The 56,340-nt window shown below is 30.4% G+C and carries 64 protein-coding genes and 1 pseudogene (2 of these 65 only partly in view); 47 read left to right on the forward strand and 18 right to left on the reverse strand.

Going from position 1 to position 56,340, the window contains the following annotated elements; translation table 11 throughout:
• Both DZ67_RS0104035 and DZ67_RS0104040 read left to right on the forward strand, forming a co-directional pair.
• Window positions 1-90, forward strand: the end of a protein-coding gene (locus tag DZ67_RS0104035; protein WP_024787384.1) for an anaerobic ribonucleoside-triphosphate reductase activating protein. Its footprint begins 588 nt before the window's first position; 90 of the gene's 678 nt are visible here — the last part of the coding sequence; the start codon falls outside the window, past its left edge; it ends in the stop codon at window positions 88-90.
• 32 nt (window positions 91-122) lie between these two features.
• Window positions 123-920, forward strand: coding sequence for a sulfite exporter TauE/SafE family protein (locus tag DZ67_RS0104040; RefSeq protein ID WP_024787385.1), 798 nt, complete (start codon window positions 123-125; stop codon window positions 918-920).
• 18 nt (window positions 921-938) lie between these two features.
• Here the strand turns inward: DZ67_RS0104040 and DZ67_RS0104045 are convergent, their stop codons facing one another.
• Window positions 939-1,301, reverse strand: coding sequence for a DsrE/DsrF/TusD sulfur relay family protein (locus DZ67_RS0104045; RefSeq protein WP_035907086.1), 363 nt, complete (start codon window positions 1,299-1,301; stop codon window positions 939-941).
• Between the two features lie 93 nt (window positions 1,302-1,394).
• Between DZ67_RS0104045 and DZ67_RS0104050 the strand changes: the two genes are divergently transcribed.
• Genes DZ67_RS0104050 through DZ67_RS0104060 form a run of 3 tightly spaced genes read left to right on the forward strand, consistent with a single transcriptional unit; the run spans window position 1,395 to window position 3,025 of the window.
• Entirely contained in the window at window positions 1,395-1,724 is a 330-nt protein-coding gene (locus tag DZ67_RS0104050) for an ArsR/SmtB family transcription factor (RefSeq protein ID WP_024789577.1), read from the forward strand.
• A gap of 3 nt (window positions 1,725-1,727) precedes the next feature.
• Window positions 1,728-2,333 carry a class I SAM-dependent methyltransferase gene (locus tag DZ67_RS0104055; protein ID WP_024788202.1) on the forward strand — a complete coding sequence of 202 codons (606 nt, stop codon included), beginning with the start codon at window positions 1,728-1,730 and terminating at the stop codon, window positions 2,331-2,333.
• A complete protein-coding gene (locus tag DZ67_RS0104060) occupies window positions 2,330-3,025 on the forward strand; it encodes an MBL fold metallo-hydrolase (protein ID WP_024787387.1) in 696 nt (231 codons plus the stop codon). The genes DZ67_RS0104055 and DZ67_RS0104060 overlap by 4 nt, the downstream gene beginning before the upstream one ends.
• Here DZ67_RS0104060 and DZ67_RS0104065 read toward each other — a convergent pair.
• Window positions 3,012-3,647: a TrmH family RNA methyltransferase gene (locus DZ67_RS0104065; protein WP_024791778.1), complete on the reverse strand. Its 636-nt coding sequence runs from the start codon at window positions 3,645-3,647 to the stop codon at window positions 3,012-3,014. The genes DZ67_RS0104060 and DZ67_RS0104065 overlap by 14 nt on opposite strands.
• A 66-nt stretch (window positions 3,648-3,713) precedes the next feature.
• Between DZ67_RS0104065 and DZ67_RS0104070 the strand changes: the two genes are divergently transcribed.
• The 4 genes from DZ67_RS0104070 (at window position 3,714) to DZ67_RS0104085 (ending at window position 9,643) form a co-directional block, all read left to right on the forward strand.
• Window positions 3,714-5,411 carry a lysophospholipid acyltransferase family protein gene (locus DZ67_RS0104070; protein WP_024787389.1) on the forward strand — a complete coding sequence of 566 codons (1,698 nt, stop codon included), beginning with the start codon at window positions 3,714-3,716 and terminating at the stop codon, window positions 5,409-5,411.
• A 63-nt stretch (window positions 5,412-5,474) separates the two neighbouring features.
• Window positions 5,475-8,138, forward strand: coding sequence for a bifunctional YncE family protein/alkaline phosphatase family protein (locus tag DZ67_RS0104075; protein ID WP_024787390.1), 2,664 nt, complete (start codon window positions 5,475-5,477; stop codon window positions 8,136-8,138).
• Window positions 8,139-8,178: 40 nt separating this feature from the next.
• Window positions 8,179-8,922: a UDP-2,3-diacylglucosamine diphosphatase gene (locus tag DZ67_RS0104080; protein WP_024787391.1), complete on the forward strand. Its 744-nt coding sequence runs from the start codon at window positions 8,179-8,181 to the stop codon at window positions 8,920-8,922.
• Window positions 8,912-9,643, forward strand: coding sequence for a patatin-like phospholipase family protein (locus tag DZ67_RS0104085; protein WP_024787392.1), 732 nt, complete (start codon window positions 8,912-8,914; stop codon window positions 9,641-9,643). The genes DZ67_RS0104080 and DZ67_RS0104085 overlap by 11 nt, the downstream gene beginning before the upstream one ends.
• Here DZ67_RS0104085 and DZ67_RS0104090 read toward each other — a convergent pair.
• From DZ67_RS0104090 to purB, 7 genes are read right to left on the reverse strand one after another with little or no spacing between them, the layout of a single operon-like run.
• Window positions 9,630-10,409, reverse strand: a complete 780-nt coding sequence (locus DZ67_RS0104090) for a metal ABC transporter permease (RefSeq protein WP_024789583.1) — start codon at window positions 10,407-10,409, stop codon at window positions 9,630-9,632. The two genes, DZ67_RS0104085 and DZ67_RS0104090, sit on opposite strands and share 14 nt — an antisense overlap.
• Complete coding sequence (locus DZ67_RS0104095) at window positions 10,390-11,118, reverse strand: metal ABC transporter ATP-binding protein (RefSeq protein ID WP_024787394.1); 729 nt, start codon at window positions 11,116-11,118, stop codon at window positions 10,390-10,392. The genes DZ67_RS0104090 and DZ67_RS0104095 overlap by 20 nt, the downstream gene beginning before the upstream one ends.
• Window positions 11,115-11,918: a metal ABC transporter solute-binding protein, Zn/Mn family gene (locus tag DZ67_RS0104100; protein WP_024787395.1), complete on the reverse strand. Its 804-nt coding sequence runs from the start codon at window positions 11,916-11,918 to the stop codon at window positions 11,115-11,117. The genes DZ67_RS0104095 and DZ67_RS0104100 overlap by 4 nt, the downstream gene beginning before the upstream one ends.
• On the reverse strand, window positions 11,887-12,279 hold the full coding sequence (locus DZ67_RS0104105; RefSeq protein WP_024787396.1) for a Fur family transcriptional regulator: 393 nt from the start codon (window positions 12,277-12,279) through the stop codon (window positions 11,887-11,889). The genes DZ67_RS0104100 and DZ67_RS0104105 overlap by 32 nt, the downstream gene beginning before the upstream one ends.
• A 37-nt stretch (window positions 12,280-12,316) precedes the next feature.
• The gene (locus tag DZ67_RS0104110; RefSeq protein WP_024787397.1) at window positions 12,317-12,925 is read right to left on the reverse strand and encodes a protein-L-isoaspartate(D-aspartate) O-methyltransferase; all 609 of its coding nucleotides are present in this window, start codon (window positions 12,923-12,925) and stop codon (window positions 12,317-12,319) included.
• Window positions 12,922-13,614, reverse strand: a complete 693-nt coding sequence (locus DZ67_RS0104115) for a carbon-nitrogen hydrolase family protein (RefSeq protein WP_024791274.1) — start codon at window positions 13,612-13,614, stop codon at window positions 12,922-12,924. The genes DZ67_RS0104110 and DZ67_RS0104115 overlap by 4 nt, the downstream gene beginning before the upstream one ends.
• Entirely contained in the window at window positions 13,598-14,935 is a 1,338-nt protein-coding gene (purB, locus tag DZ67_RS0104120; protein WP_024791275.1) for an adenylosuccinate lyase, read from the reverse strand. Before purB ends, DZ67_RS0104115 begins: the two co-directional genes overlap by 17 nt.
• Window positions 14,936-15,051: 116 nt before the next feature.
• On the opposite strand from purB, the gene tatB reads away from it, so the two are divergent.
• Entirely contained in the window at window positions 15,052-15,471 is a 420-nt protein-coding gene (gene tatB / locus DZ67_RS09800; RefSeq protein WP_024787399.1) for a Sec-independent protein translocase protein TatB, read from the forward strand.
• Window positions 15,472-15,510: 39 nt separating this feature from the next.
• On the forward strand, window positions 15,511-16,395 hold the full coding sequence (locus tag DZ67_RS0104130) for an RluA family pseudouridine synthase (RefSeq protein WP_024787400.1): 885 nt from the start codon (window positions 15,511-15,513) through the stop codon (window positions 16,393-16,395).
• Between the two features lie 240 nt (window positions 16,396-16,635).
• On the opposite strand, the gene DZ67_RS0104135 is transcribed toward DZ67_RS0104130, so the two are convergent.
• The 6 genes from DZ67_RS0104135 to fliI all read right to left on the reverse strand — a co-directional run bounded on the left by DZ67_RS0104135 (window position 16,636) and on the right by fliI (window position 20,161).
• A complete protein-coding gene (locus DZ67_RS0104135) occupies window positions 16,636-17,430 on the reverse strand; it encodes an EAL domain-containing protein (protein ID WP_024791779.1) in 795 nt (264 codons plus the stop codon).
• Between the two features lie 86 nt (window positions 17,431-17,516).
• Window positions 17,517-17,741 (reverse strand): diguanylate cyclase domain-containing protein, encoded by a 225-nt coding sequence (locus tag DZ67_RS11230; RefSeq protein ID WP_084043358.1) that lies wholly within the window; start codon window positions 17,739-17,741, stop codon window positions 17,517-17,519.
• Between the two features lie 29 nt (window positions 17,742-17,770).
• Window positions 17,771-17,932 carry a PAS domain-containing protein gene (locus tag DZ67_RS11235; protein WP_084043334.1) on the reverse strand — a complete coding sequence of 54 codons (162 nt, stop codon included), beginning with the start codon at window positions 17,930-17,932 and terminating at the stop codon, window positions 17,771-17,773.
• Window positions 17,868-18,599 (reverse strand): hypothetical protein, encoded by a 732-nt coding sequence (locus tag DZ67_RS0104145; RefSeq protein WP_024791780.1) that lies wholly within the window; start codon window positions 18,597-18,599, stop codon window positions 17,868-17,870. Before DZ67_RS0104145 ends, DZ67_RS11235 begins: the two co-directional genes overlap by 65 nt.
• 32 nt (window positions 18,600-18,631) lie before the next feature.
• Window positions 18,632-18,838: a PAS domain S-box protein gene (locus DZ67_RS0104150; RefSeq protein ID WP_024787402.1), complete on the reverse strand. Its 207-nt coding sequence runs from the start codon at window positions 18,836-18,838 to the stop codon at window positions 18,632-18,634.
• A 24-nt stretch (window positions 18,839-18,862) separates the two neighbouring features.
• Window positions 18,863-20,161, reverse strand: a complete 1,299-nt coding sequence (gene fliI / locus DZ67_RS0104155; protein ID WP_024787403.1) for a flagellar protein export ATPase FliI — start codon at window positions 20,159-20,161, stop codon at window positions 18,863-18,865.
• Window positions 20,162-20,220: 59 nt separating this feature from the next.
• On the opposite strand from fliI, the gene tig reads away from it, so the two are divergent.
• The 9 genes and pseudogenes from tig (at window position 20,221) to DZ67_RS0104205 (ending at window position 28,239) form a co-directional block, all read left to right on the forward strand.
• Entirely contained in the window at window positions 20,221-21,507 is a 1,287-nt protein-coding gene (gene tig, locus DZ67_RS0104160) for a trigger factor (RefSeq protein ID WP_024787404.1), read from the forward strand.
• Window positions 21,508-21,510: 3 nt separating this feature from the next.
• Window positions 21,511-22,098 carry an ATP-dependent Clp endopeptidase proteolytic subunit ClpP gene (clpP, locus tag DZ67_RS0104165; protein ID WP_024791781.1) on the forward strand — a complete coding sequence of 196 codons (588 nt, stop codon included), beginning with the start codon at window positions 21,511-21,513 and terminating at the stop codon, window positions 22,096-22,098.
• Complete coding sequence (locus tag DZ67_RS0104170) at window positions 22,098-23,102, forward strand: diguanylate cyclase domain-containing protein (RefSeq protein WP_024791782.1); 1,005 nt, start codon at window positions 22,098-22,100, stop codon at window positions 23,100-23,102. Before clpP ends, DZ67_RS0104170 begins: the two co-directional genes overlap by 1 nt.
• Complete coding sequence (gene def / locus DZ67_RS0104175; protein ID WP_024787407.1) at window positions 23,102-23,626, forward strand: peptide deformylase; 525 nt, start codon at window positions 23,102-23,104, stop codon at window positions 23,624-23,626. The genes DZ67_RS0104170 and def overlap by 1 nt, the downstream gene beginning before the upstream one ends.
• Window positions 23,590-23,829, forward strand: a pseudogene (locus tag DZ67_RS09805) (magnesium chelatase domain-containing protein); the annotation flags it as partial. The gene def and the pseudogene DZ67_RS09805, both read left to right, overlap by 37 nt.
• A gap of 447 nt (window positions 23,830-24,276) precedes the next feature.
• Window positions 24,277-24,447 (forward strand): hypothetical protein, encoded by a 171-nt coding sequence (locus tag DZ67_RS10575; protein ID WP_156919573.1) that lies wholly within the window; start codon window positions 24,277-24,279, stop codon window positions 24,445-24,447.
• 560 nt (window positions 24,448-25,007) lie between these two features.
• Entirely contained in the window at window positions 25,008-26,252 is a 1,245-nt protein-coding gene (locus tag DZ67_RS0104195; RefSeq protein ID WP_024791783.1) for a YifB family Mg chelatase-like AAA ATPase, read from the forward strand.
• Complete coding sequence (locus DZ67_RS0104200) at window positions 26,249-26,857, forward strand: fused DSP-PTPase phosphatase/NAD kinase-like protein (RefSeq protein ID WP_024787425.1); 609 nt, start codon at window positions 26,249-26,251, stop codon at window positions 26,855-26,857. Before DZ67_RS0104195 ends, DZ67_RS0104200 begins: the two co-directional genes overlap by 4 nt.
• On the forward strand, window positions 26,857-28,239 hold the full coding sequence (locus tag DZ67_RS0104205; protein ID WP_024787426.1) for a bifunctional ADP-dependent NAD(P)H-hydrate dehydratase/NAD(P)H-hydrate epimerase: 1,383 nt from the start codon (window positions 26,857-26,859) through the stop codon (window positions 28,237-28,239). The genes DZ67_RS0104200 and DZ67_RS0104205 overlap by 1 nt, the downstream gene beginning before the upstream one ends.
• Here DZ67_RS0104205 and DZ67_RS0104210 read toward each other — a convergent pair.
• Window positions 28,229-29,926: an ABC transporter ATP-binding protein gene (locus tag DZ67_RS0104210; protein WP_024791784.1), complete on the reverse strand. Its 1,698-nt coding sequence runs from the start codon at window positions 29,924-29,926 to the stop codon at window positions 28,229-28,231. The two genes, DZ67_RS0104205 and DZ67_RS0104210, sit on opposite strands and share 11 nt — an antisense overlap.
• A gap of 47 nt (window positions 29,927-29,973) precedes the next feature.
• Between DZ67_RS0104210 and DZ67_RS0104215 the strand changes: the two genes are divergently transcribed.
• From DZ67_RS0104215 to gmhA, 17 genes are all read left to right on the forward strand, one after another.
• Window positions 29,974-30,891 carry a glycosyltransferase family 9 protein gene (locus DZ67_RS0104215; RefSeq protein ID WP_024787428.1) on the forward strand — a complete coding sequence of 306 codons (918 nt, stop codon included), beginning with the start codon at window positions 29,974-29,976 and terminating at the stop codon, window positions 30,889-30,891.
• Window positions 30,881-31,765 (forward strand): lipid A biosynthesis lauroyl acyltransferase, encoded by an 885-nt coding sequence (locus tag DZ67_RS0104220; protein ID WP_024787429.1) that lies wholly within the window; start codon window positions 30,881-30,883, stop codon window positions 31,763-31,765. Before DZ67_RS0104215 ends, DZ67_RS0104220 begins: the two co-directional genes overlap by 11 nt.
• A gap of 1 nt (window position 31,766) precedes the next feature.
• A complete protein-coding gene (locus DZ67_RS0104225) occupies window positions 31,767-32,525 on the forward strand; it encodes a glycosyltransferase family 2 protein (protein WP_051440279.1) in 759 nt (252 codons plus the stop codon).
• A gap of 2 nt (window positions 32,526-32,527) precedes the next feature.
• A complete protein-coding gene (rfaQ, locus tag DZ67_RS0104230; RefSeq protein ID WP_236617350.1) occupies window positions 32,528-33,619 on the forward strand; it encodes a putative lipopolysaccharide heptosyltransferase III in 1,092 nt (363 codons plus the stop codon).
• Window positions 33,606-34,661, forward strand: coding sequence for a glycosyltransferase family 4 protein (locus DZ67_RS0104235; protein WP_024787432.1), 1,056 nt, complete (start codon window positions 33,606-33,608; stop codon window positions 34,659-34,661). Before rfaQ ends, DZ67_RS0104235 begins: the two co-directional genes overlap by 14 nt.
• Window positions 34,654-35,415 (forward strand): polysaccharide deacetylase family protein, encoded by a 762-nt coding sequence (locus DZ67_RS0104240; protein ID WP_024790786.1) that lies wholly within the window; start codon window positions 34,654-34,656, stop codon window positions 35,413-35,415. The genes DZ67_RS0104235 and DZ67_RS0104240 overlap by 8 nt, the downstream gene beginning before the upstream one ends.
• Window positions 35,412-36,347, forward strand: a complete 936-nt coding sequence (locus tag DZ67_RS0104245; protein WP_024787434.1) for a glycosyltransferase family 9 protein — start codon at window positions 35,412-35,414, stop codon at window positions 36,345-36,347. Before DZ67_RS0104240 ends, DZ67_RS0104245 begins: the two co-directional genes overlap by 4 nt.
• On the forward strand, window positions 36,344-37,399 hold the full coding sequence (locus DZ67_RS0104250; protein ID WP_024787435.1) for a glycosyltransferase family 9 protein: 1,056 nt from the start codon (window positions 36,344-36,346) through the stop codon (window positions 37,397-37,399). Before DZ67_RS0104245 ends, DZ67_RS0104250 begins: the two co-directional genes overlap by 4 nt.
• Complete coding sequence (locus DZ67_RS0104255) at window positions 37,396-38,478, forward strand: glycosyltransferase family 4 protein (RefSeq protein ID WP_024787436.1); 1,083 nt, start codon at window positions 37,396-37,398, stop codon at window positions 38,476-38,478. Before DZ67_RS0104250 ends, DZ67_RS0104255 begins: the two co-directional genes overlap by 4 nt.
• Window positions 38,468-39,682, forward strand: a complete 1,215-nt coding sequence (locus DZ67_RS0104260; protein WP_156919574.1) for an O-antigen ligase family protein — start codon at window positions 38,468-38,470, stop codon at window positions 39,680-39,682. Before DZ67_RS0104255 ends, DZ67_RS0104260 begins: the two co-directional genes overlap by 11 nt.
• A complete protein-coding gene (locus tag DZ67_RS0104265) occupies window positions 39,657-40,727 on the forward strand; it encodes a glycosyltransferase family 4 protein (RefSeq protein WP_024787438.1) in 1,071 nt (356 codons plus the stop codon). Before DZ67_RS0104260 ends, DZ67_RS0104265 begins: the two co-directional genes overlap by 26 nt.
• Entirely contained in the window at window positions 40,699-41,712 is a 1,014-nt protein-coding gene (locus tag DZ67_RS0104270; RefSeq protein WP_024787439.1) for a glycosyltransferase family 4 protein, read from the forward strand. The genes DZ67_RS0104265 and DZ67_RS0104270 overlap by 29 nt, the downstream gene beginning before the upstream one ends.
• Window positions 41,696-42,583: a lipopolysaccharide heptosyltransferase II gene (waaF, locus tag DZ67_RS0104275; RefSeq protein ID WP_024787440.1), complete on the forward strand. Its 888-nt coding sequence runs from the start codon at window positions 41,696-41,698 to the stop codon at window positions 42,581-42,583. Before DZ67_RS0104270 ends, waaF begins: the two co-directional genes overlap by 17 nt.
• A 120-nt stretch (window positions 42,584-42,703) precedes the next feature.
• Window positions 42,704-43,180, forward strand: a complete 477-nt coding sequence (gene gmhB / locus DZ67_RS0104280; RefSeq protein ID WP_035907104.1) for a D-glycero-beta-D-manno-heptose 1,7-bisphosphate 7-phosphatase — start codon at window positions 42,704-42,706, stop codon at window positions 43,178-43,180.
• A 1-nt stretch (window position 43,181) separates the two neighbouring features.
• Window positions 43,182-44,177 (forward strand): ADP-glyceromanno-heptose 6-epimerase, encoded by a 996-nt coding sequence (gene rfaD, locus DZ67_RS0104285; protein ID WP_024787442.1) that lies wholly within the window; start codon window positions 43,182-43,184, stop codon window positions 44,175-44,177.
• A complete protein-coding gene (gene rfaE1, locus DZ67_RS0104290) occupies window positions 44,174-45,562 on the forward strand; it encodes a D-glycero-beta-D-manno-heptose-7-phosphate kinase (RefSeq protein WP_024787443.1) in 1,389 nt (462 codons plus the stop codon). The genes rfaD and rfaE1 overlap by 4 nt, the downstream gene beginning before the upstream one ends.
• Window positions 45,563-45,753: 191 nt before the next feature.
• Window positions 45,754-46,260, forward strand: a complete 507-nt coding sequence (gene gmhA / locus DZ67_RS0104295; RefSeq protein ID WP_369792211.1) for a D-sedoheptulose 7-phosphate isomerase — start codon at window positions 45,754-45,756, stop codon at window positions 46,258-46,260.
• Here gmhA and murG read toward each other — a convergent pair.
• Both murG and DZ67_RS0104305 read right to left on the reverse strand, forming a co-directional pair.
• Window positions 46,238-47,266, reverse strand: a complete 1,029-nt coding sequence (gene murG / locus DZ67_RS0104300) for an undecaprenyldiphospho-muramoylpentapeptide beta-N-acetylglucosaminyltransferase (protein ID WP_035907106.1) — start codon at window positions 47,264-47,266, stop codon at window positions 46,238-46,240. The two genes, gmhA and murG, sit on opposite strands and share 23 nt — an antisense overlap.
• Window positions 47,267-47,314: 48 nt before the next feature.
• Window positions 47,315-48,454, reverse strand: a complete 1,140-nt coding sequence (locus tag DZ67_RS0104305; RefSeq protein WP_024787446.1) for an FtsW/RodA/SpoVE family cell cycle protein — start codon at window positions 48,452-48,454, stop codon at window positions 47,315-47,317.
• Between the two features lie 186 nt (window positions 48,455-48,640).
• On the opposite strand from DZ67_RS0104305, the gene flgB reads away from it, so the two are divergent.
• The 10 genes from flgB to rpsM all read left to right on the forward strand — a co-directional run.
• Window positions 48,641-49,048, forward strand: coding sequence for a flagellar basal body rod protein FlgB (flgB, locus tag DZ67_RS0104310; RefSeq protein ID WP_024787447.1), 408 nt, complete (start codon window positions 48,641-48,643; stop codon window positions 49,046-49,048).
• Window positions 49,049-49,126: 78 nt separating this feature from the next.
• Entirely contained in the window at window positions 49,127-49,624 is a 498-nt protein-coding gene (gene flgC / locus DZ67_RS0104315) for a flagellar basal body rod protein FlgC (RefSeq protein WP_024787448.1), read from the forward strand.
• Between the two features lie 10 nt (window positions 49,625-49,634).
• Complete coding sequence (gene fliE, locus DZ67_RS0104320) at window positions 49,635-49,925, forward strand: flagellar hook-basal body complex protein FliE (RefSeq protein ID WP_024787449.1); 291 nt, start codon at window positions 49,635-49,637, stop codon at window positions 49,923-49,925.
• Window positions 49,926-49,996: 71 nt separating this feature from the next.
• A complete protein-coding gene (locus tag DZ67_RS0104325; RefSeq protein WP_236617351.1) occupies window positions 49,997-51,655 on the forward strand; it encodes a peptidoglycan D,D-transpeptidase FtsI family protein in 1,659 nt (552 codons plus the stop codon).
• A complete protein-coding gene (locus DZ67_RS0104330) occupies window positions 51,639-52,709 on the forward strand; it encodes a mechanosensitive ion channel family protein (protein ID WP_236617352.1) in 1,071 nt (356 codons plus the stop codon). Before DZ67_RS0104325 ends, DZ67_RS0104330 begins: the two co-directional genes overlap by 17 nt.
• Window positions 52,706-54,007 carry a hypothetical protein gene (locus DZ67_RS0104335; protein WP_024787452.1) on the forward strand — a complete coding sequence of 434 codons (1,302 nt, stop codon included), beginning with the start codon at window positions 52,706-52,708 and terminating at the stop codon, window positions 54,005-54,007. The genes DZ67_RS0104330 and DZ67_RS0104335 overlap by 4 nt, the downstream gene beginning before the upstream one ends.
• Before the next feature lie 77 nt (window positions 54,008-54,084).
• Window positions 54,085-54,510 carry an Hsp20/alpha crystallin family protein gene (locus tag DZ67_RS0104340; protein WP_236617353.1) on the forward strand — a complete coding sequence of 142 codons (426 nt, stop codon included), beginning with the start codon at window positions 54,085-54,087 and terminating at the stop codon, window positions 54,508-54,510.
• Between the two features lie 154 nt (window positions 54,511-54,664).
• Complete coding sequence (locus tag DZ67_RS0104345; protein WP_024787454.1) at window positions 54,665-55,951, forward strand: NCS2 family permease; 1,287 nt, start codon at window positions 54,665-54,667, stop codon at window positions 55,949-55,951.
• A 257-nt stretch (window positions 55,952-56,208) separates the two neighbouring features.
• The gene (gene rpmJ / locus DZ67_RS0104350; RefSeq protein WP_024787455.1) at window positions 56,209-56,322 is read left to right on the forward strand and encodes a 50S ribosomal protein L36; all 114 of its coding nucleotides are present in this window, start codon (window positions 56,209-56,211) and stop codon (window positions 56,320-56,322) included.
• Between the two features lie 3 nt (window positions 56,323-56,325).
• On the forward strand, window positions 56,326-56,340 hold the start of the coding sequence (rpsM, locus tag DZ67_RS0104355) for a 30S ribosomal protein S13 (RefSeq protein WP_024787456.1). It continues 354 nt past the right edge of the window; 15 of the gene's 369 nt are visible here — the first part of the coding sequence; its start codon is at window positions 56,326-56,328; its stop codon lies beyond the right edge, outside the window.

Consider the following 56,340-nt stretch of genomic DNA (forward strand, 5'->3'; position numbering starts at 1 on the left):
GAAACTCTTGGAAATATCGGACCTCAAAAAAGAAAACTTGACCGTTCGCAAATAATTTCCTCCATTCCTGTAGAATTTAGAAATTTTTAGTATAATAACCTAATTTGTAAATAAGGCTTTTTATGATTTTATATTATATAATATTAGGTATTATCACAGGTATACTTGCGGGCATATTGGGAATCGGCGGGGGTTTGGTAATCGTACCCGGGCTTTTGCTGATTTTTAAACATTTTGGACTGTTTCATAATGAGTATATGCATTTTGTCTCAGGCACTTCTTTGGCAATTGTTTCTTTAACTGTTGTAGGAAATATTATTTCTTATCAAAAACAAAAAAGAATTGATTGGAAACTTTTTAAAACATTAATTTTATATATTGTGCCTTTTAATATTATAGGGGCTCTTATAGCAACCTATCTTCCTTCAAAACTGCTTGAAAAATTTTTCGGACTGGTTATATTAATTTTATGTATCAATATGATTATAAATACATTTAAAAAATATAAATTAAAAAAAGAATTTGAAAAAAAAGAAATTCCTTTTGTTGTAAAAATGGTTATAGGAATTGTCATGGGATTAAAATCCGGAATGTTCGGAATAGGAGGAGGAGCTTTTATAACACCTGTTTTGTTAAAATACGGAATTGACATTAAAAAAGCGACAGCCACTACATCGGCATTGATACTGCCGCTTGGAATAATCGGAATGTTAATGTATATTTTTCTGGGTTTTAATAAAGTCCATTTTCAATGGACGCTTGGATATGTATATTTTCCGGCTGTTTTATTTGTGGCCCCAATTTCTATGGCTTCCACTTATATAGGGGCATGGATGTCTCATAAAATGCCAAAACTCTGGCTTAGAATTTTATTTATTTTGTTTTTGCTTTTTGTAGGGTTACATTCCCTTTTGGGTTAAAATTGGCAGAAGAAGAGATTAAAAAGTTATTACTTTGTCGCATTCTTCCACCCATTTTGCCAAGTCTTGCATCGTAGCTTTTATGGTATCTTCAAAATATGGCTGGTTTTTATAAATTCCGCATCTTGTCTGACATGTTCCGCAAACTTTTAGTTTTATTCCGTTTTGATACATCTCTTTAAGCATTGCAACTAAATCTGTATCATAGGTTTCAGGTTTTTTGTAACATTCCCTTGCCATATCCACAGAATCATTCATTAAAAAAATTCTGACATCATTTCCGTTTTCAAACAATGTTTTGGCAAGTCTTAACCCGTTCCATGCAATATCACTCCCGTCATATGGTTCGTGGTTGAAAATAAATAAAATTTTTTGATTCATATTCACTCCTTTTTACTAATTTAGCTATTTAGCTTTTTTGCTAAATATTAAAGCGTATGGTATAATCTTTTATAAAAAAAATCAAGGATTTTTATGTTGACGCTTGAAGAAAAAGTCAAGGCTTTTAAAGCCCTGGGCCATAAGACGAGGCTTGAAATTTTTTTAAATATTTTAAGAAAACCTTATGTTTGTGGAATTAACAAAAAAGCCAGAAAAGATGATATTATTTCCCAGGCTTTGTGTGTAGGGGTTATTGCCGAACAGTTTGAATATTCACTGCCCACTATTTCAAGACATATAAAAGAATTAAAAGAAGCCAATTTAATAAAAATGGAAAAAATAGGTAACAGAATTTTTTTAGAACCAAATATGGAAGTTATAAAAGAATTGCAGGAATGCTTTAATTCTATGGTGAAGGAATAACAAATGTTTTTTGATAATTTAGTAAAAGATTACGAAGAATGGTTTGAAAAACATACAAAAATTTATGAAGAGGAGTTAAAAACAATTAAAGAATTATTGCCTGAGGGAAAAGGTATTGAAATAGGGGTGGGAACCGGCAGGTTTGCAGCACCTCTTGGCATTAAAGTTGGGATTGAACCAAGCAAAGAAATGAGCGAAATCGCCAAAAAAAGAGACATTGAAGTAATTAATATTACAGCTGAGGAGATGGATTTCGAGGAAGAGTTTGATTTTGCTTTGATTGTAACAACAATCTGTTTTGTAAAAGACCCACTTAAAACGCTTCAAAACACATATAAAGCATTGAAACAAGGCGGGTTTGTAATTGTAGCTTTTGTAGATTTAAACTCTCCTCTTGGCATGTTTTATGAAAAAAATAAATTTAAGTCTAAATTTTATAAAGAAGCTATCTTTTTTACAAAAGATGATATAATTGATTTACTTCAAAAAGCCAGATTTAGTGAATTTGAATGTGTGGAAAATTTATACGGAGAGGGTTTAGATAATTTAAGTTTTGAAATAAAAAGTTGCAACGGCGGGGCATTTAAGGTTATAAGGGGAAGAAAATGAGATTCAGTATAGTTTTTGATAATTACAGGGCAAATGAAAAATTAGAGAGTTTTTGGGGATTTGGATGTATTATAAATGATAATTTTTTGTTTGATACAGGTTCTAACGGAAGGGCGCTAATCAGGAATATTTCAAAAATGGGATTTGATATAAAAAAACTTGAATATCTTTTTATTTCACATCCTCACTGGGACCACATAGGAGGAATTGATTCTGTGGTTGATATAAACAGAAATTTAACAATGTTTTTACCGGATTCATTATCAGCATTATATATAAGGGATTTAAAAAAATTAAGCAAAAAAGTAAAAGTTATTAATGAATATCCCACTAAACTTTTTGATAATTTTTATTCAACCGGAGTTATGCATCCAATTGGTGAACAAAGCCTTGTAATTGATGAAGGTGATTTTTTCATTGTGGTTACAGGCTGCGCTCATCCGGGAATTGTGAATATTGTAAAAAGGGCAATTGAAATGTTAAATAAACCGGTTTTATATGCGCTTGGCGGGTTTCATTTAATGAGAAGCTCTGAAGAAGAAATAACTGAAACTGTAAAAGAGCTTAAAAATTTAGGGGTTGAATATGTAACTCCAACGCACTGCAGCGGAGATTTGGCAATAGGGATGTTTAAAGAAACTTATGGGGAAAATTTTATACCGGGCGGAGTCGGTAGAATTATTGAATTTTAGATTTTTTATGTCTCACCCTCCTTAGTTCTTTTTCAATAATATCATCATAAGCCCATTTTTTAAGGGTTTTTTGAATAAGTTTAGGTGGCAGCTGAGGTTTGTTATACATTCCTTTTGCCTGTCTCTGACGCTGGGCTTCATACAGCATTACTGCATTTGCCACAGATACATTAAGACTCTGACTCATTCCGTACATTGGAATAATTACTTTTTTATCGGCATATTTTATGCTGGTTTCACTAATTCCTTCAACTTCGTTTCCAAGAACTATTAAAGTAGGCTTTGTGTAATCAACTTCCCTGAAATCAATGGAAGTTTCATCAAGCATAGTTACAATAACCTGGTAGCCATCTTTTTTTATTTTTTGATAAAATTTTTCAATATCTTCAATATATTCGTGAAAAATCCAGTTATGGGCGCCCATAGTTATATCATTATTTAATTTTACTTTTTTTTGATGTCTGTAATAAAGTTTTCCTATATTTACGGCATCGCAGGTCCTGACAATTGCTGAGAGATTGTGGGCGGAATAGACATAATCCATAAAAACCCTTAAATCCCGCTGTCTTGTGTTTAAAATTTGTTTCATTTTACCTAATCTTTCCTGAGTAACTAAATACACTTTTTTCCTTTTTGTTATTTGAATGTTATTTTAACATTTTAAAATAATGAAAAAAATGGAGGTTTTATGTTAAATATTAATAAAACAGTCTTAAAAAAATATCCTCAGTTAAAAAAGCTTCCAAAACCTGTCTCTAAAGGTGTAATTAAAACAATAAACAAAATTGTCCATAAAAATGAAATTGACGAATTTTTAAAAGAATTTCCCCAAAAAGAGCCTTTTACTTTCATTGAGGAAGCGCTTGAGAAGTTAAATTTCTCTTATAAATATACAGTATCTGAGATAGAGAATATTCCCGTAAACGGCAGGATTATAATTATCGCGAATCATCCGACGGGTATTTTAGATACATTTTGTCTTATTGATTTGGTAAAGAAGGTCAGAAAAGATATAAAGGTTATGGCAAATAATTTGTTGTTACTTGAACAGTTAAAATCTATTTTAATAGGTGTTGATAATTTTGAGAATAAAATTACAAAAACTTCCTTATCAAACATAAATAAATCACTCCAAAATGAAGAAGCAATAATTATTTTTCCATCAGGTGAAGTTTCAAGGCCGACTCCCACAGGAATAAGGGACGGCAAATGGCATAAAGGATTTTTACATTTTGCAAAACATAATAAAGCCCCGATTTTACCTGTTTTTATAAAAGCTAAAAATTCCAAAATATTTTACAGTATGTCTTTGATTAATAAAAATTTATCTTCTCTTCTTTTATTTAATGAAATGTTTAAGAAAAAAAATTCGCATCTTGAATTTAAAATTGGAGAATTAATCCCGTTTGATAGTTTTGATAATAAAATTGATGAACAATATCAGGTAAAACTTTTTAAAAAACATCTTTATAAAATTGGAAAAAATAAAAAGGAAGTTTACCAAACTCAAAAACCGATTATTCATCCTGTTGATAAAAAAGAGCTTAAAGATGAATTAAAGCGCTGCGAAGTTTTAGGAAAAACAACCGATGGAAAAATTATATATCTGTATAAATATTCTCCAGACAGTGTTATTTTAAAAGAGATTGCAAGGCTAAGGGAATATACATTCAGAAAAGTGGGCGAGGGGACAGGTAAAAGAAAAGATAAAGACAAGTATGATTATTATTATGACCATATAATTTTATGGAATGAAGATGAACTTGAAATAGTGGGCTCTTACAGAATAGGAAATGGAGAGTTTATATATAAAAAATTTAAAGAAAAAGGGTTTTATACCAATACTTTGTATGAATTCGGTGATGAGTTTATAAAAATTTTACCGAATGCAATAGAACTTGGAAGAAGTTTTGTAGTACCAAAATACTGGGGCAGCAGGGCGCTTGATTTACTTTGGCAGGGAATAGGTGCTTATATTAAAAGTAAAAATAATATTAGATATCTTTTCGGGCCTGTGAGTTTAAGCACTGAAATTCCTCTTTTTGCCCAGGAGATGATAATTTATTATTTTGATAAATATTATGGAAAAAACAAACATTTAGTAAAAGCAAAAAATCCTTTTATTGTTTCAAAAAATTCATTGGAAGAATTTAATTCTGTTTTTAAAGGCGGTTTAAAAGAAGATTTTAATATTTTAAGAAGCTATCTAAATTACTATAATACTTCTATTCCTACTTTATATAAGCAATATACTGATTTATGCGAAAGAGAAGGAGCCAGCTTTATAGATTACAATGTGGATGAGGATTTTAACAATTGTATTGACAGTTTTGTATTGGTTGATATTTCTACCATTAAGCCGCAAAAGAAAAAAAGATATCTTTAATTGTTATTTTAATGTTATTTTAATTTCCTATACTTTCTTTTGAAAAACTTTTAAGGAGAGGGAATGAAAATTAGAAAATACGGTTTGATGTTATCAATTGGTTTGATAATGATGAGCGGATGTGCAAACAATATGAATTTGGACAGACAATCAAAAAATGTTCAAAATGAATATTTTGCACCGACCGGAGATAGGTTAACACCCGCAGGCAAATTAATAAAATACGGAACTGCGGACATAGAGCAGCATGCAATGGACTGCAGGCTTTCGCCGGATGGGAAAATACTTGCGGTTGAGGGGAGGTTTTATTTAACATTGATTGATACAAAAACAGATAAAGTTATAAATGAAATTAATCTTAAAAAATCTTTTTTATCTAAAAAACATTCAGGTAATATGTATTCGGGAATTGCTTTTTCAAAAGACGGAAAACATATTTACTGGACAACAAGTTTGGGAGATATTCTGGAAGCCGCTTTAACAGGTACAAATGCGGCAATAAGTAAATTTTATCATTTTGATAAAGAAAACGGCAGACCCGCACTTCCTAACGATATAAAATTTTCAAAAGACGGGAAATATATGTACGTTACACTTAACGGTGCTGATAAAGTAGCAAAAATAGATGTGGCCACAAAAGAATTGGTTTGGGAAAAAGGGACAAAAGGAAATTTCCCATACGGCTTGGCAATTGCCAATAAGAAAATTTTTGTTACAAACTGGGGAGGGAAATTAGCCAATCCGTATAATGACATTGTTTCAAAAGGCGGATGGAATAATGAAAAAGCAGGATTTATAAAGGTTGATTCCATGAGTGAAAGTGCGGCAAGCGGCACTGTAAGCGTTATGGATGAAAACGGCAATGTAATAAAAACCTTAAACGTGGGGCTTCATCCGAATGACATTATTTCAAACGAAGAAGGAAGCAAAGTTTATGTGGCAAATGCAAACTCCGATACTGTTTCGGTTATTGACACAAAAACTTATAAAATTGAAAATATAGGTGTTTCACCAAACAGGGTTCCTTACGGATTTTCTCCTGATGCCCTGGCGCTGTCCCCAGATGAAAAATTTCTTTTTGTGGCGGATGGAAACCTTAATTGTGTCAGTGTAATTGATTTAAGTAATAATCAAGTAATCGGACTTATCCCAACAGGTGCGTATCCTGGGGGGCTTGATGTTTCAAAAGACGGGGAAAAGTTATATGTAGCCGATACGGAAGGGCTTTATTCAAGAGCTACAACTCAAAATAAAAATGACAAACACTTCAAATTGAATTATCCTCAAAAAGGAAGAAAAAACATTTCAACTGCTGGGTATTACAATACACACAGAGAATTTGCATATATTTCTGATATAAAATTGCCTGAGCTTGAAAAAGAGGATTTACAATACTGGACAAATCAGGTTAAGACCAATATGCAATATAGAAAACTTAAAAAAGCAATCGAAGAATCTATGCTTCCTCCGAGAAAAAATGTTAAACCTGTTCCGGTTCCTGAAAGACTCGGGGAACCTTCTGTATTTAAGCATGTTATTTATATTATAAAAGAAAACAGAACGTATGACCAGGTTTTAGGTGATATGAAAGAAGGTAACGGGGAAGCTTATTTAACGGTATTCGGTAAAAAAGTTACTCCTAATATGCATAAATTAGCACGTGAATTCGGACTTTTGGATAATTTTTATGATGTAGGCAAATGTTCGGCCGAAGGACATCCTTGGAGTGATAGTGCATTTGTGGATGATTATGTGGAAAAAAATGTAAGAGGCTGGTTCAGGGGATATCCTCATGTAATTTTGGATGCGATGGTTTCACCAAAAACAGGATATATCTGGGATGATGTTCTTTTCCACGGACATACTTTTAAAAATTACGGTGAAAATGTTCAGGCTGATGTTCCAAAATATTCAACATGGAAACAGTTTTATACTGATTATAAGAATGGAATTTCAATACCGTTTAAAAATTATGTATCTTTAAACAATATTGCAAAATATACTTCAAATACATATCCGGGATATGATCATCACAGAATACCTGACGAGATAAGGGCGGACGCATTTATTAAAGATATTAAAAAAGCAACTGACAGTAATTTCCCTGATTTTACCATAATGGCTCTTCCGGCTGACCATACTTCTCATCTAAAACCTGGATATCCGACACCTGCGTCAATGGTTGCGGATAATGATTTGGCTTTGGGGAGAATTGTAGAAGCCGTTTCGCACAGCCCTATATGGAAAGATACTGTAATTTTTGTATTGGAAGACGATACCCAGGACGGCTGGGACCATGTTTCTTCATACAGAGGTCCTGCATGGGTTATCAGCCCTTATTCAAAAAAACACCAGGTAATTCATACTTTTTATACACAGTTATCGGTTTTGCATACTATAGAAAGAATTTTAGGAATTCCTCCTATGAATATTAATGACGCAACTGCCCCTGTTATGTACAGCTGTTTTACAAATAAACCTGATTTCACCCCTTATACGCATGTTAAAAACCAGATACCTCTTGATAATATGAATCCAAAACCTGATGAGTTAAGTGGATTGGCTCGTAAATGGTCTCAAATAGCATCAAAATTGGATACAAAAATGGATAATTCAGCAAATGATGATTTGCTCAATAAAATGATTTGGTATTCTGCAAAAGGCTATAATACGCCTTATCCTTCAAAATATGTTATAAAAAGCAGCCATATAGACGATGACGATTAAAATCACGGAAAATTTTCCGTGTATTTTCAGGGAATGAGCAATGAAATATAAATCAATTTTTATATCCGATGTGCATTTAGGGACAAAATATTCAAAGACAGAAAAACTTCTTTCATTTATGAGGAAAAATGAATCTGAAAATCTTTATCTTGTTGGTGATATAATTGATGGTTGGGCATTAAAAAGAAAAATAAAATGGGCTCAGTCCCACTCAGATGTTATTCAAAAACTTTTAAGAAAAGCAAGAAAAGGAACAGAAGTTTATTATATCACCGGAAACCATGATGATTTTTTAAGGCCTTTTTTGCCAGTGGTATTGGGGGAGAGAACCCATATTTTAAATGAGGCTGAATATGATGCAATTAACGGTAAAAAATATTATATTACACACGGTGATTTTTTTGATTCTATAACTATGACAAAAAAATGGCTCTCAATCCTTGGAGATTACAGCTATGAAATTCTGCTTCATTTAAACGACCCGATTAACAGAATCAGAAAAATCTGTGGAATAAACAGATACTGGTCACTTTCAAAATATATGAAAGACAATGTCAAATCTTCTGTCAATTTTATAACCGATTTTGAAAATGTATTGGCGCAGTATGCAAAAACAAATAAATATAATGGTATAATCTGCGGGCATATTCATAAAGCTGAAATAAGAAAAATAGGGGATATTGATTATATGAACTGCGGGGACTGGGTGGAATCCTGCACTGCTTTGGTTGAAACGTATGAGGGGGAATGGAAAATAATTGAATGGTTAAATTATGAAAATTAATCTGGCACTTTCAGGCGGAGCCTTCAGAGGGGCTTTTCATTTAGGGTTTTTGGAAGCTATTGATTCAAAGATAGATATAAATGCAATTTCAGGCAGCAGTATAGGTGCATTAATCGGTGCAAGTTATGCATGCGGGGTAAAACCTCAAAAACAGCTTGAACTTTTAAAATCAAAAGCGTTTAAAAAAGTTTTTAAATTCAATTCTCTTACTAAAGGCTTTTTTAAAATAGATATAAATTCAGAGATTGCCAAAAAATTTATTCCACTTTCAACTTTTGAAGAACTTAACATTAAAACATATGTAAATGCACTCGATTTAAACAGCGGAAAAATTATCTACTTTGAAAAAGGTGATTTAAAAAAGGCTGTTTTGGCTTCAAGTGCCATAATGCCTTTTTTCCCTCCGGTTGAGCTGGATAATCTTTTTTTGGTTGACGGGGGGATTAAGGAAAACCTGCCTGTCGGTGTTTTTAAAGAGGGGATAATTGTCGGGGTTGATTTGTTTCCTTTAAAAAAAGAGTTTAAAAAAAGCTTTTTTGGAATTTTAAAAAGAATGTTTTATCTTTCATGGAGGGTTTCGTCAGAGGGCAGCATTAAAAAGTGTAATTTTTATATAACCGATGAAAGACTTTCAGATTATAAGCTCTGTTCATTTAAAAATTTTGACGATTTGTTTGAAATGGGGTATGAGAGGGGAGAGGAGTTTCTTAATTCTTTTTAAAAAGGCTCAAAAAAAGTCCGATACTTGCAATAATTACAATAGCAGGGGTTGGGGCGATGTCGTATTTTGCACTTATAAAAATTCCGGCGGTTGTAAAAACTGCGGCTAAAACAGCACTTAAAATAATCATTTTATAAAATTTATCTGTAAATCTTTCGGCTATAAGAGGCGGAATTGTAAAAAGAGCTAAAACCAATATAATTCCAATGGCTCTTACGCTCATTACAATACTAAGAGTCGTAAGAATTAAAAACAGTGTATAAATAATATTTGCGTTTATCCCCCTTAAATATAAAAATTCCCTGTCATAACTCATTGCAAGAAAATAGTTATATAAAAAAATTATAGAAATTAACAAAATAAAATCAACTCCTATCATATATTTTAAATCATTTGAATCAACAAGTAGAATATTTCCAAACAGATAACTTAACACGTCTGAATGATACCCTGGAGCCAAGGATAAAAATAAAATTCCCAAACTCATTCCAAGCGCCCAGATAACACCTAAAAAACTGTCAAGCCTATGGGGATATTTTATGGAAATAAATGCCAAAATCAGTGTTAAAAAAATGGCAAAAACAGTGGTTGTTAAAAGTACGGAACTCCCAAGAAAAATTGCAAGTCCTATTCCTCCAAAACTTCCATGGGCAATACTTCCGGTAATTGCTGAAGCTTTGTTTATAACTATCAGTGAGCCTATTATTCCAATTGCAATGCTAAGAAGAATTCCTGCATATACTGAATTACTTATTAAATCCCACATTTTTTTCCTTTAAAAAATCCATAAGCTCAATTTCGCAAAAATGCTTGTCTGTTGGAATATTAAGTTTTGGACCTTCGTGAATTACGGCAGTTTTATTAATATAAGCTATTTTATCAACTTCTTTAAATAATATTTTAATATCGTGACTAACAACAATACGTGTTATTTTAATATTTTCTATTAAATCAAGAATTTCTTTTTGTCCGTTTATGTCTATTGCGCTTGTAGGCTCATCCATTATTAAAATTTTAGGCTCGGTGACAAGTGCCCTTGCAATTAAGACTTTTTGCCTCTGGCCTCCTGAGAGATCGCTTATTTTTTTATTTTTAAGATTTTCTATTTTTAATTTTTTAAGGATATTTACTGCTTTTTCCTTGTCTTCTTTTGAATAAAAAAATTTACCTTTTTTAACTCTTCCCTGAAGCACTATATCAAAAACGGTTATTGGAATATCAAGGGAAAAGGTTGTATATTGGGGAACATAACCTATTAAATTTCTGGCTGAAAGCGGGGATTTATTATAAATTTTAATTTCCCCTTTATCTGGTTTTAAAAATCCTAAAATCAGTTTTAAAAGGGTGGTTTTTCCACCTCCGTTTGGCCCGATAATAGCTAAAAACTCTTTATCATCAAGAGTTAAATTAATATTTTTCAATATCCATTCACTATTATATTTAAAGAAAAGCTCTTTTATTTCAACCGCTTTCATTTAAGGGCTTTAATGAGTTCTTTAATGGTATATCTCGGATCTTCATTCAAAGGACTTATCACATAAGTTTTGGCATTTATTTTTTGAGCGATGATTTCGGCATATTTTTTAGGAAATTCCGGTGAAATTATTACTGTTTTTATATGATTTTCTTTTGCTGTTTTCAACACTTTATTAAGATATGAAAAGCTTGGTTCTTTACCTTCTTTTTCAAGAGCAACTTCTTTTATGTGAAAATCCTGGCTGAAATGATAAAATGCCGGGTGGAATGTAATAAATGATTTTTGATTTATATTTAAAAATCCTTCTTTTTCCAAAGCAGCTAAGGAATTAATATATTTTATATAATTATTTAAATAAAATTCTTTGTTTTTTGGATCTGCTTTAATTAATTCATCTAAAACAACTTTTGCTTCAAGCTGTAGTTTAGCAGGGCTTAGCCATATATGCGGGTTGGGTTCTTTATTTAAATATTTTCCAAAATATACCACTTTTATATTTGGATTTGTTTCTTTAATTTTGTTTATATATTTTTTATCAAAAGGCACTCCGATTGTAAAATAAACATCTGAATTTTTAATGTTTTTAAGCTCTTTAAAACTTATTGAATAGGTTGCAGGGCTGCTTCCGGGAGGTACCATTACATAAACATTGGCCTTTTCTTCGGCAATAGCTTTAACAACGCCTTTTTGGGGTAAAACCGTTACACTTATGTTTAAAGCAAAACTGAAAATAGGCAGTAATAAAATTAAAATTTTCCATTTTCCATTATCCATTTTCCATTGTTTTTTTGCATTCATTGCATATTCCTTTAAATTTAATTTCAACTGAATCTATTTCAAAATCCGTATATTTGGTTAGACTTATTACATCTTCAGGCTTTAAAGCATTCAGGCAGTAAATTTTTTTACATATTTTGCATTCAAAATGTGGATGAATAGGATTGTGAATTTTACAGTTTATTTCATAAAAACTAATGCCCTCGCTGTTTTTTATTTCTCTTATTATCTTTTTTTTAAGTAAGGAATGTATGTTTCTGTAAACAGTTGCTTTATCTACATTTAAATTTTTTTGCAACTCTTTTGCAGAACAGATACCTTTTTGTAACAATTTAGCTATTTTTAACTCTGTTTTTTTAAGATTTAATAACTTTTCACACATGTTGAAATTATATCAAAAATGCAACTTGGTTGCAATACTATTTTATTATCCCTTTTTTTAAAGGGACAAATTCACAGGTCTCAATTTCTTCTTTTTTTCCGTTTTTATAAAATTTTGTAATTATCTGTTTGTTACCTTTATTAATTGGGGCTAAAATAAAACCGTTATTATTAAGCTGGGTGAATAATTCTTCCGGTATCTCTTCTGTTGCAACGGAAAAAAGTATTCTCTCATAAGGGGCAAATTCTCTCCAGCCAGCTCTTCCGTCGTCGCATTTTATATTTATATTAAAGAGTCTCATTTCTTCAAACCGTTTTTTTGCTTCTTTAACAAGTCTGCAGATTCTTTCAACTGTAAAAACGCGTCTTACAATTTTGCTTAAAATTGCCGCCTGATATCCGCTTCCGCTGCCTATTTCCAAAACTTTGTCAGTCCCGTCCAATTCAAGCAGACAGGTCATTTTTGCAATGGTTAAAGGGGAGGAAATTGTAGATTGTTTATCAAGAGGGAGGGGGGTAATTTCATAAGTATGTTTTTCCAAGCCGGCAGGCACAAAAAATTTTCTGTCAATTTCACAGAATGCTTTGTAAATAGCGGGTGAAAAATTTACAAAATCGGCTAATTTATCTGCTAATATATGATTCATTTTATTCCTATGTCAAGTTTTTTTCTGATTTTTTGGTTTTTTTCCAAATCAATAAAAGTGATTATTTTTTCGTTTTTAAATTCAACACCTTCACCCCAAGCATCAAAACTGCATCCGTAAGGCTTTTCATTTGCACTGTTTACCGCCAATACCTGGGACTGGGAGGAAAGAGCCAGGGCTTTATTAAGAGTTTTAAAGTGCTCAATTCTCTCTTTTCCCCATCTTGAAGGAGCTAAAATCAAATCAATGCCTTTAAATTTTTCCCAATACTGGGTAAATCTGATTTCAAAACAGATAAGACTTGCTATTTTTAAACCTCTCCATTCAAAAACATCCGGTTTTCCGCCTACTTCAAAAAATTTTTTTTCATATCCGAAAAGATTATATTTGGCTCTTTTGTAAACAAGACCGTTGTCAAAAAAACAAAAACAGTTTTTGTTTTCTAAAATAATACTCATAGCAAATGCTTTATTTATTTTTGAAAGTTCATCTATTGCAAATTCACCGAATTCATTAGCTTTTTTCCAGTTTTTATAATCAAACCCGGTTAAACAGACTTCCGGAAAAAGAAGAAAATCGGAAGAGGAATTTTTTATTATATTAATAACTTTTTCTAAATTTTTTTTATAATCATCGGTTGTATAAAAATTAACTAATTCAACTTTTAACTTTTCACTTTTCACTTCCATACACTCTTTTATAAATTTTGTCTACATTTCTCGTATAATAATTGTAATCAAAAAGACTTCTTATTTCATCCTCTTTCATAACTTTTCTCAAATCCTCATCTTTTAGCAGGTTTTCCAAAAACAGGCTCTCACCTTTGTCATTGATTGGTTTTTTTCCTTTTTGAAGCTCCTCCCATACTTTCATTGCGTTTCTTTGAACTATTTTATAAGCGTTTTCCCTGCTTATTCCTTTTTTGGGAAGTTCTAAAAGAACTCTTTGAGAAAATACAAGCCCTCCCGTTAAATTAAGGTTTTTCATCATATTTTCCGGATATACCAAAAGATTTGCAATAATATTATTTAGTCTGTGGAGCATAAAATCGGTGGTAACAAATGCGTCCGGCAGCCAGAATCTCTCAACCGAGCTGTGGCTTATGTCTCTTTCATGCCAAAGGGCGACATCTTCCATTGCAGGAATAGTATAGCTTCTGATAACCCTTGCTAAACCTGTAATATTTTCGCTAAGAACGGGATTTCTTTTGTGCGGCATTGCGGAACTTCCTTTTTGACCTTTTGAAAAATATTCTTCCGCTTCATAAACTTCCGTTCTTTGAAAATGTCTTATATTTACCGCTATTTTTTCCACTGTGCTTGCGAGCAGTCCCAAAGATGAAGCAAGGCGCGCATATCTGTCTCTCTGGATTACCTGATTTGAAATAGGAGCCGGTTTAAGACCTAAAAATTCACATGTAAGCTCTTCAAGCTCAATCGGAGCGTGGGCAAAATTACCCATAGCACCGCTTAATTTTCCGACACTGATAACGTCAAGTGTTTCTTTTAAATTTTTAAGGTGTCTTTTCATTTCTTCATACCAGATGGATAAAACAAGCCCAAATGTAATAGGCTCCCCGTGAATTCCGTGGCTTCTTCCAACCATTAACGTATATTTATGCTCCATTGCCCTTTTTTTAATGCTTTCCATTACCATTTTTACATCATCAATAATTATTTTAAGAGAATCTCTCATTTGAAGGGCTGTTGCTGTGTCAATAGTGTCTGAGCTGGTGAGGGCATAATGGACCCATCTGCTCTCCTTTCCCAGGCTTTCAGCCACGCTTGTTAAAAATGCTATTACATCGTGTTTTGTTTCTTTTTCTATTGTCTCAATTCTTTTAATATCAAATTTTGCATTTTCAATAATTTTTTTTGCATCAACATCCGGAATTAAACCCAGTTTGTTCCATGCTTTTACCGCCGCTTTTTCAACTTCCAGCCATGCGCCGTATTTAGCTTCCTGGCTCCACAGTTTTTTCATTTCACTCCTGGCATATCTTTCAACCATATATATCCTTTTTTTTGATACAATTATACAATAATATAGTACATAGTGAGTAGTGAGCTTGCCCGGCCGCTTGCAAAGCGGCGTGGTTGTGAGTAGTAATAATAAAAGGATAAATTATGCCGGATATGGGCTTTAGCGAAATTTTATTTGTGGCGGTTATAGCCATTATTGTTTTGGGACCGGAAAAACTTCCGGATGCCATGAGGGATTTGGGAAGACTTTTTATAAAAATAAAAAAAATGTGGAGGGACGCAACGGCTGATATCAGAAGAGAGCTGGAACTTGAAGAGATGAAAACGGAAATGGAAGAATATAAAAAACAGCTTCAGGAGCTTCAAAATAAAGTAAGCGGTGAAGTAAACGATATAAAAAGCTCCCTGACAAGTCTTGATGAACTTACGGCAACAGGAAATACAAGGGATTTTTCAGATATGATAAGCTCCAATGAAAAAAAAATGGATAATATAAAATGTAAAATGGAAAATGAGGGTAAAAATAATGAAAAATTAGAAAAAAATGAAAATAAAGAAAAATAATTATCCATTTTCCATTATCAATTTTACATTAGGATAATTATGGGTTTTGTAGTTAAAGAATTTGAAATTGAAAATCAAAAAATACTTGATTTTTTAATTGAACTCGGATTTGGTATGCGTGAAGCCAAAAGGGCGATTGACAGGGGCAGGGTCAGTTTAAACGGAAAAAGGGTGAGTGAAAAATCCGCAAGAGGCAGCGGTATTCTTAAAGCCATAGTGTTCGAGCCCAACGGTTACGGACTAAAACCTGTTTTTGAAACAACCCATTTTGCAGTTTTTGACAAACCGAGCGGGGTTGCTATTCATCCAAAAAAACTGGCTAACACCAAAAGTCTTCTTGATGATGTAAGGGTACTCTGGGGAAGAGATGCAAATTTGGTCCACAGGCTTGATCGAGAAACGAGCGGACTTGTAATGGCGAGTAAAAATAAATTTGCCGAGAGCGTTTTAAAACGCTCTTTTCAAAACAAAGAAATAAAAAAAAGTTATCTGGCCCTAATCAGGGGGCATTTGGATAAAATTATGACTATTAAAAAACCCATTTTGGCAAACAGAGATGAAAATATAAAAGTTAAAGTAATGATTCATCCCGAGGGTAAAGAATCAATAACCATTATAAAGCCCGTTAAAAAAATAGGAGACAACACACTTGTTGAATGTGATTTGTTAACAGGCCGCCAGCATCAGATAAGGGTGCATCTTTTCAGTATAGGCCATCCGGTTGTGGGGGATCCGTTATACGGGGTGGGCAATGAATTTGCCGACAGATATTTAAATAAACAGATAAGCGAAGAAGAGAGAATTAAAACAACCGGGGCAAAAAGGCTTATGCTTCATTCTTACAAGCTTGAATTTTATTTTATGAATAATAAATATGTAATAAAAAGCGATAAATTTTTAGAAATATTGGCACTGGCTAAATAAGTTCAACAAAAAGTGCAAATTTTTTCCTTTTCGCAAAAGCTAAAAAGCATTAACTCGCTACGCTCAAACAAAATGCTTTTTTTAACACTTTTTCTTCACTCAAATTTGCAATTGTTTCACTTTATTTAGTCAGTGCCGAAAAAATTAAGCTAACTTTAAGCTTTTTCTGATATAATTTTAGCTCAATTTCCCCTCCTTAAAAGTTTTTAATAATTACCTCCTCTTTAAGCCCTTCCGGGCTTATAAAAGAGATTTAAATTCATTAAAAGGCATAGGCTTATAAAAATAAAATCCCTGGATATAATCACACTCGGCATTTTGGAGCAGTTTTAACTGGTTAATGTTTTCTACACCCTCGGCTATTGTTTTCATATTAAATTTATGGGCAAAATCAATAATTGTTTCAACAATGGCATAATCTTTTTTTGAGTTTTCTATGTTTCTTACAAAAGATATATCAATTTTTAAATAATCAGCCGGCAGATCTTTTAAATAACTAAACGATGAATAACCCGTTCCAAAATCGTCAATTGAAAGTCTGAATTTTTTATTTTTAAAATAATTGAATATTTTCTTGGTATATTCAATATCTCCCGCTATTTCCCTTTCAGTTAATTCTATATTTATAGGTAAATTGTGTATTTTTTTAAATAAATTTTTAATATGCTCTTCATCTGTTAAGGATTTACCTGAAATATTAAAAGAAAGGGGTATGTTTATCTGTTGCAGATATTCTAAAAATTTTGGAAACATCTGTTTTTCTATTGTTTTTATAAATCCGCTGTTTTCGGCATAATCTATAAAACTGTTAGGATAAATTATTTTATTGTTGTGTTTGATTCTGAGAAGTGTTTCCGCCCCTGCAATTTTTAAAGATTTTGAATCCACATACGGTTGAAAATGATATATAAATTCTCTGTGTTTCAGGGCATTTTTTAATAAAGTTTTTGTCTGTGTGTAATCAATGATGGCTTTATTTATTTCATTTGAGAAAAATTCGTATCCGAATTCCCCTTTTTCTTTTGCAATTTCCAAAGCTATATATGCTTTATCAAATAATTTTACTATGTCGGTATCATCATTGGGATATAGAGCAATGCCTAAATTAAACAGAAATTTTATTATGAAATTCTTCCAAAAATATCTTCTGTATGGAAAAATGTTTTTAAAAATTCAGCAATTTTTTTTAATATATAATCACCCGCTTCCAGCCCGTTTATCTGATTGAATATTTTAAAATCTTTTAAATCAATTATTATAAAGGCATATGTCTCTTTTTCATTTATTTTTTTAGAAATCTGATATATAAATTCCTGTCTGTTTGGCTTTAATTTTTTTTCTAAAATTGTCTTTTAAATAAAAAAGCTCTCCGTTTTTATTTTTGTTTATTAGAATGACAGCCCGATTTAAAAATTCTCGGATTTTTTCCTATTAATTCATGCAGTTTATATTTTGTAATTTCCTCCACACTTTTATTCGCATATAAAATATTTGCATTTTCGTCTGTAATAAGTATCCATGAATAAGTTTTTGTCAATAGCTTCTTTTAGCAAATCAAGTAGTGTATAATCTTCTATTTTTTTAATGGCATATTCAATGTCTTCTTTTATCTCTTTAAAAATTGATAAACAAACTTTATTAAAATAATTTTTGTATTTTACGCATAAACCAATGCCTGCGTCTATTTTGCCGTTTTTATAAATTGGTATAAATAATGCTGAATGAAAATTATTGTCAATTAATTGTTTTAGTAATTTTTTATTTGGGAAATTAACTGAATTTATATCATTTATTATCATTATTTGATTTTTAAGAATATATTGTGTAGCCATACATTTGTCTGAATATTTTGGGTCGGTTTCAAAAATTTCTGCTAAATACTCTAAAAACTCTTTTTTATAATCTCCTTTGCAGTATTTCAACTCCATTTTTGTAAAATTTTCATTTTTTGTGGCAATACATACAAAATCAAATGTTTTTTGATTGTAAAAAGATTCCATAACGTTTTTATATATTTCATCTTTAGAAGAGAGTTTTATTATAATTTGATTTATATTTTTTAAAATTTCAAGCAAATTTTCCTTTTTGATTTCTTCTGTAATATCTATTGCATAAATTAGACCTGCAAACGAATCGTTTAATTTTATTGTCTGAGAATAAATATTTACTAATTTAAATTCATTGTTTTTATTTATAACCTGCAAACTTTCATATGTTTTTGAAAAAAATTCTCCGTTTAATCTTTTTTTATAGTATTTAAAATTTCATATTTTTTTTTATTTAATTTAAATATTGATTCTGGGGAGAAATTTTTTAATTCATTTTGAGAATATCCTGAAATTTCTTGAAATTTTTTATTTGAATAAATTATATTTTTTTGGTATATCATTACACCGATGTAGTTTTGATTATTAAAAATAGAAATTAAATCATTTAAATACATTTAATTTCTCCTCATTTTTTCAAATTATAACAAGCTTTTTAGCTGATTAATAATCTCTTCATATTTGTATAATTCATCGGGATTTTGTCTTAAAAAGTTTTCCATGGCTTCTTTTTTGTCAATGGCTTCATCTAAATCAGGGTCAATTCCTTTTTGATATGCACCGATTCTGATTAACACTTCGTTTTCTTTGAGTATTGAATAGAGATATTTAAATTTTTGCGCAAAATTTATATGCTCTTTATCTACCACATTCGGCATTACCCTGCTGGCTGAAGAAAGAATGTCTATTGGAGGATATAGCCCCCTGTCTGTCAGTTCCCTGTTTAAAATAATGTGTCCGTCGAGTATGCTTCTGGCCTGGTCCGCTATAGGGTCGGCCGAAGTGTCGTCTCCTTCCACCAATACTGTAAAAAATGCAGTGATAGAGCCTTTTCCTTTTTCTTTTCCAGCCCTCTCCATTAATTGCGGTAAAAGAATAATTGAGCTTGGAGGATAACCTTTGCTTGTAGGCGGTTCCCCCTGGGCAAGCCCTATTTCCCTCTGAGCCATGGCAAAACGCGTTATACTGTCCATTAAAAAGAGTACGTCTTTCCCACGGTCTTTAAAATATTCCGCCACCGCCATGGCGCTAAACGCCCCGTATTTTCTCATAAGGGCTGAATCGTCGCTTGTTGCCGCTATAATTACCGTATTCGTCAAATCCCCTTTTAAATTATGTTCTATAAATTCCGGGATTTCCCTCCCCCTTTCGCCAATCAGGGCTATTACTTTAACCTGGGCATCACTTCCTTTTACAATCATACTCATGAGTGTGCTTTTACCAATCCCGCTTCCGGCAAAAATACCCATTTTTTGGCCTTTTCCACAGGTTAAAAGAGCGTCTATCGCTTTAACCCCGGTTGAGAAGACTTCATTTATCATGCCTCTTTTAAGGGGGGAAATAGGTTTTTTCATTATAGGATATTTTGTTTCAAAATTTATTTTACCGAGGGAGTCAATAGGATTCATAAACGGGTCAACCACTCTTCCAAGCAGCCCCTCCCCAACAGGAATTTTCATTCCGTTTTCGTCAATATATACCTTGTCCCCTGTTTTAAAACCTTCTAAAAAACTAAAAGGCGTTACCACAAAAGATTTTTCATCGAGGCTTGTTACCATCCCGAGCATTTCCTTATTGGATGAGACAATTTTTACAATATCCCCTATAGAAGGGTTAAGTCCTACGGCTATAAGATTGGTGGAATTTATTTTTTTTACCGTTCCAAACGGAAGGGATAATTTTTTAGAGCCAATTTTCGATTTGATATTTTTAAGCGGCATCGTTTCCTTTCAATTAATTATAAAATTATGGTATTATACACTTTAAAAAAGGATAATGTATGGTTGAAGCAAAAAAAATTGATTCTGCTAATAGTATAATAAAAGCAAACATAGAAAATCAAGATTTGGAAGCAAAAAAAGACAAAATTGCCAAACAAATTGCAAAAAAAGCTAAAGTTCAAGGATTCAGAGCGGGAAAAGTTCCCGTAAAAGTTGTTAAAAAAATGTATGCAAGCGATATTGAAAACGATGCAGTAAGTGAAGCCGTAAGAGATGTTTTAAATGAAGGTTTAAAAGAGCTCGGAATTAAAGATATGATTGCGGAGCCTGATGTGGTGAAATTTGAAAAAGGCGAAGAAAAAATAGAAGTTGAAATTAAAGTATATTCAAGGCCAGAAGCAGAAATAGAAGGTTACAAAGAATGTGTTCCTGAAATTGAAAAAATAGAAGTAAGCGAAGAAGAAATTAACGAAGAACTTGAAAATATTGCAAAAAGCATGGCTGAAGTAAAAGACAGCGAAAAGCAAGTTGCCGAAAAAGGCGATATAGCGGTAATTGATTTTAAAGGCTTTATTGACGGAAAAGAAATGGAAAACGGAAGTGCCGAGGATTATCCTCTTGAGCTTGGAAGCAATTCTTTTATTCCGGGATTTGAAGAACAGATTATCGGAATGAAAGTGGGAGAGAGTAAAAAAATAAAAGTGACTTTCCCTGAAAATTACGGTGCAAAAGAATTAGCGGGCAAAGAGGCTGAATTTGAAGTAACACTTAAAAAAATTCAGGAAAAAATTCCGGCTGAAATAAATGACGATTTGGCTAAAAAATATTTAAATAAAGAAGACGCCACTTTTGATAATCTTAAAAATCATGTAAAAGAGCTTATTTTAAGCAGAAAAAAAGCCGAAGCTTTCGGACCAAAAAAAGACGAAATACTTGAATGTCTGGTTAAAAAATACGAAATAGATTTGCCTGAGGCCGTTGTTGAAAAAGAACTTGAAATAATGATTAATCAGGAAGCCTCAAAAATGAGTCCTGCTGAAATTAAAGAACTTCAGGAAAATCCTGAAAAAGTTAAAGAACTCAGGGAAAAACTGCTTCCTGAAGCAAAAGACAGGGTAAAACTTACATTTTTGGTTGATGCCATAGCCAAAAAAGAAAATGTTGATGTTAGCGATCAGGAACTTTCCCAGGTAATTTATTATGAAGCTTTAATGCAGGGGCAAAATCCTCAGGATGTAATAAAATATTATCAGGAAAACAATTTATTACCTGTAATAAAAATGAATATGATTGAAGAGAAGTTATTAAACAAACTTCTTGATGATAAATTATCAAGTGAAGGATAAAAATTGAGTATATTAATACCTACAGTAATTGAAAAAACGGGAAGGGGCGAGAGGGTGTATGATATATATTCTCGTCTCTTGAAAGACAGAATTGTTATGCTCCAGGGAGAAATTAACGACCATGTTTCAAGCATTATAGTGGCACAGTTACTCTTCCTTGAAGCCGAGAATCCTGAAAAGGATATTTATTTATATGTCAATTCACCTGGAGGGGTTGTAACAAGCGGTATGGCAATATATGATACCATGAATTATATAAAACCTGACGTAGTAACCATCTGTATGGGGCAGGCGGCAAGCATGGGGGCGTTTTTACTCAGCAGCGGTGCCAAGGGAAAAAGATTTGCGCTCCCTCATGCAAGAATTATGATACATCAGCCTTTGGGAGGAGCCCAGGGTCAGGCAACTGACATTGAAATTCATGCAAAAGAAATTTTAAGGATGAAAAAAGAACTTAACAGAATTTTGGCTGAAAATACAGGCCAGAGCCTTAGAAGAATAGAAAAAGATACAGAAAGAGATTTTTTTATGAGTGCTGAAGAGGCTATGAAATATGGTCTTATTGATAAAGTACTTAAAAATAGAGAATAATGATTGATAAGAGCGATGGTAAATATGCGGGTGTTTCAAATACCTCTACACCTGGGTCTAATTTAGAAAATTTTGCAAAAAGGGTATTTGACAATCTTATCTCAGACGGGGTTCCCCCCATTCCGTATTATTATAAAGTTTATTTTTTTAATGAGCTGGATAATGAAAATGAAGCATTCAGAAAACAGGTTTATGAATTAATATCTTTGGAAGAGAGTAATGATTTAGAAAAAGATTTGGAATTTGAAATAAAACTTAAAAACGCTTTTAAATATTCAAAAGAGCTTTTAAACCATGTTGCGCTGACATATAAAATTACTAAAAAATTAAAAGAACTGCTTGGTTTACAGCTTAAAGAAACAGCCCACATAACCAACAACAAGGCTTTAATAAAATTGATAAACGGTTTTCAAAACAATTTAAAAATAATCGATGAGCGCCTGAACAGGGAAGTTGAAGAGATTAAAAATTTATATTCCCAGAATGTGGAGGTTTTAAAAGATATCGAAAGTAATTCTGTTTTTGATGCGAGATACGGTATATATAATAAAAATTATTTTTTAAATGAAGTTAGGAAAGAACTTAATTTAATAAATAAATTTCATCATACCAGTTCTCTTATAATGGTTAAAATACAAGATGATATTTTGAGTAAACTCAATTCTGAAAAATCGCGTGTCTTAATCAACAGAAGTTTGGCTAAAATAATGCTTAAAACGTCAAGAAGAACAGATATTGTGGCTACATTCGAAGAAAATATTTTTTCAATGCTTCTTAAACATACCGATGTGATAGGGGCGCAAAAAACAGTTGAAAGACTTTCAGATACGTTGTTAAATACCTCTGTTTTTTTAGAGGGTGAAGAACTTACGCTTAAAATTGTGGCCGGTATAGTAGAGCTTAAGGAAAACAGGGATGTGGAAAGATTTATATTTAAAGCGTTAAATACCCTAAAAGAAGCTGAAAGCAACAAAGAATTATATTCTATTGGAAAGGTAGATTGATGGCAGTGCTTGATATAGTTACATATCCGAATAAAGTTTTAAAACAGATTTCAAAACCTGTTGAAAGATTTGATGGCGAGCTTCATAAATTATTGGATGATATGTATGAGACTATGATTGTTAAAAACGGTGTCGGGCTTGCCGCTATTCAGGTGGCGGTTCCAATCCGTGCGTTAATAATTGATATCGGGGATGAAGAAGGAAAACAGAGTGAAAATTCTAAAATAGAAGTAATAAATCCTGAATTTTTACTTTGGGAAGGAAGCCAAAAAGACACGGAAGGCTGCCTCAGCGTTCCGGATTATTTTGACGAAGTTGAAAGATATGCAAATGTTAAAGTTAAATATTTTGACAGATTCGGAAAAGAGCATATCAGGGATGCCGAGGGGCTACTCAGCGTTGCATTTCAGCATGAGACAGACCATCTTGACGGGCATCTTTTTGTAGAAAGACTGGATTACATAAAAAGAAAGAAGTTTGAAAAAGAGTGGAAAAAACTATTAAAACAAAAACGAAAAAAATAAATTCGGCCACACTTGAAGGATTTAGCGCCCAAAAAGTGGAAGTCGAAAGCTCTTTTACAAAAGCTCTTCCAGGATTTTCCATTGTCGGGCTTACAAGTCAGTCAATTCAGGAAAGCAAAGAAAGGGTAAAGTCCGCCCTGCTTAATAACGATTTCGAATTTCCGCCTCTTAAAATCACTATTTCGCTCTCTCCGGCGGATTTGTAAATAAGGAAATAGAAGGCATTAAATAAATATTCAAAACCTTTAATCATAGCCTTTGGATTTGATAAATTAAGAAACTCAACAGATTTTTTAATTTAATAGTATTTAAAAAAATTGAAACTATTAAAGAGCTTTTAAAAGAAAAAACAAGAAAAGCAAAAAAATGAAGAGTTAAAAATGGAAAATGAAAATTTAAGTAAATAAAAATTAAAAGCTATTAAATAAAGAGCAATTAAAATAAAAGATTAAAAGAAGAGCTCAAGAGATATGTTATGAAAAAAGTAAAAGAATTAGCAGAACTAATTTTTATCGATTTAAAAAAGATTTTATTCAGTTTTATTACAAAAAATATTAAAGAAAGAAAAAAAATATTTAGTTGATATTTTAAGAAATAAAANAAAAGAAAATAAAGAATATATAAGAAAAGTTAAGAATTAAGAAAAAATAATGAAAAAATTATTGCTTTTAATTCCGTTTTTATTATTTGCTTTTACTTCAAAATATTTGCCAAATATAAATATTAATATTCAATGCGACAAAGTTTTGCATAAAAAAGCGTTTGATATATGTTATTCGTGTAAATGGAAAACTCCAAAGTTGGTAGTTTATAAAGTATAAAAAAAGAAATAGTGTTATCAGCTTTTTAGTTCTCCAATAAGTATTGAATTTTTTTAAAACCTTTATAAATTCAATAAAAAATAGTAAATATGTTAGAATATTAATCTACGACCCAACCTGTGGGAGTGGTGAATTAGAAAAAAAATTAGAAAAAGAATATATTTTAAATTTAATACTTTAAAAGAGAAGAATTTATTAATATTTATTTTTTAGGGAGAAAAATAAAAATTTAACTTTAATTGAGAGAGGAAATAAATAAGGGTCTTCTGATAATTACAGACGAAAAGGCAAATATTTTATATTTATTGAGAGTAATTTAAAAGAGAAAGAATTAAAGAATATATAAGAATTAAAAAAGAATGTTTTAAGAATATTTTATAATGTACCTAAAAAACTTTAAATCAAGAAAAAAAAGATAATTTTAAAGAAAAAATTAAAGAGGTTTTATTAAATTTTTAAAAAAGACAGAAAAAGAGATTTTTTTAAAAATTCTTCTTTAAAAACAAAGTTTTAATGTGTAATTAATACTTTCTTTAATCTTTATTCTTTTTCAAAACTTTTTGAAAAATAAAAAAGAGGGAAGCCATTTTGATTTGCCGATAGCTTTAAGTATTCTGTATCATAAAAAAGATATTGATTTAAATGATTTTTTGGTTTTGGGCGAGCTTGGGCTTGATGGTAAACTTAAAGATACAAATACAATTTTTCCTATAATTTTAGCTTTAAAGCCTAAAAAATTGATAATTCCGCTTGAAAGTGCAAATAAAGTATCTAAAATCCCCGAAATTGAAATATATGCTTTTTCGCATATAAAAGAGTTTGAAGAGTTTGCTCCAAAAAAATGTGAAAAAAGTGAATTAAATTATGATTATATAAATATTAACGGTAAAAAATATTACTATTTAAATGAATTTAAAGAGGATTTTAAAGATGTAATAGGTCAAAACGAGGCAAAAGAAGCGGCTTTAATTTCGGCTGCAGGATTTCATAATATTTTGTTTGAGGGAAGTCCGGGGGTCGGTAAATCTATGATAATAAACAGAATGAAATATATTCTGCCGCCGATGAGTCTGGAAGAGATACTTGAGGTTGAAAAATATAATTCACTTGAAGGAAAAGAAGTAACATTTAGACCAGTTAGGCCTTATAGAGCGCCGCATTATTCATCTACAAAAGCCGCAATTTTTGGAGGAGGAAGCAGGGGTGCTAAAATTGGGGAAATTGCATTTGCTAATAAGGGGATTTTATTTTTTGACGAGCTTCCCTATTTTCAAAAAGATGTTTTGGAAAATCTGCGCCTTCCACTGCAAGATAAAAAAGTGTTAATAAGTAGAGTTAATTCAAAAATAGAGTATGAAACGGATATATTGTTTGCGGCGGCTATGAATCCTTGCCCCTGCGGAAATTTATTAAGTCCGGTTAAAGAGTGCAGATGCACGGACCTTGAAATCAGAAGGTATAAAAACAGAATAAGCGAACCTCTTTATGACAGAATAGAAATTTATCATCAGATGATTGAAGACGACTCAAAAGAGACAGTTTCAAGCAAAGAGATATTCGAAAAAGTTTTAACTGCATTTGAAATGCAAAAAGGAAAATTTAACGCAAATTTAGAAGAAAATTATGAATTTAATATTGAAAATGAAGCCTATGAAATTTTAGATAAAGCAAAAAGAAATTTTGCACTCTCTAAAAGAAGCGAATTTAATTTATTAAAGGTGGCAAAAACTATTGCAAATTTGGATAAAAGAGATAAAATAAAAAAAGGTGATTTATTAAAAGCGTTAAAGTACAGAAGAAGATGAAAGAAATTATCAAAATTTTAACAGAAGAACATAATTTTATAAATCTGTTTTGGAATAATTTTCATAAAATAGATGAAGGTGTTTACAGAAGCGCCCAGATGCTTCCCTGGAGGCTTAAGAAAATAATAAAAAAATATAAAATAAAAACTGTAATAAATCTAAGAGGCAGTAATAATTATCTATATATTAAAGAAAAAGAGATTTGTAAAAAACTTGGTGTGGAATATATAGAACTTCCCATATCATCAAGAACACTTCCTAAAATAGAAGAGATGGAAAAATTAAAAGATATTTTAATGGATAAAAACAAAAAACCTCTTCTTTTTCATTGTAAAGCCGGGGCTGACAGGAGCGGGTTTGTTGCTGCTTTTTATAGAATTATTAAAGGCGAATCTCCAAAAGAGGCTCTCAAAAAAGAACTTAAATTGCAATACGGCTTTATAAGTCTGAGTAAAGCCGGAAGAATTAAAGAATTTTTTTTAAAGTATGACGGCAAAAAAGATTTTATAAAATGGGCAAAAGAAAACAGGGATAAAATTCAATCAGAATTCAGTGAAAACCCTTTTGTTGATTTTATCTATGAAAAAATTTTAAGGAGAGAGTAATGAGGGAAGTTTTCGAGAATGTCTATTTTTTGGATAAAAAATGTTATGAAAAATATAACTTGACAGAAGATATTTTAATGGAACACGCAGCTTACGAAATGGCGCTTGAAATATATAAAAGATTTGAGAAGGGAAGCAGTGTAACTATAGTTTCAGGTCCCGGAAACAACGGGGCAGACGGGATAACACTTGCAAGAATCCTTTTAGGGGATTATAAGGTTAATCTGTTTTTACCCCTAAATGCAAAATCCGCCATGGCAAAACTCCAGCTTGAAAGGTTTTTAAGAATTGGCGGGAAAGTTGGTAAAAAGATAAAAAAAGTTGATGTTTTGGTGGATGCAATTTTTGGAAGCGGGTTAAAAAGGGATTTAGATGACGGGATAGCGGATGTAGTTGAAAAAATGAATAAAATGGATTCTTTTAAAATAGCCTGTGATATCCCAACCGGAATTGATGATAAAGGAAATTTAAGACCTGTGGCTTTCAGGGCAGATGTGACCGTTACAATGGGTGCTGAAAAATTAGCTTTATATTCAGACATGGCAAAAGATTATGTGGGAGAGATTAAAATAGCAAATTTGGGTGTTTCTTTTTCAAACTATATTGAAAAAAACAGTTTTTTTGTTTTGGAAAAAAATGACTTAAAACTTCCTTTTAGAAATAAACAAAATACTCACAAAAGAAGTTACGGCCATTTAGGTATTTTATGCGGAGAGAAAAAAGGCGCTTCAATAATGGCAGGTATGGCCGCATTTAATTTCGGATGCGGACTTGTTAGTCTTGTAACGCATAAAGAGGTTAATGCCCCTTATGAGATTATGCAGACACACCATATTGAAAATTTCTCAGCACTTGCATTTGGTATGGGGCTTGGCAATTATTTTGATGATGAGCTTGAAGAAATTGCAAAACTTGATATACCGATGATAATAGATGCGGATATGTTTTATAAAAAAGAGATTTTAAAATTTTTAAAAAAAGAAATAGTGTTAACCCCTCATCCAAAAGAGTTTTCATCACTTCTTAAATTAACCGGTATTGGAGAATACAGCGTAAAAGAAATTCAAAAAAACAGGTTTGATTTGGCATTGGAATTCAGTAAAAAATATCCCGGAGTTGTATTGCTTCTTAAAGGTGCAAACAAAATAATTGTGCATAATAAAAAACTTTTTATTGACCCTCTTGGAAGCGTTGCATTGGCAAAAGGCGGGAGCGGAGATGTTTTGGCCGGAATGATAGGAAGTTTATTGGCTCAGGGTGAAAATTTGCTTGATGCCACAATTAATGCAAGTTTGACCCATTCCGTTGCAGGAAATTATGAACCGAATTATGCCCTAACCCCTACAAAACTTATAAAAAGATTAGAAGAAATTAATTTTTAGCATATAGTTTTTTAAATTCTTCACAGTTTTTTAATAACTCTTCTTTTTCCCCTTTACATACAATCTGTCCCTTTTTAAAAACTAAAATTTCATCTGCATTTTCAATAGTATTTAACCTGTGTGCCACTATAAAAACAAGTTTGTCTTTAAGTTTTAAAATACTGTCCATTATTACTTTTTCGCTTTTATTATCCAGTGCGCTTGTCGCTTCGTCTAAAATTAAAACGTCCGGATTTTTATATAAAGCTCTTGCTATTGCTATTCTTTGTCTCTGCCCTCCGCTTAGATTGCTTCCTCCTTCGTTCAAAACGGTGTATATACCATTTTCCAAACTTTTTACATAATCCCATAAATTCGCTTTTTTAAGTGCTTCGATTATTTTTTCTTCGTTAATTTTTCTTCCGTAGGAGATGTTTGCGGCAATTGTGTCGTTAAAAATGTGAACATTCTGCGGAATATAGGCAATTTTGCCCCTTAAATCAAAAATATTATATTTTTTTATATTTTTTTCATTTATTAAAATTTCGCCGCTGTTTGCATCATAAAATCTTTCAAGCATTGACACAAAAGAACTTTTTCCCCCTCCGCTGTCCCCTACAAGACCTATAATTTTGGGTTTTTTTGTTTCATAGTTTATGTTTTGTAAAGCTTTTTTGTTTCCGTATTTTAAATTTACATTTTTAAACTCTATTTTTTCAATAGAGCTTAATTTTTTACCGCCCGAAGTGATTTCAGGTTTTAGATTAAATATTTCTTTTAATCTTTCATTTGCGGCAATTGCATCCTGGAATCTTGAATATGTGTTTGCTATTCTTCTAATCGGGTCTGTCATCATAAAAAGTGCCGTCATAAAAGAAAAAAACGCTCCGACACTCATTTGATTTTCAATTACCTCTTTTCCTCCGATAATAATTACAATTGCGCCTATTGCCGCGGTAAGGGTTTCCAACACCGGAATCAAAACAGCCTGTGTCCGTATGGTTTTAAGATTTATTTTTAAATATTTGAGATTCAGCTCTTCAAATTTTTTTATTTCATATTTTTTTGCGTTAAATGCTTTTATTGTTTCTATGTTCTTAAAAATTTCACTTAGGTGTTTATTTAATTTTGCGGTTTGATTCTGAGCTTCTTTGGATAATTTTTTCAGTTTTTTAGAAATAATGCTAACAGGGTAAATAATAAAAGGCAAAATAATCAGTGCAAAAAAAGCCAATTTCGGGTTTTGATATATTACCACCGCCAAAAGAAAAACAGCCATTAATATATCTCTAAGTAAATTGGCCAAAGAATGGCTAACCGCTCCTTGGATTCTGTTTATATCATTTATTGTTCTGCTGACCAGCTCTCCTGAGTGGGTTTTTTTAAAATAGAGCAGGTCAAAACTTAAAATATGCTTTAAAAATTTATCTCTGATTTGCCTTACAATATCTTCTCCTATGAAGCTTACATAATACTGCTGCAAAACCGAGCCCACACCTTTTAAAAAATAGGCAAGTACAATTGCAAACGGTAATAAATATAATAAACGGATGTTTTTTTCTATAAATATTTTATCAAGTACCGGTTTTACTAAATATGCGGTTGCGGCAGTTGCGAGAGAAACCAAAATCATTCCTATTACGGATAAGAAAATCTGTTTTTTATAATGTTTGTAATAAGGCATATACTCTTTTAAAAATTTAAACACTTATTTCCTTTTTGTTATAATTTTACATATTTTACCAAAAGGAAATAATGGAAGCAATAATAAAACTCAGTTCTCTTGGAGATATAATTCATTCACTTATTGTTTTGCCTAAAATTAATAAAAAAGTTGATTTTTTCGTGGATAATGTTTTTAAAGAAATTCTGGAATATAATCCTTTTATTGAAAATATTGTGCCGGTTAAATTAAGACAGGCAAAAAAAGAAAAAAGTTTATATATTAAAGAATTTTTAAGACTTAAATCAATGGACACGTATACAAAAGTTTATGACCTGCAGGGGCTTATTAAAAGTGCTCTTTTGGCAAGGCTTGTCGGTGATACAGTGGTTGGATTCAATAATCCGAGGGAGAAAATAGCCAGGTTTTTTTATGATGAAAAAAAAGAGGTTTTTGGTGAAGTTGCTATTAGAAGATATATCAATCTTTTCGGCTTTGATGATACTCAGTATTTAAAAAACCATCCAAAACTTTTGTTTTATAAAAATAGAGTTTTTGATTTTTTAAGTAAAAGTAAAAAAAACATAGTTTTTATAATCGGGGCAAGCTGGGAGTGTAAAAAAGCATCTCTTAAAATTTGGGATAAATTGGCAAAATATTTTAAAAATGAAAATATAATTATTCCTTATTATGGGGAAAGCGAAAAAAAAGATGCATTTTTTTTGGCTGAAAATAATTCAAATATTTTGCCGATTAGCTTAAATCTAAATGATTTAAAATCGTTAATTGATAAGTGTGATTTACTTATTGGAAACGATACTGGTCCTAGCTTTATAGCGTGGGCAAACAATATTAACAATGTGATTTTATACGGCTGTACATATAATAACAAAATTTATGAAAACAAGTTTTCTAAAAGTGTAGAAATGCAAAAAAGCATAAAAAAAGGCTTAATGGTAATGGATAAAATGGATTTAAATCAAATTTTAAAGAAAATAGATGAATTTTAAAGATTTAAGTTATTACGGATTTAATATGTTAGAATTTATAATTAAATATACCCCAATGCCTTTTGTTGATTTTTTAAAAAAAATACTTCTGTTTAGTGTGTATCATTTGGACAATAAAAGGAAAAAAGTAATTTGCATAAATTTAAATTTGGCATATGGCAATACATTAAGCAAAGAAAAAAAAGAAGAAATTACAAAAAAAGTTTATGAGAATTTTATAAATAATCTCTTTGAATTTATCGAACTTTCATTTATTTCAAAAGAAGAACTCAGAAAGAGAATTGAGTTTAAAAATTTAGATAAAATAAAAGAATATTTAAATAAAGGGCCTGTAATATTCAGTGGGGCACATTTTGGTAACTGGGAAATAGCTACATCTGCAATAGGTGCTTTTGTGACGCCTATAAGCGCAGTTGTAAGAAATATAGACAATCCTAAGCTTAATGAAAAAATAAAAAGAACAAGGGAAAAATTCGGAGTTAGAATTTATAATAAAAAAGGGGCTCTTAAGCATTTGATGAAAGATTTGAAGGATAATAGAAGTATTGGAATTTTGGTAGATCAAAACACTGCAAAAGAAGAGGGTGTTGAAACTGAGTTTTTTGGAAAAAAAGTTTTACAAACACCATCAGCCTGTTTGCTTAGTAAAAAATTTAAAATCCCAATTGTTATGGGTTTTGTTGAAAAAGAAAAGGATAAATGGGTTATAGATTTTAAAGAAATTTTTTATGCGGATGATATTAAAAAATGCGTGGATAAACAATCAAAAATTATTGAAGAAGAGGTGAAACAATATCCAGAACTTTGGTATTGGATGCATAGAAGATTTAAACATTTTTATGAAAATGAATACCAAAAAAAGTGTAAAGTGTAAAATGAAAAGTGAGTTTTACTCATCTGGCTGTTTGAAAAACGGCCACGATGAAAAATTAAGTGTAGTTATTTTGACTAAAAATTCTCAAAAATATTTAGAAAAAGTATTAAAAAGTGTAGAATTTGCTGATGAAGTAATTATTTATGATAGTGGAAGTGATGATAATACTCTTAAAATTGCAAAAAAATTTAAAAATACCAAAATTTTTATAGATAACAAATGGGAAGGTTTTGGAGTGCAAAAACAAAAAGCTGTAAATAAAGCAAAAAACAGATGGGTTTTTGTATTAGATAGCGATGAGGTTTTTACTGAAAATCTTAAAAATGAAGTTTTAGAGGTTATTAAAAATCCAAAATATAATGCTTATAAAGTTGCAAGACTTAATAATTTTTTTGGCAAATGGATTAGACACTGCGGCCTTTTCCCTGACTATTCTATAAGGCTTTTTAACAAAGAAAAGTGCAAATTTAATGAAAGAAAAGTGCATGAAAGTGTAGAGTGTGAAAGGGTAGGAGAGCTTAAAAACTATTTTTTGCACTATGCATATGAGAGTGTTGAAGAATTTATTGAAAAGCAAAATAGATACTCAAGCCTTGGTGCAAAACCTAATAAATTAAAAGCCATATTTTCACCATATTGGACTTTTTTTAAGATATACTTTTTAAAGTTAGGTTTTATTGATGGATGGAGTGGCTTTGTAATTGCTAAACTTTATAGTGAATATACTTTTTGGAAATATGTTAAAAAAATGGATAATTGAAAATGGAAAATGGAAAATTGAAAATATTGGTAATAAAATTTAGAAACATAGGAGATGTTTTACTTACAACTCCTTTAATTAAAAATTTAAAACTAAATTACCCTGATTCACAAATTGATTGTGTAGTAAATAAAGGCACAGAAGAGATGCTAACGCTAAATCCAAATATTAATAATATTTTTACTTATGATAGAAGTTATTTTAAATCCCTTCCAAAACTAAAAAGAATAATAGAAGAATTTAAATTTTTAAGAAGTTTTAGAAATTATGATATTATAATAAATACAACAGAAGGCGATAGAGGGGCTTTTATTGCAAAATTTAGCAGGGCAAAAATAAAAATAGGATTTTCTCCAAAAAAAAATATCTTTTTAAAAAATACATTTACTCATAAATTACAAAATCCTCCTTTAATGAGACATATAATAGAGAATAATTTAGATGCTATAAGAATTTTAAATAAAAAAATTTTTGAAAAAAGAGTTAAAATTTTTTGGGATAAAAAAGATGATGAGTTTATTGACAGTTTTAATTTACCTAAAAAATTTGTTCATTTTCATCCGGTGAGCAGATGGCTTTTTAAATGTATAGATGATACAATTTCAGCAAAAATTATTGATTTTATTCAAGAGGAGCTAAATTTAAGGGTAGTTTTAACGGCAGCTCCTGTTGAAGCAGAAATTAAAAAAATAGAAAATATTAAATCTTTATGTAAAACAAATCCAATTGATTTAAGTGGAAAACTTAGCTTAAAACAGACAGCTGCTCTTAATAAAAGGGCTAAATTTTTTATAGGAGTTGATACTGCCATAATGCATATAAGTGCGGCCAACGATATCCCTGTAATTGCATTTTTTGGACCGAGCGGGGCTTTTAATTGGGGGCCTTGGGATAATAATTTAATGGAGAGTGGCTATAATAAAAAAAACGGATTTCAAAAAATGGGAAAACATAGAGTTATTCAGGTAGATTGGGATTGTGCTCCTTGTGGGCAGGATGGATGTAATGGAAGCAAGATAAGCGAATGTTTAATAAGCGGACTTGATTTTGAATTTATCAAAAAAAATATAGAGGAAGTAAATGAAAATACTTGAACTTGAATCGTCAAAAGGCTGGGGCGGACAGGAAAAAAGGACTGTCAGGCTTAATAATAATCTCTCAGATGAATTTGAAGTTTTTTGGGGAGTGGAGAAAGATAGCGTTTTATTTAAAAGACAAGAAGAAATAAGAGGTGAATTTTTTGATTTTAAATTAAATAAGATTTATAATTTAAAAACTATTTATCAGTTAGTAAATTTTGTAAAGAATAAAAAAATAGATATTATTTCTACTCATTCTGGAAAAGATGCTTGGATTGGAAACATTGTAGGTAAATTATGCGGTGTAAAGGTAATTCGCACAAGACATCTTTTAACTCCGATAAAAAGTGCAAAAAGTTATAATTTATCAGATAAAGTTGTTTGTGTTAGCAGACAAGTAAAAGAATATTTAGAAAGTGTAGGGGTTAAAAAAGAGAAATTAGAGGTTATTTATACAGGTATTGATACAGATAAGTTTAAACCTTTTAGCGGTTATGATTTAAGAGGTGAATATAATATTAATAATGATACTGTAATTATAGGAATTGTGGCAGTTTTAAGGGCTGCAAAAAGACATATAGATTTATTAGAGGCTGTAAAACCTTTAGAAAATATAAAAATTGTAATAGTTGGGAATGGTCCGCAGGAGATGAATATTAAAAATTTTATAAAAGAAAATAATTTAGAAAATAAAGTTTTGATGCTTGGTCATAGAGAAGATATAGATAAAATTTTACCTAATTTTGATATTTTTGTATTGCCTTCAAATCTTGAAGCTCTTGGGACCGCTCTTTTAGAAGCTCAGTCTTGCGGTGTGCCTGTTGTGGCAAGCAGGGTTGGTGGAATTCCAGAGTGTGTGAGTGAAGGTAAGACAGGGTTTTTGTTTGAAAAAGAAAATGTAAATGATTTAAGAGAAAAGTTAATCAAGTTAATAGAGAATAAAAACTTAAGATATGAATTTTCAAAAAATGCAATAGAATGGATAGAAAATAATTTTTCAACTCAAAAAATGGTTAAAGATACCGAAAATTTGTATAAAAGAATTATAAATGAATAGTGTGCCGGTTTTAATGTATCATCATATTTTAGAAAAAGATAGTTTTATTGCAAGTAGCATAGAAAATTTTGAAAAACAGATGAAGTTTTTAGCAGAAAATAATTATAAAACTCTTACAAGCAAAGAATTTTTAGAATTTAAACAGGGCAAAAAAAAATTTAAAAAAGCTGTTTTTATTACATTTGATGATGGATGGAGGGATAATTACTATTTTGCATATCCTGTTTTAAAAAAATACAATTTAAAAGCCACAATATTTTTAGTAACTGAATGGATTGAAAAAGCAAGTGAAAAAAAATCAGAATTTAAACCTCTAAAACATAATGAGGCTAAAAAAGAAGTCCAGATTAATCCTTCATCAGTTATTTTAAATTGGAATGAAATAGAAAAAATGAGTGATGTTTTAGATTTTCACTCACATACTCATTCGCATAGGGATTTTTATTTTGGTAAAGAATATTCGTGGGAAGAAGAGTTTGAAAAATCAAAAGAAATTTTAAAAAATAGGCTTGGTGTTGATTCAAAACATTTATGCTGGCCAAGAGGAAAATATGATAATAATTTGATAATGTTAGTAAAAAAAAATTTTAAAATTTTTTATACTACAAAAAGAGGAATTAATTTAGCTGATAATAATTTAGATGAAATAAAAAGAATAGCAATAAAAAAAGATGATAGATGGCTAAAAAAACAGATAAAAATTTTTTCTAATCCAATTTTTGGATATTTATATTCAAAGGTAAAACCTGAATGAAAATTTTGCTTGTTAGAAATGATAATATTGGAGATTTAATTTGCACAACTCCTGCTATTGAAGCTTTAAGAAAAAAATATCCTGATGCTCAAATTGATATAGTGGTAAACAGTTATAATTTTTTAGCAATTAATAAAAATCCTTTTGTGGATAAAATTTATGTTTACATAAAACCAAAGCATAAAAAAAATTTATCTGATAAAATTAAAGCATTAGGCGGTAAGATAAAAATTATGAGTGAAATTTTTTTTGAAAAATATGACGCGGCAGTTGTTTTTAGAAGCGGATATTCAAGTTCGGCTGAGCAGTTTAGTAATATAAGTAGAGCTAAAATTAGAATTGGTGTAAAAGATATTAAAAACAGGGATAATTTTACACATCACATTATTCCAAATCCAAATGAGCATGAAGTTGAATTTTGTTATAGATGTTTAGAACCTTTGAGAATTAAACAAGGTGATGAAAAAATGTTTTTTTATATGCCTGAGAATTTTAAGAAAAAATATAAAGGTTATAAAAATTATATTTTGTTTCACATCTCTTCAAGAATTAAAGAAAATAGATATTCTAAAGAAAAATTTAAAGCAGTTATTGATAAATTAGATGAAAATATTATAATTACAGCAGAACCAAGTGATTTTGAAAATGCAAAATGGCTTGAAGAAAACAGTAAAGCTAAATGGATAAAAACTGAAAGTCTTTTAGATTTAGCCGGGTTAATCAGCAATGTAAAATTATTTGTTAGTCTTGATGGCGGGGCTATGCATATAGGACCTGCTCTTGGAGTTAAAACAATTGCAATTAGTGGCAAAACAAATATGAATAAATGGTATCCTTGGGGATATAAAGATTTGGTAACTCAGGATGAAAGTAAAATTGCTGGAAATATTGAGCCTGAAATTGTTGTTGAGAAAATTAAGGAGAATATTTGAGTTTGTTTGAAAAAATAATTAATCTGTTTTTATCTCCTGCAAAATCTATAGAATATTTAAAAATTAATGATAATGATAATTTTGTAGTTATATCAAATACCGCATTAGGAGATACATTACTATCAACTCCTGCTATAAAATCACTTAAAAAATCTTTTCCAAATAATAAAATTATTGCAGTTTTAAAAAGCAATTTTTCACCATTATTTAGAAATTTTGAATATATAGATGAAATAATTGAATATAATGGCAAATATAATGATTTTTTTAAAATAATGTTTAGAATAAAAAAATATAATCCAAAAATTACTTTAATTTTTCATTCAAATTCTCCACAGGATATACAATTAGCTGTTTTAAGTGGCAGTGAATATATTTTAAAACACCCTACTAAAAATTATTTAAAAAAATATTTATCGTATGATTTTATAAAAAAAAACCAACATGCTATAGAAGATAGATTAGATTTAATCAAAAAAATAGGTGGAAAAATAATTGAAAAAGAGATGAAAATAGGAAATGTTTTAAATAAAGAATATTTACAATTTAAGAATTATATTGGTTTTCAAGTAGGGGCTGCTGATGTTTATAAGATGTGGCCGATTGAAAGATTTAGCAAATTGGCTGAAAAATTATTAAAAAATAATGAAAAAATTGTAATATTAGGCACTCAAAACGAAAAAAAATTGGGAGATAAAATAATACAAAATGTTGGCAATAAAAATATTGTAAATATGTGCGGAAAAACAAATATTATAGAGTTAGCAAATATTGTAAATAATTTAAAGATGTTAATTACAAATGATACAGGCACAATGCATTTGGCGATTGCACTTAAAACTCCTACGGTTTCACTTTTTTCAGCTACAGATTCAAAAACTATAGGACCTTATCAGGATTTAGAACTTCATAAAGTTATTCAAAAAAATGGCAGTTTTGTCCAAAAATTGCCTAAAAAACAAAGAGACAATTCTGCAATGCAATTAATTGATGTAAATGAGGTTTTTGAAAAATATGAGGAATTAAATAATTATTTAAAGAGCAGAAAATGAAATTTTGTATGTATAACATAACTACAACCATAAAAACTGGCGGAATTGAAACTTTTTACTGGGAAGTTGCTAAAGAATTAATAAGACAGGGACATGAAGTAGAAATAATCTCAGGCAAAGGAGACTATATAAAATATGTTGAAATTCCTTTGAAAATGTTTGATTTTATTCCAAGAGATAAAATTATTGATTTAGGAAACAGATTTAGGAAATGGTGGGAAAGGGTAAGTTTTTTTAGAAATGCATATTCTTATTTAAAAAATAAAAAATATGATATTTTTTTAATTCATAAACCACTGGATTTTTTTACATGTTATTTTATGAAAAAAATAAATCCTGAAATAAAAACTGTTTTTGTTTCCGGTGGGGAAGATTTTTATGGATTTGATAAATTTTTTTCAAAATATGTAGATTATATGTTTGCAGTAAGTAAATCAAATAAAAAAATAATTGAAAACAGATACAAAAGAAAAGTGAAAGTTTTATATAATGGTGTTGATATAGAATTATTCAAAGCAGATAAACAAATTAGAAACGATATGCGTAAAAAATTTAATTTGGAAAATAAAAAAATTTTATTAAGTGTTGGAAGAATTGTTGGATTAAAAGGTTTTCATTTAGCAATTGAAATATTGCCTGAATTACCAGAAAATTTTATATATGTTTTAATAGGTAAAGGAAAAGAATTAGAAAATTTAAAGAAATTAGCAAAAAAATTAAATGTAGAAAATAAAGTTTTATTTTTAGGTGAGATTGAAAATAAAGAGCTTTATAAATATATAAATATAGCTGATATATTTATTCAACCAAGTATTGGAAAAGAAGCTTTTGGAATAACTTTAATTGAAGCTATGGCTTGTGGAGTACCTGTAATTGCAAGCAATAATGGGGGTATGAAAGAAATAGTAAAAAATGGAGAAAACGGATTTTTATTTGAAATAAACAATAAAGAAGAATTAAAAGAAAAAATATTAAAAGCTATGAATATGACATTTAATACAAGAGAATATGTTAAAAATAATTTTACATGGGAAAATACGGTAGATAATTTATTAAAGGGGATTGGTGTTGAAAAATAAGTTAGATTATATAAAAATATTTTTTTTAAGCCTTTTTCTATTTGTATTTTTAATAAATGGATATACTCCAATAAAATATATTGGTTTATCAGGGGCTGTTTTATTTTATTTGATAGATTTGTTTTTAAATTTTGATAAAATAAAAAAAATTTATATTGAGTATTACCAAGATGAAAAAACTCTTTTTATTCTTTTTAGTTTTATTTTAATTTCAATTATTATTTCTATTATTTTTTCTTTTTCTAATTCTTTGCCATCATGGAAAGAGTTTAGAGTTGAGTTTTTAAATATATTTTTGTTTATGTTAGTTTCATTAAGTGTAGAAAAAAAAGAATTATTAAAAAATATATTGTTTATTGCTACAATATGTGCTTTTGTATTTGATGTATTTAAATTTGCGTATGAGTATATTAAAATTAATCCTAAGTTAGATTTTTCTATAAGGCTTGAAAGAATAGCGGCTGTATATTTTGATATATTGATTCCTTTTGTGTTTATTTCTTTGTTTTTAATAAAAAATAAAATTTTTAAACTTTTATTAAGTATAATTTTTTTATTTGGATTATTTGAATTATTTTTAATAGGGGCAAGAGGTGCATGGGGTACAGTTTTTATTGAAATATTTTTAATTGCAGTAGTATTAAGTTTAAAATTTAATTATAAAAAAATGTTTATTTATTTAGGAATTGTATTTATTTTATTGATAATGGGCGGATATTTAATTTATAAAAATTCTTATTTAATACAAACTAAGATTCATCAGGGGTTAAATCCAAACGGAAGGGATAAAATTGTTGAAACAAGGTTGCCAATTTTTCTAAAACATAGTAATTTGTTTATAGGGGTTGGCGGTCCTGATAATTATCAATATAACAGATTTCTTAATTTTTATCATGCGCCTAAAAAATATGGCGTTCAAGAAGGAAATAACTTTCATTATTGGTCTGATGAACCTTTTTTACTTCAAATTTTTTATAAAGAAGGTATTTTGGGATTAATTGCTTTTTTAGCTTTTAGTATAGTTTTTATTTTTAAATTATATAAAAATTTAAATTTATTTACTTTGGCAATATTAGTGTCTTTTGTTGGATATTATTTTGTAAGAGGATTAGCTGAGGGTAGGAATTTTAAATATTTGATTTTTTATTTTATGCTTTATTTAATATTTAAGGAAAAAGATGAAAATAGCTTACGTATATCCTGAAAAATTGCCATCTAAAAAAGCAAGGGCTATTTCTGTTGTTAATACAGCTTGTGAATTATCTAAAATTGTTGATACTACTTTAATTTATGAAAAAAGTGAGAATAATGTTTTAGATTTTTATGAACTTAGTTGTAATTTAAAATTAAAAGAGTTGCCAAGAAAATTTATTATAAGAAGTAATAAAATTTTTAATTTAAACCTAAAAAAAGAAATAAAAAAATATGATTATTTTTATGTAAGACATTTAAAAACAGCAGAATTTTTAATAAAAAATGGAGCTAATGTTATTTTTGAATGTCATGAAATTTTTCAATTTAAAAATAAAAAAATAGGAGAAATAGAAAAATTTGTTTATGAAAATACTTTAGGGCTTACTTTTATAAATAAAAGTTTAAAAAAAGAAATTAATAATAGTTTTAATGTTTCAAATTTACAAAAAGTTATACATAATGGTTGTGATTTTTTTGAATATAAAAAGAAAGATTTTACTTCAATTAAAGAAATTTTTTATATTGGAAGTTTACAAAAATGGAAAGGAGTTGATTTTTTAGTAGATGTGTTAAATAAAAAAAATATTGTACTTAAAATGATAGGAGATGGAAATAGAAAAAAAGAATTGCTAAATAAAGCTGCTAACAATATTGAATTTTTAGGTTTTAAAAAACCTGAAGAAATTAAACATATTTTATTAAATGAAGTAAAATTAGCAGTAATTCCTAATATTAGTTCTCATTATAATAAATTTTCTACACCTATCAAACTTTATGAATATTTAATGACTTCTAATATTGTTTTGGCCAGTGATTTTGAACCTATTAAGGAAATAATAAAAGATGGAGTAAATGGTTTTTTATTTAAAGCAGGTGATAAAAAAGATTTTTTAAATAAATTGAATTATATATTATCTTTGCCAAAAGAAAAATTGGAAAAAATTTCTAAAAATGCTTATGAAACAGGAAAACAGTTTACTTGGGAAAACAGGGCCAAACAAATAGTTGATTTTATTAAGGAAATTGATGAAAAAACTAACATTTCTTCGTCTTAAAAAAAATCCTTTCGGCGGGGCTGAGAGGTATTTGGAAAGACTTAGTAATGAGCTTAAAAAACAAAATATTGATTATGAAGTAATTTATTGTAATTGTCCTAAAATAATGCCTAGCTTTTTAAAGGCATTTTGGTATAACCTGCAGGTTTGCTTAAATAAAAAAAATAAATTTTATTTTTCTCTTGAAAGAATCACATGTCCTGATATTTATAGGGCTGGAGATGGGGTACACAAAGCGTTTTTAGAAACTAAAAAATCAATTAATCCTTTGCATTTAGTCTATCTTTTTATAGAAAAAAGAATGTTTAAAAATGCTAAAAAAATTATTGCAAATTCTAATATGGTTAAAAATCAAATTATTAAATATTATAATATTAGTCCTGAAAAAATAGAAGTAATTTATAACGGAATTCCTTTAAAAGAAAAGGCTGATTTTAGTAATATAAAAAAAGAATTTAATTTAAAACAAGAAAAAATTATTCTTTATGTTGGCAGTGGTTTTAAAAGAAAAGGGGTAAAAGAAGCGCTTGAAATTATTTCTAAAATTAAAAGAGATTTTAAATTTTTAGTTGTGGGGAAAGAAAAAAAAATTAATTATTATAAAAATTATGCTAAAGAATTAGGAGTTGAAAAAAAAGTAATTTTTACAGGGCCAAGAAGAGATGTGGATAAATTTTATTCTATGGCAGATATTTTTCTTTTTCCTACAAAATATGAACCTTTCAGCAATGTAGTTTTAGAAGCTATGAATTTTGAATGTGTGGTATTTACAACAAAGCAAAACGGGGCAAGTGAAATTTTGCCTGAATTTAATGTAATGGAAAATCCCAATGATTTAAGTGTTGTTGAAAAAATAAATTTTCTTTTAGAAAATGATAAAATATTAAAAGAAAAACAAAAAGAAATGAAAGATATCTCAAAAAATTTCAGTATAGAAAAAAATGTGAAAAAAACACTTAAGGTTATAAATGAAACTCTTAATTGAATCTCCAACATGGCTTGGCGATGCCGTAATGGCAAGCGGGTCGATAGAGGGGCTTCTTGAATATTTTAAACCTAAAAAATCTATTCTTTTTGGAAGTTTTGTAAGTACTGAGCTTTTTAAAGAAAAATTTGATGAGGTTATTGTAGATGATAGAAAACACAGGTTTAGGCAGTTTTTTAAAATTCCAAGTGCCGATTTATTTATAAGTTTTAGAGGAAGTTTATATTCAAAAGTTTTAGGATTAAAAGCAAAAAAGTCTTTTACATTTGACAATAACTTTTCAGGTCATATGGTGGAGAAATATTCAAAATATGTAAATTCTATAATAAATGAAAATAAAATATATAATCCAAAACTTGATTTTAAACCTTTTGAATTTGCAAAACCCACAATCGGCATTAATCCCGGGGCTACATACGGAAGTGCCAAAAGATGGTATCCCGAAAAGTTTGCCGAGGTCGGAAACTATTTTAAAAATTATAAACTGATAATTTTTGGAGGTCCCGGGGAAGAGGAAATTGCAAAAGATATAGAAAAAAATTTAGACCATCCGGATTTTTTAAATTTATGTGGAAGGCTCAATATAAAAGAGCTTTGCCAATATATTGGGGGACTTAGTCTTTTTGTTACGAACGATTCAGGGCCTATGCATATAGCGGCGGCTTACAATGTGCCAATTGTGGCTGTTTTTGGGCCCACTGATTATACTGAAACGAGTCCCTGGAGTAAAAATTATAAAATAGTTACTAAAAATCTGGAATGTGCTCCCTGTAAAAAAAGAGAGTGTCCTTTGAAGTCGCATGAATGTATGAAAAGTATTGAAGCTGGTGAGGTGATTGAAGCGGCAAAAGAGTTGCTAATTGAAAAATGAAAAGTGAAAAGTTAAAAATTGTGGAAAATGGAAAATGAGCGAAAATTAGCAAAGCGAATTAAGCTCATCTGACTGCTTGAAAAGCGTCCATGATGAAAAGTTAAAAATTAAAGGATAATAATGAAAGCGGCTTTTTTAGACAGAGACGGGGTTATAAATGTTGATAAAAATTATGTTTATAAAATAGAAGATTTTCAATTCAAAGAAGGGATTTTTGAATTATTAAAATTACTTCAGGATAAAGGTTTTACTTTATTTATTGTAACCAATCAGTCAGGTATAGGCAGGGGATATTACAGGGAAGAGGATTTTAAAAAACTCACAGATTATATGCTAAATGAACTTGAAAAAAGGGGGTTTGAAATAAAAGAAGTCGCTTTTTGCCCCCATCATCCGGATGTTGGATGTTACTGTAGAAAACCAAATCCCGGGATGATTTTGAATTTGGCAAAAAAATATAATATTTCTTTAAAAGATTCCATAATGATAGGCGATAAAATAAGTGATATTAAAGCCGGGAAAAATGCGGGAGTTGGGAAAACTTATTTAGTTAAAAATTCTTTATTTGATATAATTGAAAAAATCAAAAAGGAATGAAATGAAGTATGTTGATATTGATTTTAATAATAAAACTGTTTTAGTTACAGGTGGAGCCGGATTTATAGGCAGTAATTTAGCTTTTTACTTTCAGGAAAATTATCCTGATGCAAAAGTAATTGTTTTTGATAAATTCAGAAACGAAGAGACTTTTTCAAACGGAAACTTAAAAAGTTTTGGGCATTTTAAAAATCTGTTGGGATTCAAGGGGATTGTAATCAGCGGAGATATTACAAAAAAAGAAGACTTGGAAAGACTTGAAGTTTATGATATTGATTATATATTCCATGAAGCCGCAATTTCAGATACCACGGTTCTTGATCAGAAAATAATGATAGATACGAATGTAAATGCTTTTAAGGATTTATTGGATTTGGTAGTTAAAAAAGATGCTTCTATGATTTATGCAAGCTCTGCGGCGACTTATGGAAATTCTAAAATATTTAAAGTGGGGCATGAAAATCCAAATAATGTATACGGCTTTTCCAAACTTATGATGGATAATTTAGCAAAAGAGTATTATGATAAAATTAGAGTTATTGGACTTAGGTATTTTAATGTATACGGTGAGAGGGAATATTTTAAGAATAAAACAGCTTCAATGGTTTTGCAGTTTGGACTTCAGCTTTTAAAAGGAGAGAGTGCAAAACTGTTTGAGGGAAGTGATAAAATAAAAAGGGATTTTATATATGTTGAAGATGTAATTCAGGCGAATATAAAAGCCTGCGCAGCCAAAAAAAACGGGGTTTATAATGTGGGAACCGGAAAGGCCAGAAGTTTTCAGGATATTGTGGATATATTAAAAAAAGAGTTAGGTATTGAAAGAGATGATATATACATTCCAAATCCATATGCAAAGCAGTATCAGTATTTTACCCAGGCTGATATTGAAGATACAAGAAAATATCTGGATTATAATCCGAGATTCAGCCTGGAAGACGGGATAAAAGCTTATTTACCTGAAATTAGGCGAATTTACGAAGAAGAAGTGAAATGATAGCAATTGTCGGCGATTTTATGATAGACCATTATCTATGGGGGAAAAGCCACAGGATTTCCCCTGAGGCTCCGGTGCCTGTTGTGGAAGTTGAAAAAGAAGAAGACAGACTCGGAGGTGCCGGGAATGTCGTAAATAATTTAATAACACTTGAGGCTGAAGTGATAGTTTCAAGTGTTATTGGCAGAAATTATAAAAGAATGTTAAAGCTTTTAGAAGAAAAAAATATAGACACAAACGGGATTTTTATAGATAAATCGCGTGAGACTATTATAAAAAGCAGGGTAATAGCGTCCCATCAGCAGGTAATCAGGTATGATAAAGAGACAATAGAACCTATTGGTGAAGAATATGAAGAAAAAATAATTGAATTTTTAGATAAAAATATTAAAAATATTGAAATAATTCTTTTAAGCGATTATGAAAAAGGTGTTTTAACAAAAAGTCTAACTCAAAAAATAATCAAACTTGCAAACAGATATAATAAAAAGCTTATAATTGATCCAAAAAAAGATTTTTCAAAATATATAAATGCGTGGATGTTAAAGCCTAATAAAAAAGAGCTTGAAACTGCGGCAGGGATGAAGATAAAAAATAAAGATGATTTAATAAAAGCTGGATGGAAAGTTAAAAAAGAGCTGAATCTTGATTATTTGTTAGTAACTCTCAGTGAAGATGGAATGGCTCTTTTTGCAGATAATTTCGTAGAAGTGCCTACTTTGGCAAGAGAAGTATATGATGTAACGGGGGCAGGGGATACGGTTTTGGCAAGTCTGGGATATTATTTAAATAAAAGTGATGATTTAATCAATGCCATGCATTTTGCAAACGCGGCCGCCGCTGTTGTAGTAGGAAAACTCGGAAGTGCTACTGTGTCGCTTGAAGAAATTAAAGAAGCCGAAAAAAGAATAGATAACAATGTGGATTATAAAATAGTTGATTTTAAATTAATTGAAAAAATAGCAAATGCTTTAAGGGCTGAAAATAAAAAAATAGTTTTTACAAACGGATGTTTTGATATTTTACATATAGGTCATGTAAAATACCTTCAAAAGGCAAAAGCTCTTGGAGATAAACTTATAGTCGGTGTTAATTCAAATGAATCAGTAAGTAGACTTAAAGGTCCTAATAGACCGGTAAATGATGAATACGACAGGGCTTATCTTTTAGCTTCTCTTGAGGTTGTTGATTATGTGGTTATTTTTGATGAAGATACCCCGTATGAACTCATTAAAAAAATAAAACCGGATATTTTGGTAAAAGGGGCCGATTATAAAAATAAAGAGGTTGTAGGAAGCGATATTGCAAAAGAAGTAAGACTCATTGATTTTGTTGAGGGGAAAAGTACTACGAATATTATAAAAAAAGTGAGGAATGGTGAGTAGTGAGTTGTGAGTAGTTAAGTTGCCAAGTTATACCAATTGAAAATGGAAAATGGATAATGGAAAATGAGCGAAAATGAGCAAAGCGAATTACGCTCATCTGGCTGCTTGAAAAGCGGCCATGATGAAAAGTAAAAAAAAGGAGAGAAATGTTAAATAAATGTTTGATGAATCATATCGAGGTAGCTAAAAAAATGGAAAAACTGTTGCCTGATATTGTAAGTGCGGCCGAGCTTTGTTTGGCTTCTTTAAAAGACGGAGGTAAAATTTTACTTTGTGGAAACGGAGGAAGTGCGGCCGATTCTCAGCATATTGCAGCCGAGCTTAGCGGCAGGTTTAAAAAAGAGCGTAAAGCTCTTGCCGGTATAGCTCTAACTACCGATACATCCGCTCTTACAGCAATAGGAAATGATTACGGTTTTGAACAAATATTTTCAAGACAGGTAGAAGCGTTGGCAAATGAAGATGATATATTAATAGCAATTTCAACAAGCGGCAATTCAAAAAATGTAATAAATGCAATAGATTATGCCAGAAAAACAGGCTGTAAGGTTATTACTTTAACAGGAAAAGACGGCGGTAAGATGAAAGATTTGGGAGATGTGAATATTGTTATTCCAAGCTATGATACGCCAAGAATTCAGGAAATGCATATAATGGTCGGACATATGATTTGCGCTATGATTGATGAAGAGTTTTAAAAATTTCATTTATTATAAATTCAGCCCCGTTTTTTTTGTTTATTTTAGCCAAATTTTTTGAAATAGCCTCTAAGTTAGAATCAAAAAGAATTTTTATAATCTTTTCATCGTTTATTTCATTTTGTCTTATTACAAATCCCGCTTTTTTTTCTTCTAAAAATTTTGCATTATAATATTGATGGTTTCCCGCTGCATAAGGGTAGGGAATAAAAAGAGTCGGAATCTGGTTTGCGACAAGTTCAAACAGTGTTGAAGCTCCGGCTCTGCTTATTGCAAAATCGGCTTGTGTGATTTTATCGGCTAAATCTTTTGAAAAATCAAAAACGTCTGCTTTTACACCGTTTTTTTCATAAAAATTTTTAATTCTTTCGTAATCCCTTTTTCCTGTCTGATGAATTATATTAATATTTTTTTCTTTTAAAACGGGGGCGAGCGACAAAGCCAAATCGTTTATTGCAATCGCCCCCTGGCTTCCTCCTAAAAAAATAACAGTTTTTAGCTTTTTCCTGATTCTATTTTTTTCAAAAAAAATTTGTTCCACAGGATAGGGGTCGTTATATAAAAATGTGGAAAAAAATCTTCTGGAAAAAGGTTTTAATAATTTATTAAGTGAGCCGATATGTGCATTTTGTTCATGAATAAAAAGGGGATTATTGCTTGTTATAGCGGCAAAAGCTGCCGGGGCTGCTGAATATCCTCCTACACTGAAAACTGCATTTATATTATTTTCTTTTAATATTTTTTTTGCCTGAAAAGATAATTTTATTATATTAATTAAAGAATCTATTTTTTTTATTCCTTTTTTATTTACAACACCTGTGGATGAGAGAAAATATTTTTTGCTAAACCCTTCATCTTCACTAAACCACTCTTTGTCTGCCCCAGAGGTTGAACCTATGTAAATTGGATTTAATCCTCTTTTATTTAATTCATTTTTTATAATTTTTGCAATTTTAAGGTGTCCCCCCGTTCCACCGCCTGTTATTGCCATATTTAAATTTTCCATTTATTCTCCAATTTCACCATTTTCACTACTCACTATTTTCACCATTTATTATAACTTCGTTCTTTTGCTTATCATTAAAACCATTCCTATTGCCGTTAAAAAAGCTAAAAGTGAACTTCCGCCGTAGCTTAAAAAAGGGACTGTAAGACCTTTTATAGGAATCAATGACGTAACGCCCAGTGCATTTAGAATAAACTGCAGTGAAATTAAAGTCCCTATTCCGAAGGCAAAAAGCTGATATTCTTTTTTTTCGCTCCTGTTTGCGATTCTGAATATTCTGTAAATTAAGGCACTGAACAAAATTACAATTAAGCTGATTCCTATTATACCTGTTTCCTCCGCAATACCGGCCAATACAAAATCGGTATGCACATCGCTTAAAAATCCGAGTTTGAATACACCGTTTCCTATGCCTGTCCCCAAAATTCCACCGTTGTGAATTGCATTCAAAGCTTCCTGGACCTGTCCGTAACTTGCTGGGGAAGTGTCAACTATCGGATGTGGAAAAAAATTTGACGACATAAGTGCCAGCCATGCTTTAAACCTTAAAAGGCGGTATTTAGATGAGAAAACGGCTAAAATAAACACAAAAATACCGCCCGAAATAATTAAAGTGAATGTTTGAAATCTGCCCCCTGCAATTAATAACATAAAAGCAAAAACCAAAGCCATTATCATAACCTGTCCCAAATCCGATTGAAAAGCAAGTATCAGATACCAAAAACTTCCCAGTATTATAAGATAGGGTAAAATAAGTTTTATCTCTTCTTTTAGGGAATTGATGTTTTTAACTTTTCTTGTAAAAGACCATGATAAAAAAAATATTACTCCGATTTTGAAAAATTCAACGGGGGAAAATTTAAACGCCCCTATTTTTATCCATCTTCTTGCACCGTTAATTACAGGGGCAATACTTTCGGGTAAAAAAGGCATTAATATTACCAATATAGAAGAAGTTATAAAAATAAGCCATCCAAGCTTGTTAAACCATATATCAGTGTTTAGAAAAGAAAGAATCGTCATAATTACAAAACCTAAAAAACCAAAAAAAAGATATCTGCTTACAAAATGATATTCCCCCAGGTTTTTTGAAGTTTCCAAAAAAACAGGCAGAGAATATGAAAAAAGGGAACCTATCAGTAAAAATATGGCAACTATAATAAAAATTAACGCATCGACTTTTTGCAAAATTAACCTTTATAGTGTATAATTAATATAGAATTTTATCATAATAATACAGTGAGTTGTGAGTAGTGAATTGTGACTAGCCAAGTTGCCAAGTTTAAAGTGAAAAATGGAAAGTGAAAAGTGAAAGCTGAGAGGTTGTAGGTAAAGGGAATAAAAATTGCTTGAAATTAAAAAAGGAGTTTTGGTTTGTTTAAAACAATTAATTTTTTGGAAAAATCTCTTGAATACAGAAAAATCAGACAGGATTTAATTGCAAGCAATATAGCAAATGCCGATACTCCTTATTACAAACCAAAAGATATAAGATTTGAAGATACCTTAAGAAATGAAATAGAACATGGAAACAATAAAAAATTAGAGCTTGCAAAAACTAATGCTATGCATTTGGAGCCTAAAAATGTAGAAGATAAAAATGAGCCTGTTGTGTTTTTCAGAGACGGTCATTTGGCAAGAAATGACGGAAACAGCGTTGATATAGATGTGGAAACTACAGAAATGGCAAAAAATGCCCTTATGTATAACGCCGAGGTGGCTGCGGTAAAAAAAAGAATAGATTTGTTTAAGCTGGTGATTGATTCAAGTAAGAATATATAATAGTGAGTGGTGAGTTGTGAGTAGTGAGTTGTGAGTAATGAGTTGGCAAGTGGCCAAGTTTTAAATAAAAGGAAAAAAATGGGATTTTTAAACAGTTTTGATATATCCGGATACGGACTTTCAGCCCAGAGATTCAGAATAAATATAATTTCAGAAAATATTGCAAACGCAAATACCACAAGAACCGATGAAGGCGGGCCGTACAGAAGAAAAGAGGTTGTTTTTAAAGCTGTGCCTTTTGAAAAAACGCTTAACAAAGAACTTGAAAACAATGCTTCTTTTGCCGGATATGAAAATCCTTTGGATGAAGAGGGAGAAGACGGTGCAAAGGCGAAACCTCCGATTGAAACTGTAATGGTGGATAAAGTGGTAAGGGATGATTCAAAACCGATTTTAAAATATGACCCGACAAACCCTGATGCAAATGCCAAAGGTTATGTAGCGTATCCAAATATTAATCCTGTAATTGAAATGGCCGATTTATTGGAAGCAACAAGGGCGTATCAGGCTAATGTGGCGGCATTTCAGAGTGCAAAAACAATGGCGAACAGTGCCATAAACATATTACAAAGCTAAGGAATAAAAAATGGCTTTTATTAATAAAATAGATTCAAATATAAATATCGGAAATATACAAAACAAAAACAAATCAAATGATGATAATTTTGAAGAAATTTTAAAAAAAGAGTTAAATGAGACAAATAATTTTCTACAAAGCGCCAAAAAAGCCGAAACCGATATAGCAACCGGAGATGTTAAAGATTTGGCAAAAGCAAGTATAACTATTCAAAAAGCGGAACTTAAAATGAAAATGATGCTTGAAGTCAGAAATAAGGCTATAAGTGCCTATAAAGAGCTACTTAAAACTCAAATTTAATGAAAAATATTAAAATACCTTTAGTTTATATTCTTTTTTTTATTCTTTTTTTAGTTATATTCGGCGCTTTTTTGTTTTTTTCTATTTATAGACCGAAATCATATTTTAATCCTTATATTAAAAAAATCGAAAGTGCGCTCAGGGGGAATATTGTCGCCGGTAATTTTACCTTGGCCAAGAGTGAGAGAATCTATGCTGTTTATATAGACCCCGATTATATATCGTTTTTTAAAAAAAAACTGTTTGTAGATTTATTCAGTATTTATACCGGTATAAGTAAAAGAGAAATTGTTGATAAATTAAAAATCCATAAGAGAATTCTGCTGGCCGTTATAGACAAAAATACCAAACAACAGTTAATTTATTTAAGACGTGTCCTTGATAAATACCGTGTTTTCATAAGTGTTAACGGTATAAGAAGAGGATATGACATTGAAAGCGTGGCTCCTAAAAATATAGACGGAAATATAGTCCTTTCACCTCTTTTTAAAAGGGTATATCCGTATAATGATACGTTTGAACCGTATCTCGGAAGTTATTCAAAAGAAACACAAAAAGGAAACAACGGGATAGAAGAATATTATAACAATGTTTTAAGCCCGGGGGAAAATGGAATTATAACGGGATACAGGGATGTCGGGGGAAATATTATCTACGATAAAAATGCCGTTGTCAAATATCCTAAAAACGGAAAAACATTAAAGCTTAACATAAACCTTGTTTTACAGAAAAGAATAGAAAATATTTTGGATGAGGCAAAAGAAAAATATAAAGCGGATGAGGTAATAGCCGCAGTAATGGAAAGCAAAAGCGGAAAAATTTTAGCATTGGCTTCTTCAAACAGGTTTAACCCGAACCATATAACAAAAAAAGACATTCCCAATATGAAAATTTCTGCCCTAAGGGAACTTTTTGAACCCGGGTCAGTTATGAAACCGATAACATTTGCCATTTTACTTGAACATAATAAAGTAAATCCTTATGAAGTATTGAATGCATATAACGGCAGATGGAAACCCGACTGGAGAAAAACTCCTATTATAGATGATAAGCCGTTTAAATGGCTGAGTGCCGAAAACGCAATTGTGTATTCAAGCAATATTGTCATGTCCCAGCTGGCGCTCAGGCTTTCTGCAAAAGAGCAGTTTTACGGTTACAGAAAATTTGGACTTGACAAAATAAGCGGAATCGATTTACCTTATGAACTAAAAGGCAGACTTCAACCTTTAAAACTTTATAATTATCCTGTTTACAAATCAACTTCAGCTTACGGATACGGAATAGTTGTCAATTTTATGGAACTTTTAAAAGCCTATAATGTATTTAACAATAACGGTGTTATGGTAACTCCTAAAATTGCCGATGTTCCTACGGATAAAAAAAAGGTTATTAAGACCTTAACGGCGAATGAAATGCTAAACATTCTAAGAAAAGTTGTTTTAAAAGGGACGGCAAAGGCTGCTTTAATGGATAATATATTTACCGCAGGGAAAACAGGAACCGCCCATACAACCCAAAACGGGGTGTATCAGAAAGTTTATAATTCCTCTTTTTTCGGATTTGCCGATGCAAACGGTAAAAAATATACCATAGGTATTACATTTTTCCATGTAAAAGCGCCTTTCCCGTATTATTTCGCATCAGCCACAGCTGTGCCGGTTTTTAAAAAAATTGTTATAATTATGAAAGATGAAAAAATGTTTGGGGGAAAGGATGAGGGGAATAATTGAAATTTTAAACACTACTTTTTTAAATACGCCTTTGTATAAAATAATTCTGGCTTTTATTGTTTTATTTATATTTTTGGTTTTCAGAAAAATTTTTACACTTTTTGTTCTTTCGTTTTTCCAGAAACTCTCTTCAAAAACCAAAACAGATATAGATGACAAATTTTTTGCCGCATTTAAAAATCCTTTAAGATTTTTGTTTGTTATAGCCGGTATTTGGGGATTTTTTTATTTTCTGAATCTTAAAGGCGAATTTTTAAACCATATAATAAGAGGACTTTTAATTTTTGATATTTTTTGGGTAATGTATAATCTTGTATGTGAATTCGAAGACTGGGTATATCATCTGCTTGGAAAATACGGAAAAGCTTCGAGGGAACTGGCTTCTTTTCTTATAAAAATCACTAAAGCTTTTGTTGTTATTATCGGTATTGTGGCAATGCTTCAGGAATTTGGAATTAACGTTACAGGATTTATCGCTTCACTCGGTCTCGGCGGTTTGGCGTTTGCCCTGGCGGCAAAAGATACGGCTGCAAATCTTTTCGGCGGGATTGCAATACTGACCGACAATATTTTTAAAGTCGGAGAATGGGTGAAAATAGGAAATGCCGAGGGAATTGTGGAAGATATAGGAATGAGAACAACAAAAATAAGGGCTTTTGACAAAAGAGTGATAGTTGTTCCGAATTCGGTAATTGCTGTTTCAAATGTGGAAAATTTTTCAAGGCGTGACAGAAGAAGGGTTATGATGAGAATAGGCCTTACATATTCTACAAGTGTGGAAGATTTAAACAAACTGTTAAATGAAATAAGAAGTTATTTAAAAAACCACCCTTTAGTTCATAAAGAACCCCTTTTAATATATTTTGATGAATACGCAGACAGTTCCCTTAATATATTTTGCTATTTTTTTACCAAAACGGCTGATTGGGAAAAATATCTGGAAATAAAAGAGGAAATAAATCTGGAAATTAAAAAAACCGTTGAAAAATATACATCATTTGCGTTTCCGTCAAACAGTGTATATTTTGAAACACCTATAAAGGTGGAACAATGAAAATTAAAAAATTAATAAAAATATTTTCAGGTATTTTAATTTTGTCTGTAGTTTTTGTCTGGTTGTTATTTAATACGGATATAGGGAAAAATATAATTAAATTTTATCTTCAAAAAGAAATTGACCATTATTTTAAGAATACAAAAATAGAAAAACTTATAATCAACTATAATACATTTTCCATGCTTCTGTATCAAGATGGCAATATATATAAATTATACGGGGAAATGTTCCCTTTTGATGCGATTATAGAAGGCAGGCTTAAATATATAGATTTGGCAAATAAAAAAATAAAAGAAAATGCGATAATAAGCGGAAACGTTATAAAAAAAATTACAGGATATCTTATAAACAGTATGGTTTATTTTGATAATAATATAGGTTTTTTGAAAATAAAACTGAATAAAAATAAAAAAGATATAAATTTTAAAACCGGTGATATCGATTTAGGGTATGTTTTAAATAAACTGTCTGTCAAAATTCCGAAAAATCTTAACGGCAAAGTGAAAATTAATCTCTCTTCGAATAATTATAATTATAATATTTACGCTTCGATAAACGGAACTTATCAAAAAAATCCGTTTAATTCAAATATAAATGTTTTTTTCAATTCGTTTAACAATATAAATATAAACGGTAAAATAAAAAGCGAAATTTTAGAAGGAAATTTTAAAGCTACAGTAGATAATAAAAACAACATTAAATATATTGTTGATCTGGATAAACTTGATTTGAAACTTCTTCCTTTGATTTATCCGTTTAAAGGCGAGGTAAGCTTAAAAGCGGAGAATAATCCGGAGTATGGAATAATAAAATTTAAAGGAAATAATTTCAGCGGATTTTATGACCAAAATATTACAAATATAGTTTTTGATATGCCGTCAAATATGTTTTTCAATTATATAAATTTACCAAATATTTTTGATTATGGAAAAATAACCGGCAGAATTGTTGTGTCCGATAAAGGCAGTTTTAACTTTTTAATTCAAAATGCTAAATTAAAAGAGGATGTTTCAAAGAAACTCAATATAAAATACGATGAATTTGAAAAAATTTTTGTCAAAGGGACATTTAATAAAAAAGAGGTAGTTTTTGATTTATTATGTGATAAAAACGATTTGACTATTAGTATTAAAAAGGGAAAATTATTAATTAAGGGAGATAAAATAATACCGGTGTTTGTTTTAAATGTAAATGACGGGAAAGATTTATATATATATAAATTTAAAAATAACATGCTTAAATTGTTAAAGAAAGAAAATCTAAATAATGAAGATAATCAAATATTAGTCTTTTAGTATAAACTTTCTTGACAAAGAATATAAAATTTGATATAATTTCACTGTAAATAAATAAAATTCTTTTAAAGGAGGGGATGATGTGGCCAACAGTATTCGATCCGTTTAAAGAATTACAAGATATAGAAAGAAGATTGGGAGCAGTTCTTGGAGCAAACAAACCTGTTCAAAAAGTGGAAGCTTTTACACCTGCTGTAAATGAAAAGGCAGATGAAAACGGCTATTATGTCGAAGTCGATTTGCCCGGCGTTAAAAAAGAAGATATTAATATCAGCATAAATGAAGGAATTTTGAGTATCTCAGGTGAAAGAAAACTTGAGAAAAAAGAAGAAAAAGAAAATTATACAAGAATTGAAAGCTTTTTTGGAAGATTTGAAAGAAGCTTTAAATTGCCTTCAGATGCTGACGCTGAAAAAATTGAAGCAAAATTTGAAGATGGGGTGTTAAAAGTGTTTATTCCAAGAAAACCTAAAGCAGAAGGTAAAAAAATAGAAATTAAATAAGGGTTTTTCCCTTATTTAATTATTAATTTATAAGTGACAGACACTTATAAATGTTTATTTGTATAAATTATTAAATTTTTTAGTTAGTCTCATATTTTAAAAAGTTAATTCTATTTTAATAATTATGATATAATTTGCCCAAAAAAGGGCAAAAATGTTGGAAAAAATATTTAAACTTTCAGAAAAAAACACAAATGTTTCTACAGAGGTGAGAGCCGGGTTAACTACATTTTTAGCTATGATGTATATAGTGCCTGTCAATGCTTCCATTATGAGTTTAACCGGTATGCCGTTTGACGAGCTTATTACCGCAACAGCTGTTGTTACCATTATTTCCACCATATTAAACGGTATTTGGTCTAATACCCCGGTTGCTATGAGTGTGGGAATGGGGCTTAATGCATATTTTACATTCGGTCTGGTCAAAGGGATGCATATTCCGTGGCAGAGCGCTCTTGGTATTGTAATGATTTCCGGACTTATATTTTTAGCTCTTTCATTTACAAAATTCAGAGTTTGGGTTTTGGAATCGGTACCTATTGATGTAAGAAGGGCTATAAGTGCGGGTATAGGAATGTTTATAGCGTTTATAGGTCTTAAGGGAATGGGTGTTATTGTGGATAATCCGGCTACACTTGTAAGTCTTGGAAATTTTCACGATCCTAAAGTTTTACTCGGTGTTTTCGGATTTATAGTTGCTGCTGTACTTTTTGCATACAGAATAAAAGGGGCTTTTATAATAGCTATTATAATCACTTCAATAGTTGCATGGATGCTGGGTTTAGGCGAGCTTCCAAAAGGGATTGTGTCTATGCCTTCGGGGATAGGAAATATAGCATTTCATTTTGATATAAAAAGTGCGCTTACACTGGCACTTTTACCTGTTATTATGACATTTTTAATTACAGATATGTTTGATACCATCGGTACACTTGCCGGAATCGGTATGAGGGCCGGTTTATTTAAAAAAGGCAGCCGTGAGCTTCAAAAAACCCTTGAAGCAGATGCTGCCGCTACCGTAATAGGAGCCAGTCTTGGTACGTCTACCACAACATCGTTTATTGAAAGTGCCGCCGGAGTTGAAGAAGGGGGTAGGACCGGACTAACTGCGGTAGTTACTGGGCTTTTGTTTATCACAACACTGTTTTTTCTACCAATTTATAAAGCGATTCCTGACAATGCCATTTATCCTATTTTGGTAATGGTTGGTGTGCTTATGTTTAGCGAACTTAAAAACATAGATTTTTCAGACGGAACCGTAGCCGTTACAAGTTTTATCACGGCTGTTTTAATGCCTCTTACCTATTCCATTACAATAGGTATCAGTGCGGGTTTTGTCATTTATTTAATTTTGGCTTTGTTAAAAAGAGAATTTGATAAAATAAATGTCGGAACTGTAACTCTTGCATTAATAGGATTACTTGCGTTTATTTTTCATTAATTCCTTTTAATAAGGAAATATTATAAAAGATTTTTCTTTTTTTCTCACCACTCACCACCAACCGCTCACCACCCACTAAAATTATTTATGGTATAATTCCATCCCCCTGAACAAAATAGAGGCTTTGCATCTGTTAAAAAACAGTTGCAAGGGCTGGTCTATTGACCTAAGGGGGATAAAAATAAGTGAAAAGTTAAAAATGAAGAGTGAATTTCTTTTTCACTTTACACTTTTTTAATTTAAATTAAGGGGATATTATGAAAGTAAGAGCTTCAGTTAAAAAAATTTGCCCGAAATGCAAAATCGTTAAAAGAAAAGGCGTTGTCAGGGTAATTTGTGAAAATCCAAGACATAAACAAAGACAAGGATAAAACATGGCAAGAATTGCA

Origin of the sequence: Lebetimonas sp. JS138, from assembly GCF_000523335.1 — a bacterium.
Lineage (GTDB): Bacteria > Campylobacterota > Campylobacteria > Campylobacterales > Nautiliaceae > Lebetimonas.

Excerpts from the sequence above, each read along its gene's own strand:
- DZ67_RS0104040 (WP_024787385.1), top strand. The coding sequence starts at position 123 with ATGATTTTATATTATATAATATTAGGTATTATCACAGGTATACTTGCG.
- DZ67_RS0104045 (WP_035907086.1), bottom strand. The coding sequence starts at position 1,301 with ATGAATCAAAAAATTTTATTTATTTTCAACCACGAACCATATGACGGG.
- DZ67_RS0104050 (WP_024789577.1), top strand. The coding sequence starts at position 1,395 with ATGTTGACGCTTGAAGAAAAAGTCAAGGCTTTTAAAGCCCTGGGCCAT.
- DZ67_RS0104055 (WP_024788202.1), top strand. The coding sequence starts at position 1,728 with ATGTTTTTTGATAATTTAGTAAAAGATTACGAAGAATGGTTTGAAAAA.
- DZ67_RS0104060 (WP_024787387.1), top strand. The coding sequence starts at position 2,330 with ATGAGATTCAGTATAGTTTTTGATAATTACAGGGCAAATGAAAAATTA.
- DZ67_RS0104070 (WP_024787389.1), top strand. The coding sequence starts at position 3,714 with ATGTTAAATATTAATAAAACAGTCTTAAAAAAATATCCTCAGTTAAAA.
- DZ67_RS0104075 (WP_024787390.1), top strand. The coding sequence starts at position 5,475 with ATGAAAATTAGAAAATACGGTTTGATGTTATCAATTGGTTTGATAATG.
- DZ67_RS0104080 (WP_024787391.1), top strand. The coding sequence starts at position 8,179 with ATGAAATATAAATCAATTTTTATATCCGATGTGCATTTAGGGACAAAA.
- DZ67_RS0104085 (WP_024787392.1), top strand. The coding sequence starts at position 8,912 with ATGAAAATTAATCTGGCACTTTCAGGCGGAGCCTTCAGAGGGGCTTTT.
- DZ67_RS0104090 (WP_024789583.1), bottom strand. The coding sequence starts at position 10,409 with ATGTGGGATTTAATAAGTAATTCAGTATATGCAGGAATTCTTCTTAGC.
- DZ67_RS0104095 (WP_024787394.1), bottom strand. The coding sequence starts at position 11,118 with ATGAAAGCGGTTGAAATAAAAGAGCTTTTCTTTAAATATAATAGTGAA.
- DZ67_RS0104100 (WP_024787395.1), bottom strand. The coding sequence starts at position 11,918 with ATGAATGCAAAAAAACAATGGAAAATGGATAATGGAAAATGGAAAATT.
- DZ67_RS0104105 (WP_024787396.1), bottom strand. The coding sequence starts at position 12,279 with ATGTGTGAAAAGTTATTAAATCTTAAAAAAACAGAGTTAAAAATAGCT.
- DZ67_RS0104110 (WP_024787397.1), bottom strand. The coding sequence starts at position 12,925 with ATGAATCATATATTAGCAGATAAATTAGCCGATTTTGTAAATTTTTCA.
- DZ67_RS0104115 (WP_024791274.1), bottom strand. The coding sequence starts at position 13,614 with ATGGAAGTGAAAAGTGAAAAGTTAAAAGTTGAATTAGTTAATTTTTAT.
- purB (WP_024791275.1), bottom strand. The coding sequence starts at position 14,935 with ATGGTTGAAAGATATGCCAGGAGTGAAATGAAAAAACTGTGGAGCCAG.
- tatB (WP_024787399.1), top strand. The coding sequence starts at position 15,052 with ATGCCGGATATGGGCTTTAGCGAAATTTTATTTGTGGCGGTTATAGCC.
- DZ67_RS0104130 (WP_024787400.1), top strand. The coding sequence starts at position 15,511 with ATGGGTTTTGTAGTTAAAGAATTTGAAATTGAAAATCAAAAAATACTT.
- DZ67_RS0104150 (WP_024787402.1), bottom strand. The coding sequence starts at position 18,838 with ATGTATTTAAATGATTTAATTTCTATTTTTAATAATCAAAACTACATC.
- fliI (WP_024787403.1), bottom strand. The coding sequence starts at position 20,161 with ATGCCGCTTAAAAATATCAAATCGAAAATTGGCTCTAAAAAATTATCC.
- tig (WP_024787404.1), top strand. The coding sequence starts at position 20,221 with ATGGTTGAAGCAAAAAAAATTGATTCTGCTAATAGTATAATAAAAGCA.
- DZ67_RS0104170 (WP_024791782.1), top strand. The coding sequence starts at position 22,098 with ATGATTGATAAGAGCGATGGTAAATATGCGGGTGTTTCAAATACCTCT.
- def (WP_024787407.1), top strand. The coding sequence starts at position 23,102 with ATGGCAGTGCTTGATATAGTTACATATCCGAATAAAGTTTTAAAACAG.
- DZ67_RS10575 (WP_156919573.1), top strand. The coding sequence starts at position 24,277 with ATGAAAAAATTATTGCTTTTAATTCCGTTTTTATTATTTGCTTTTACT.
- DZ67_RS0104200 (WP_024787425.1), top strand. The coding sequence starts at position 26,249 with ATGAAAGAAATTATCAAAATTTTAACAGAAGAACATAATTTTATAAAT.
- DZ67_RS0104205 (WP_024787426.1), top strand. The coding sequence starts at position 26,857 with ATGAGGGAAGTTTTCGAGAATGTCTATTTTTTGGATAAAAAATGTTAT.
- DZ67_RS0104215 (WP_024787428.1), top strand. The coding sequence starts at position 29,974 with ATGGAAGCAATAATAAAACTCAGTTCTCTTGGAGATATAATTCATTCA.
- DZ67_RS0104220 (WP_024787429.1), top strand. The coding sequence starts at position 30,881 with ATGAATTTTAAAGATTTAAGTTATTACGGATTTAATATGTTAGAATTT.
- DZ67_RS0104225 (WP_051440279.1), top strand. The coding sequence starts at position 31,767 with ATGAAAAGTGAGTTTTACTCATCTGGCTGTTTGAAAAACGGCCACGAT.
- rfaQ (WP_236617350.1), top strand. The coding sequence starts at position 32,528 with ATGGAAAATGGAAAATTGAAAATATTGGTAATAAAATTTAGAAACATA.
- DZ67_RS0104235 (WP_024787432.1), top strand. The coding sequence starts at position 33,606 with ATGAAAATACTTGAACTTGAATCGTCAAAAGGCTGGGGCGGACAGGAA.
- DZ67_RS0104240 (WP_024790786.1), top strand. The coding sequence starts at position 34,654 with ATGAATAGTGTGCCGGTTTTAATGTATCATCATATTTTAGAAAAAGAT.
- DZ67_RS0104245 (WP_024787434.1), top strand. The coding sequence starts at position 35,412 with ATGAAAATTTTGCTTGTTAGAAATGATAATATTGGAGATTTAATTTGC.
- DZ67_RS0104255 (WP_024787436.1), top strand. The coding sequence starts at position 37,396 with ATGAAATTTTGTATGTATAACATAACTACAACCATAAAAACTGGCGGA.
- DZ67_RS0104265 (WP_024787438.1), top strand. The coding sequence starts at position 39,657 with ATGAAAATAGCTTACGTATATCCTGAAAAATTGCCATCTAAAAAAGCA.
- DZ67_RS0104270 (WP_024787439.1), top strand. The coding sequence starts at position 40,699 with ATGAAAAAACTAACATTTCTTCGTCTTAAAAAAAATCCTTTCGGCGGG.
- waaF (WP_024787440.1), top strand. The coding sequence starts at position 41,696 with ATGAAACTCTTAATTGAATCTCCAACATGGCTTGGCGATGCCGTAATG.
- gmhB (WP_035907104.1), top strand. The coding sequence starts at position 42,704 with ATGAAAGCGGCTTTTTTAGACAGAGACGGGGTTATAAATGTTGATAAA.
- rfaD (WP_024787442.1), top strand. The coding sequence starts at position 43,182 with ATGAAGTATGTTGATATTGATTTTAATAATAAAACTGTTTTAGTTACA.
- rfaE1 (WP_024787443.1), top strand. The coding sequence starts at position 44,174 with ATGATAGCAATTGTCGGCGATTTTATGATAGACCATTATCTATGGGGG.
- gmhA (WP_369792211.1), top strand. The coding sequence starts at position 45,754 with ATGGAAAAACTGTTGCCTGATATTGTAAGTGCGGCCGAGCTTTGTTTG.
- murG (WP_035907106.1), bottom strand. The coding sequence starts at position 47,266 with ATGGAAAATTTAAATATGGCAATAACAGGCGGTGGAACGGGGGGACAC.
- flgC (WP_024787448.1), top strand. The coding sequence starts at position 49,127 with ATGGGATTTTTAAACAGTTTTGATATATCCGGATACGGACTTTCAGCC.
- fliE (WP_024787449.1), top strand. The coding sequence starts at position 49,635 with ATGGCTTTTATTAATAAAATAGATTCAAATATAAATATCGGAAATATA.
- DZ67_RS0104330 (WP_236617352.1), top strand. The coding sequence starts at position 51,639 with ATGAGGGGAATAATTGAAATTTTAAACACTACTTTTTTAAATACGCCT.
- DZ67_RS0104335 (WP_024787452.1), top strand. The coding sequence starts at position 52,706 with ATGAAAATTAAAAAATTAATAAAAATATTTTCAGGTATTTTAATTTTG.
- DZ67_RS0104340 (WP_236617353.1), top strand. The coding sequence starts at position 54,085 with ATGATGTGGCCAACAGTATTCGATCCGTTTAAAGAATTACAAGATATA.
- DZ67_RS0104345 (WP_024787454.1), top strand. The coding sequence starts at position 54,665 with ATGTTGGAAAAAATATTTAAACTTTCAGAAAAAAACACAAATGTTTCT.
- rpmJ (WP_024787455.1), top strand. The coding sequence starts at position 56,209 with ATGAAAGTAAGAGCTTCAGTTAAAAAAATTTGCCCGAAATGCAAAATC.